A 54,284-nucleotide genomic window follows, 5' to 3' on the forward strand; every position below is an offset into this window, starting at 1 on the left:
ATCGTCCACACCGCGAAGCACACGGTGAAGGCGATGGTGGACATGACGAGCGCCTGCCGGGAGCTGCTGTCCTGGCTTTGCGCGGCTGGGGGGTTGGCGGTCATGGTCGGCTCCGGTTTGCGGCGTTGGAGGCGCCGCGTGTTGTGTTGATCAGAGGCGCGGCATCGGTCAGCGCGGCGAGACCGGGACGCGCGGTCACTTGACGATCCTTGTCCTCGGTTTCGTGATTGGGTGGGAACAGCAAGAGCGCCGCGGTGAACAGCGCCGCGGTGAGGATGCTGCTCGCCAGGACATCGCGGCGGGTGAAATCCTTGAGCGAACATCCGATCCGTTTGGTCAACGTCGTCTCCGGTCCAAACGAAAAAAGCTGCCGTCCAGGCCTCGCGCGTCCGTACATCCGGGATCGCGTATTGACCTGAGCGGCAGCTTTGCCTGTGGCGCCCGCCATTGGACGCCTGTTCCATTGCCCGCGAACGGGCTCGATAATTTCAAAGCACGAAGCGTGCCAGTTTCGCTCGGAAGCTGAATTTCAAGGAACATCAATGCAGTGGGAGCTTTGGCCTTCGGCCGGGCCGAGCGGCGGCGCGGTCAAACATTGATCAATGGCACAAACATGCAGCACAAATTTTGTGCAATGCACAAGATTGGCGCGCAAATGATCAGGCGCGTTTCTGGCCGGCGACGTAGGCGTCGATCCGGTCCGGATCGAAGATCTGGCCGTCGAAAAATCCGTCCGGGCCAAGGACAAGACTCGCGCCGGCCGAGCCGACCGGCGTCGCCGTCTTCAAGGCCCCTTCGACTTTGGCATTGGCGCCGGGCAGCGCCACGCGGAGCGGCTTCAGCGCCGAGCGATAGAGGTCGGGCCGGTAACAATCGCGCGCGATGGCGAGGTTTTGCGGCGTATGCGGCAACTGACCCCAGCGCACCATCTGCGTGTAGAACCACAGCGCATGGCTCTTCCAGGGAAAATTCGCCGCCTTGTCGAAGGGCAGGAAGAAATCCTCGACGTTCCATTCCACGCCTCCACCGAGTTGAAGGCGTCCGGTGAGTGCCGGCATCTGGATCGCCTCCGGCTGGCCGAGAAACTCAGGCCTCGCCATCAGCGCCGCAAGGTCGCCGCGGTTTGCCGGATCCTGGCACCAGCGTGCGGAGTGATGCAGTGCCCTCAGCAGTGCTGCCAGCGCGTCCGGGTTTTCTTCCGCCCAGACTTTGCGCACGCCGATCACCTTTTCCGGACTGTTGCGCCAAAGCAGCGCCTTGACCGTGACGATCTGGCCGGTGCCTGCCGCGACGGCGGCGCTGTTCCAGGGCTCGCCGACGCAATAGCCGTCGATGCGGCCGGCCGCCAATGCATCGGCCATGAAGGGCGGCGGCACAATGACGATCTCGATGTCGCGGTCGGGATCGATGCCGCAGGCGGCGAGCCAATAGCGCAGCTCGTAATTGTGCCCGGAATGCGGGTGCACGACGGCGAAGCGCAGTGGCTCGCGGCCAGCGCTCGCTCGCTCGTGGATCAAAGCGCCGAGCGCCTGCCCGGCACGCGCAGGATCGAGATCAGGCGACGCGCCATGCGCCGCGATGCCGTCCCATACGGCGTTGGAGACGGTGACGCAGTTGCCGCCGAGGCCGAGCGAAAAGGGCACGATGGTTTCGGAAGCGAGCGGCGTGAGGCCGAGGCTGCAGGCGAGCGGCATCGGGCCCAGCATATGCGCCACGTCGAAGTGGCCAATGGCGATGCGGTCGCGGATGTTGGCCCAGGACGTCTCGCGCTGCAGCTTGAGCTCGATGCCCTCGCGGGCGGCAAAGCCCATCTCGCCGGCCGCGACCAGGACGGCACTGTCGAAGAGCGGCATGAAGCCGGCGGTAATCTCATGCGTCGTGCTCATTCGCCCCCCAACGGGTCCAGCAGCCCTGCCGCCGTCACCAGGCTCTGGGCGATCTCGGCGATCTTGCGGTTCTGGTTCATGGCGGTCTTGCGGAGAAGCGCGTAGGCCGCCTCCTCGCTCAAGCCGCGCGACTTCATCAATATGCCCTTGGCCCGGTCGACGACCTTGCGGTTCTCGAGCTCGCTGCGCGCCTCCTCCAATTCGCGCGCCATGCGCGAGAAGGCGTTGAAGCGGCTGATCGCCATGTCGAGGATCGGCTTGATACGCTCCTTCTTCAGCCCATCGACCACGTAGGCGGACACGCCGGCATCGACGGCCGCCTCGATCGAGGCCCGGTCGGAGCGGTCGACGAACATGGCGATCGGCCGTTTCACCGCGCGCGAAAGCTGGAACATGTTCTCCAGCATGTCGCGGTTGGGATTTTCCAGATCGATGACGATGACGTCCGGCTCGATCTCGGCGATGCGCTTGGCGATGCCGGCCACGTCATGGACCACGGTGACTTGGCTATGCCCGGCGTCCCGCAATCCGGCCTCGATGATCGAGGCACGGATGCGGTTCTCGTCGATAACAAGGATGGTCAACGAACCGGCCAGCATGCCTCTATTGTGCAGCCGGATCGAGATTGTGCAATGCGGTAGTTTTGCGCTTTCCCTCGAGCCTCGGACCGGATGGTCGTCCGCCGGCTAAGCCGCCGAGCTGTCCTGCTCCGCGGCATTGGGATCGCCCGGCGCCGTCGCCCAGGCGAGTTCGACCAGCGTCACGGTACGGCGTCCAGCACCATCGACCTGGCAGACGATGAGCCCCTGTTCCTCGATGTAGTCGAGCAGACGGCGCGCGCGGCGCAGCGAATGCGATCCATACGCGCGCGCGATCGCCGCGTCACTCGGGCATGGCCAGCCCTCCTTGGCGGCGCGGGCGATCATCATGAACACGCCCTGCATGTCCTCCGGCAGCAGCGAGGCGCGCACGGAAACATCCCGCCACGCATCGTCCTCGGCCATGTCGGGGCCGACGCCGGCGCGGGCGCGCGTCAGCATGCGGCGGAATTCCGAAAGCTCGGGCACCACCGAGGCAAGCCCTTCGATGCGGCAGCGGACCACGAACTCCTGGTAGAGTACGCCGATGACGCGGAAGCCCGCATCAGGCTCGGCCAGGATGGCGCGCAGGATGCGGTCCATCCGTTCGCGCCGCTCGGCGAGGTCCTCGGCGCTCGGCTGCGGCTCCGCCGGCTCGGGGCGGATGTCCAGCGGTGCGGCCTTGGCCGCCATCAGTTGGTCGAGCAGGTCGGGCGAAGGCCGGCGTTGTGGCCGCACCATCTCCGGCGGCGGCGCGGCAAGAATAATTGCGCGCGCATCCTCGAGCGCAGCTCCCGGCATCGGCATCAGACGCGGCGTGCCGTTGCGCGGGCTGGTTTCGGTCTGGCCGATGCGCACGCTGAGCGGGCGGCGCGACAAGGCGGGTCCAAGCGCCATGAAGTGCCCGCGCTCCAGGTCGCGGAAAGCTTCGGCCTGGCGCCGCTCCATGCCGAGCAGGTCGGCCGCGCGCGCCATGTCGATGTCCAGAAAAGTGCGGCCCATCAGGAAGTTGGAGGCTTCCGCCGCGACGTTCTTGGCAAGCTTCGCCAGCCGCTGGGTTGCTATGATGCCGGCAAGTCCGCGCTTGCGGCCGCGGCACATCAGATTGGTCATGGCGCCCAGCGAAAGCTTGCGCGCTTCATCCGAAACCTCGCCGGCGGCGGCGGGCGCGAAGAGCTGCGCCTCGTCGACCACCACCAGCATCGGATACCAATGGTCGCGCGCGACCTCGAACAGCCCGCCGAGGAAGGCGGCGGCGCGCCGCATCTGGTTCTCGGCATCGAGCCCTTCGAGGTTGAGGACTGTCGAGACGCGATGGATGCGCGCCCGCTCGCCGGCGGCCTGCAGGCCGCGCTCGGTATGCTCCTCGGCATCGATCACCAGATGCCCGAAGCGTTCGCCAAGCGACACGAAGTCGCCTTCGGGGTCGATGATGGTCTGCTGCACCCAAGGCGCGCTCTGTTCGAGCAGCCTGCGCAGCAGATGCGACTTGCCGGAGCCCGAATTGCCCTGCACCAGCAGGCGGGTCGCCAGCAATTCCTCAAGGTCGAGGGCCGCCGGCGCGCCTGCCGTGGTCTGCCCCATCTCGATTGCAACGGTCATATTTCGACTCGGATCGTCTCCCTGCGCGCCAAGGGCTTATCAACCTGAGAGCGGAGCGTCGAGCTTGCCGGCCTCCGGCCAACCGATGTTCCACATCTAAGGGCGGGCGTCAGCCTGCCCTAGGAGCGAGCGCCAGCCGTCCCTCCGACCAGATTGGCGGCAGGATGTCGCCAATCGAACTGGTCGGACCACCATTTCGCTGGCGCAATCCAGCCATTGGCGTATCATCTTTTTATGAGAGGGTTCATGGCAGGAGGAGGCCAATGAACATCGCTGCGGAAGTGCCGGTCACAGACCTGACGGTGCAAGATCTTGTTTCGTCTGCTCTTTCGAACTTTCGCGCCGGCGACACCGTCTCTACGCGGACCATGCTCGATGCGATACGCCACGCCGACCCCGCCTGCGAGGACAGCGACGACCATCTGGTCGAGCTGATCGTCATGGCCGCCGTTGGTAAGACCATGGGCGTCATCTTCGACCACCGCTCGCCCGATGAGCGGTTGCCGCGGCTTTCCTAGGAGGCCCGGAAGGTCGGGGCGCCTCACCTGAATACCGCCAGCCCGACCTATCCTCCCAGCGGATGCGGCATGTAACCGACGAAGCCCGCGATCTTCCAGCGGCCGCCGACCTTACGGCAGAAATAGAGCGTCTGCCACCTCAGCCGGTCGACGCCGCCATCGGCCTTGGCGACCGAGCCGTCGAACTTCTTGTGCAGCACCGCGCGGTCGCCATCGACGTCGATATCGCGCATGTTGGTGACACGGAACAGCGCTTCGCGCAGCGGCTCGGCGAATTTCGTCGCCGCGGTTTCCTTGGCCTGGCGCAGCCACTCGTCGCGATAGATTTCGAGCCTCGGGAACTGCAGCCGCCAGGCATCGGCATTGCTGAGGAAATGCGCATGCATGCCGAAGAAGCTCTCGGCAATGAAATCGTCCTCGACCATCGACCAGTCCTGACCGAGGAAGGCATCGATGTCGCGCCGCACCAGCATTTCCCACAGCGCATGACGGTCGGCATCGCTTTCCGGGAACGGGTTCTTATCGAAGGTCATGCTGGATCTCCCCTCCTATATCTGCGCGGCCGGAAGCGGCGTCGATCGCAAGATGCTCAGGCTTCTGTAATAAAGCAACATGGATTTCGAAAAAATGTTGCTTTCCGACATTGGCTCTATGAGGATCGTGGCGACAGGCGTAGACGGCTATGTGACCGGTTCCCATCCGTCGACAAAAGGAGGCTCACTTGCCCAAGCAGTGCTTTGGAAAATCCCACGTTCCGCTCTCGCCCGCGGTGCGGGCCGGCGATTTCGTCTATGTCTCCGGCCAGGTGCCGGTGGGCAGCGACGGGCTGGTGGTGAAGGGCGGCATCGCCGAGCAGACCGAGCAGGTGCTGCAGAACGTCAAGGCGGCTCTAGACTTGGCGGGCTGCACCATGGACGATGTGGTGAAGACCACCGTCTGGCTGGAGGATGCGCGCGACTTCGGCACGTTCAACACCGTCTATGCAAGGCATTTCCCGAAGGATCCACCGGCGCGCACCACGGTCGAATCGCGCCTGATGATCGACATCAAGATCGAGGTCGAGGCCGTCGCATACCGGCCGCTCTAATCGCGAACACGCAGTAGCAGGGAGGGCACGGGATGCAGTTCGATCTCCTGATCAAGGGCGGACGCGTCATGAATCCCGCATCGGGCCTCAACGCGCAACGCGACGTTGCTATCGCCGATGGCCGCGTCGCTGCGATCGACGCCGCCATCGACGCCGAACATGCCGCGCAGATAGTCGACGCCAGGGACTGCATCGTCACGCCCGGCCTCGTAGACCTGCACAGCCACGTCTATTGGGGCGGCACCTCGCTCGGCGTCGATGCCGACCGGCTCGCCGCCAAGAGCGGCACCACCACCTTCATCGACGCGGGCAGCGCCGGCGCCGGGAATTTCCTGGGCTTCCGCCGCCACGTCATCGAGCGCTCGAAGGTCCGCATCCTCGCTTACGTCAACATTTCCTTCGCCGGCATTTTCGGCTTCGCCAAGACGGTGTCGGTCGGCGAGTGCGGCGACCTCAGGCTCTGCGAGCCGCGCGAGACAGTGGCTGCGGTGCGCGAGCACACCGATGTCGTCGTCGGCGTGAAAGTCCGCTCCGGCAAGCATGCCGGCGGGGCGGGCGGCATCGCGCCGGTCGACCTCGCACTCGAAGCCGCCGACAAGGTCGGCATGCCGCTGATGGCGCATATCGACGAGCCGCCGCCCGGCCGCTCGGAAGTGATGCCGAGGCTGCGGCGCGGCGACATCCTCACCCATTGCTTCCGGCCGTTCCCCAATGCGCCGGTCTTCGCCTCCGGCGCGGTGCGGCCGGATATGCGGCTGGCGCGCGAGCGCGGCGTCATCTTCGACATCGGCCACGGCATGGGCTCCTTCGACTTCGAGGTGGCGAAGGCGATGCTCGCCGAAGGCCTGACGCCCGACGTCATCTCCAGCGACGTGCATCTCTACTGCGTCGACGGCCCGGCCTTCGACATTCTCGTCTGCATGTCGAAGCTCATGGCGCTCGGCATGCCGCTGCTCGAAGTGCTGCGCGCGGCAACGGTTAATCCCGCGCGGGCGATCGCTCGGCCCGAACTCGGTGCGCTGAAAGTTGGCGGCATCGGCGATGTCGCGGTGCTGAAGCTCCAGCCGGGCCGCTTTACCTTTGTCGATGCCGTCGGCGCGTCATTGGTCGCGGATCAGCGGCTGGTCTCCAACGGCATCGTCATCGCCGGCAAATGGTGGCCGAACGAAGCGACGGATCACAACGAGACCGAGCGTTTCGAGGCGCATGCGCACCACACGCATGTGGATGTGGCGGCCAGGCATTTTGGGAAGTGATTGGCCGATCTTCCCCCAAGAGGGGGAGATCGCGCGTCACCGCCTCGCATTGCTCGGCTCGCCATAAACCGGCGTCGCAATCCCCTCCATGCGCGCCTTGAGCTGCAGCGCCACATATTTCGAGTAGAAGCGCGACAGCGCCAGATTGCCGCCGTGGAACCACAGCGCTTCCTGCGCCGTCGGTTTCCACATGTTGCGCAGCTCGCCCTGCCACGGACCGGGATCGCCCTTCACGCCGGAGCCGAGGCCCCAGCACGGGCCCACCTTGTCGGCGACCTCGCGCGAGACGATGCCCGCCACCGTCTCGTTCATCGACCGGTAGCCGGTGCAACAGACGATCGCGTCGACGGTAAGCTCGCTGCCGTCCTCGAACAGGATGCCGTTCGGCGTCAGCGACTTGATGCCGACGCCGCTCTTCACCTTGATCGCGCCGTTCAGGATCAACTCGCAGGCGCCGACGTCGATGTAATAGCCCGAGCCGGTGCGATATGCCTTCATCAACAATCCTGTTTCGTCCTCGCCGAAATCGATGGCGAAGCCGCTGGCGCTGAGACGCGTGTAGAAATCCGCGTCTCGCGCCCGGATCACATCGTAGAGCGCCCGCTGGCCCTTCGGTACCAGGGCGAACGGCGTAGAAGCCACGATCATGTCCGCTTTGTCGGTGGTGATGCCGCGCGCCAGCGCCTTCTCGGAAAAAATCTCGAAGCCGACATCCATCAGCGTGTCGGATTTCACCACGGTCGTCGGCGAACGCTGGACCATGGTGACCTTGGCGCCCGCTTCCCAGAGGTCGACGCTGACATCATGGCCCGAGCTCGCCGCGCCGATCACCGCGACGCGCTTGCCGCGAAATTTCTCGCCGGTGGAATACTGGCTGGAATGCAGGAGCTCGCCCTTGAAGCTATCGGCGCCCGGCAGCTCGATCTGCCGCGGCGGGCCGTAGGCGCCGGTGGCGAAGACGATATGCTTCGGCTTCAGCGTCATGAGCTGGCCGAGGCGGTCGACCACCACGGTCCAGACCTTCTCGGCTTCGTCATAGGCGGCGCTGATGCATTTGGTGGCGACCCAATAATTCAGCTCCATGACGCGGGTATACATTTCCAGCCAGTCGCCCATCTTGTCCTTGGGCGTGAAGACGGGCCAGTTTTCCGGGAACGGAATATAAGGCAGATGGTCGTACCAGACCGGATCGTGCAACACGAGCGAGCGATAGCGGTTGCGCCAGGAATCGCCGGCGCGCGCGTTCTTCTCGATGATGAGCGTCGGTACTCCGAGCTGCCGCAGCCGAGCGCCCAGCATGATGCCGCCCTGCCCGCCGCCGATCACCAGGCAATAGGGCTGCTCGTGCGCGCCGAGATCGCGCGCCTCGCGCGCCCGCGCTTCCGCCCAGGTCTCGCGCTTGGGATCGGCCTTGTGGCGGATGCCGAGCGGTCGGGCCGGGCCCTTTTGCTCCTCAAATCCCTTCAGCTCGCCCATCGCCGTGAACAGCGTGCGGCAGCGGCCGTCCTTGAGCCGCAGGATGCCCTCGCCGCGCGCGACCGCCGTCTCGAAGGTGAACCAGGCTTCGATCACTCCGTCGTCTATGCTCGCCTCGCCTGACAGGTGCCAATGCGACGGCTGCACCGAAGATATCGTGGCTTGCAGCATGTCGCGGATCGCGGCCTGTCCCTCCATGGTCTTGATGTTCCAGGTGAAGGTCAAAAGATCGCGCCAATAGCAATCCTCGACGAAGAGACCGGTCGCCGCCCCGATATCGCCGGCCTCAAGCGTTCGACCGAATGAGCTGAGCCAGGTAGTCGCCTGTTGCGATGGTGCGATGTCGAGCATTTTTGTCCTTCCCTCCGAATATAATCGAACGGCTGGTCGCAATTAGCGGCCTTGCCAAAACTCGCCTTGAGGTGGTCGAGATTCAGGTCAGGCCGAGTCGAAAATGGTGGGTTCCGAGAACCGGAGCGGAGCGTACTTAAAGTACGTGAGCACCGGAAGCGCAGGAAACCGCCATTTGCAGGCCGGCCTCACCTGAATATCGATCGCCTCAATCTCCCAGCGGCTCCATCTCCTTGCCTGTCCGATGGATCTGGGCGTTATATTTGATGCGGCGCACGGTCTCGCGCGCCGGGCCGTCGATCCGGTAAGCGGTCGCCACCGCCAGCAGGTCGATGGCAGCGAGGAAAGCGTAGCGCGAAGCGGTCGGCTTCAGCGTATCGGGATATTCCGGAACAGCCATCGTCAGCCGCGCGTCGCAGACGCGTGTCAGTTCGGTGTCGGGCGCCGTCACGCAGATCGCGTTGGCGCGGTAATGCTTGGCAAGCTCGACCGCTTCGATCACCTCGCGCGTGCGGCCGGTGGCCGAGATCGCGATGACCAGATCGCCCGGCTTCAGCGTCGAAGCGGTCATGCGCATCAGATACGGATCGCATTGCGCGCTGATGGTGATGCCGTAGCGGAATAGCCGGTATTGCGTCTCCTGCGCCAGCGCCGACGAGCTGCCGCCCAGGCCGAACACCGTCACCTGCCGCGCCTTGGCGATCAGCTCCGCCGCCTTTTGCAACTGTCCCGGATCGATCTGCCGCTCCGCCTCCTGCAGCGCGCGTCGCGCCTCGCCGAACACGGCGTTCCAGAACGGCATGCCGCTGTCGCTGTTCGCCGGTTGCGGCTTGGTGGCGAGATAGAGCGCGCCGACGACAAGGCTCTGCGCCAGCTTCAGCTTGAAATCGCGCACCCCATCGCACCCGATGGCGCGGCAGAAGCGGGTGACCGTCGGCTCGCTGACCCCGGCGCGCTGGGCAAGCGCGGCATTGGAAGCATCGACCGCATATTTGACGTCGTCCAGCACGACATCGGCGACGCGGCGCTCGGCCGGCCGCAGCTCCGCATAGCTGTCCTTCACTTGTGAAATGATATCGGGAATGCGCCTGACATGGTCGTGCCGGTCGCCGTCCTCGTCGGTCGTTCGCAACGCCTGGCTGTCAGCTTCGGTCATTCGCCAGTCCTCCCCAGCCCGCTTCGGGACCTGTCATCTTCGCGATTATCCGCCTGCTGGCCATAGGCAATCAACCGAAACGAGTATGTAGGAAAGTAACACGCGCCGCAAGAGATCAAAAATTCGATAAAAATCAAATGCTTATATAAAGGCTGATTGAAGCTGATTGCTCGCTCTGTCTACCGCCGCTTGACAGTAAAGTAGGATAGTTACAGACTGATTTCGCGGACAGATGGGCCTCGGGCAACGCATCGCGCAGTCTCCGAGGGGGAGCATGAGTACGGCAAGTGCAAGAACGCCGAAGCTCGGCGTACAAGCAGCGACGAAGGTGTACCAGACAGGCTCCGGCGACCTTCTGGCGCTGGATCACTGCAGCCTCGATGTGCAATCCAACGAGATCGTTTCGATCGTCGGTCCCTCGGGCTGCGGCAAGACCACACTGCTGTGGTCGATGTCGGGCCTGCATCGCCTGACAGCCGGCTCCATCCTGCTCGACGGCAAGGAGATCACTGGGCCACGCCCCGAGATCGGCATCGTCTTCCAGGAAGCGAACCTTTTGCCCTGGCGCAATCTCGACGCCAACATCAACTTCCCGTTCGAGATCAAGGGCGAGAAGCCCGATCGCGCCTGGATCGCGCATCTGCTCAACCGCGTCGGGCTTGACGGCTTCGGCGGCAAGTTCCCGCGCGAACTTTCCGGCGGCATGCAGCAGCGCGCCGCGATCGTGCGCGCCCTGGCGCTGAAGCCCTCCGTGCTTTTGATGGACGAGCCCTTCGGCGCGCTCGACAGCTTCACCCGGGAAGAAATGAACCGCCTGGTCGAGGAGATCTGGCTGGATACCAAGACCACCATCGTCTTCATCACCCACAGCATCGAGGAAGCGATCTTCCTCTCCGACCGCGTCGTGGTGCTGACCACACGGCCCGGTCGCGTCGCCAAGATCTACAACGTGCCGTTTCCGCGGCCGCGTTCGCTGGAGATCATGGCGACGAAAGAGGTCTTCGACCTCACCAACAAGATCAAGATGGACATCGTCGGCGAGCGCGTGCGGCCGAGCACGCCGGAGCGACCCTCGGCCGAAATCGTGAGGATCAGGCCGTGAGCGGGGGCGACGCCATTCCGGAATTCTCCAAGGCCAAATCCGGCGCCAAATCGGGAGACGGGCAGGAGGTCAGCCTGACCAATCTTTCGGCCTTCGCCGGCGGCCCCGGCATCAAGTCCGGCGCCGAGGTGGCGGCTATCCTTGCCGTCGCCGTGGTGATCATCGGCGGCATCGAGCTGGCGCTGCGGGTCTTCCACGTGCCGCAATACATCATGCCGCCGCCGAGCTCGATCGTTTACGCTCTCTTCGATGAGTTCCCGCTGATCGCGCCGCATCTCGGCTACACGCTGGTCGAGCTTGTCTCGGGCTTCGCCATCGGCGCCATAGTCGGCTTGGTGATGGCGGCGGTGATCACCCAGTTTCCCTTCGCCGAAAAAATCGTCGCGCCCTATATCCTCATCCTCGTCACCACGCCGATGCTGGCGCTGGTGCCGCTGCTCATCCTGCGCTTCGGCTTCGGCTACACGCCACGCATCATTGCGGTCGCTCTGGCTGCCGGCCCGATGGTGATGATCAACGCCGCGACCGGCTTCCGCCGCGTCGACAGCGCCAAGATCGCCTTGGCCCGCTCGTATGGCGCCAGCACGCTGCAGATCTTCTGGAATATCCGCGCGCCGATGGCTCTGCCGATGATCCTGGTCGGGCTGATGATCGGTGCTATCTTCGGGCTGCTCACCGCCGTCGGCGCCGAGATGGTCGGCGGCGGCTTCGGCCTCGGCAACCGGCTGACCTCCTATTCGTCGATGATCCAGATGCCGCAATTCTTCGCGGTGGTGCTGATCCTGTCGACGCTCGGCATCCTGATCTACGTGCTGTTCTTCCTGATCGGCAAGAAATGGGCGAGCTGGGAAACGTGAGCGCAAAAGGATGAGGTCGCCCGGGAGGCGGGCGAAAGGCAAGCGATCGATAAAAGGGCAATCAACAAAAGGGGAATGCCATGACCAACGAAAATCCGATCCATTCCAGTGTTCCGGCCGGCATCAGCCGCCGTTATTTCCTGCAGGTGACGGCCGCAGGTGTCGTGACCGCCACCGCGCTCGGCGCGTCCGGCCTGAAGGCGAGGGCCGCGGCCTATGAGAAATTCACCTGGATCTCGCCGCGCGGCACGCTCGAAGTGCTGGACGACTATCCCTACTGGTCTGCGAAGAAAGCCGGCTATTTCGGAGACCTCGCCACCGACATGCAGCCAGGCCCGTCCGACGGCACCGCGACGGTGAAGTTCGTCGATGTCGGCCAGGCCGACATGGGCTTCCCCTCGCCCGGCGTCTTCTCCTTTGCCATCCAGAACGGCATGAAGCTGAAGTCCGTCTTCCACATGGGCGCGCGCGACACGTTCAGCATCGCCTTCCGCAAAGGCCAGGGCACCAAGAACCTCAAGGACCTCGAGGGCAAGACCATCCTGCTCGGCTCCGCCGCCTGGCAGGCGATCGTCGATCCGCTGCTTGCGGCCCAGGGCGTCGACATCAAGAAGGTCAAATACGTCGAGGCCGGCTGGCCGACCTGGGGTACGGCGCTTGCCGGCGGCCAGGGCGACGCGGCGCTCTCCTGGGAAGGCTTGCGCGCCGAATGGATCGCCAAGGGGCTCGATTTCGAATACTGGCTCGGCGTGCAGAATTCCAAGCTGCCCGCCAACACCTTCGTCGTGCGCGCCGCCGACCTCGAGGATGCCGACAAGAAGGCCTTCCTGGAGAAATACCTGCGCGGCTGGGCGATGGGCCTCGAATTCGGCTACCAGAACCCGCGCGCCGCGGTCGAAGCGGTGTTCGAGCAGTTCCCGACTTTGGCCAAGAACCTCGGCCCCGAGCTCGGCACCACCTCGATCCTGCAGCAGATCAACGTCTTCCGCGGCGACATGGACAAGCGCGGCGGCTGGGGCTCGCACGACATGGCGAGCTGGCAGGGCTTCTTCGACGAGATCCTCAAGATCGGCCAGATCACCGCACCGGTGAAGGCCGAGGACGTCTGCACCAACGACCTGATCCCGGCCGCCAACGACTTCGACAAGGCCAAGGTCAAGGCCGACGCCGAGGGCGTGAAACTGTCGGAAGGCTTCGCCGCGCTCGACGTCGAGAAGATCAAGGCGCACCTGTTCGACTCCGCCGTCAAATAGGGCGGTCGCATTGACCGCGGGTGGCGTCTGGTGCCGCCCGCGTTACTGTTCAAAAGAGCATTAGGGAGGCTTCGATGGCCGACAAGGTGAAAATTCTGGTGGTTGGTCTGGGCAATATGGGCGCTTCGCATGCCAGCGCCTATCACCGCTCCGAAGGCTTCGAGATCGTCGGCATCATGAGCCGCACCATCAAGAGCAACAACAAGAAGATCCCGAAAGAGCTCGCCGGCTATCCGCTCTACGAGGATTTCGACCTGGCGCTGAAGGAGACCAACCCTGATGCGGTCTCGATCAACAGCTGGCCGAACACGCATGCCGAATACGCGCTGAAGGCGATCGCCGCCAACTGCCACGTGTTCATGGAAAAGCCGCTGGCCACCAACATCGCGGATGCCGAGAAGGTGGTGGCCGCGGCGCGCGCCAAGAACCGCAAGCTGGTGCTGGGCTACATCCTGCGGGTGCACCCCTCCTGGATCAAATTCATCGAGGTCGGCAAGACGCTCGGCAAGCCGCTGGTGATGCGCCTCAACCTCAACCAGCAGAGCAGCGGCACCGCCTGGCACTGGCACAAGAACCTGATCGACTCGCTGATCCCGATCGTCGACTGCGGCGTGCACTATGTCGACGTCATGTGCCAGCTGACCGGTGCCAAGCCGGTGCGCGTGCACGGCATCGGCGCCAAGCTCTGGGCCGAGGCCGACAAGCAGAATTACGGCCACTTGCACGTCACCTTCGATGACGGCTCGGTCGGCTGGTATGAGGCGGGCTGGGGTCCGATGATGAGCGAGACCGCCTATTTCGTGAAGGACGTGGTCGGCCCGAAGGGCGCCGTCTCGATCGTCGCCGGTCAGGGGGCAAGCAGCGCCAAGGACGCCGAGGAGGTGTCCGATTCCGCCGATATCGACCGCCACACCAAGACCGACGCGCTGAAGATCCACTATGCACAGGTCGACGGCGACAAGAATTTTGCCAAGCCCGACGAGATCGTCAGCATGGAGGACGAGCCCGGGCACCAGGAGCTCTGCGACCGCGAGCAGGCCTTCTTCCTGCGCGCCATCCGCGAGGATCTCGACTTGACCGAACAGATGGATGCCGCGGTCAACAGCCTGCGCATCGTGCTGGCGGCGGAGCAGAGCATCGCGGAGAAGCGCACCGTCGAGCTGGCCTAAGGTTACTCGGTCAACGGTAGCGCCAACCCCTCATCCGGCCGCTTCGCTCGGCTGACCTCTCCCCGGCGGGGAGAAGAGGGAAGCGCCCGGTGCTGACAATCTCCTCTCCCCGCCGGGGAGAGGTCAGCCGAGCGAAGCGAAGGTTGGGTGAGGGTCAGTCCGCCGGACCATTCTCAGCGTCCGACAATGGTAACGGGAGGAACACATGGCCGCGATTTCGCAGAACATGGTTGAAACCTACATGAGCTCAGATGCGCTGGCGCTCGCCGACCTGGTGAAGTGTGGCGAGGTTTCGCCGGCCGAGCTGGTCGAAGCGGCGATCACCGTGATCGAGCGCCTGAACCCGGAACTCAATGCTGTCGTCCATCGCCTTTACGACATGGCGCGCGCCCAGGCGGCGTCGGTTGACAAGAACGCGCCCTTCGCCGGCGTGCCCTATCTGCTCAAGGAGCTCGCTTCGTCCTGGACCGGCGCGCCTCTCACCAATTCCTGCCGCTACCTCAAGGACTTCGTCGCCGATTCCGACAGCGAGGTGGTGCGACGCATCAAGGCGGCGGGCCTTATCCTCGTCGGGAAGTCCAACGCGCCGGAGAATGGCTGGTCGATCACCACTGAGCCGAAACTCTACGGCACGACGAAGAACCCGTGGAAGGAAGGCATCACGCCGGGCGGCTCGAGCGGCGGCGCTGCTGCCGCGATCGCCTCGCGCATGGTCCCGATCGCCGAAGCCAGCGACGGGGCCGGCTCGATCCGCGTTCCGGCTTCCTGCTGCGGCATTGTCGGCCTGAAGCCATCGCGCGGCCGCGTCAGCCTGGCGCCCTTCGGCGATTATTGGTATGGCGGCGCCTATTTCCTCTGCTGTTCGCGAACGATCCGCGACACCGCCGCCTATCTCGACGCGGTGGCCGGCGCCCTGCCCGGCGACGCCTACACGCCACCGGTTCCCAGCGACAGTTGGCTGAACCTTTCCGCGCGTGCCCCGAAGAAATTGCGCATCGGCTTCACAGTCACGCCGCCTAACGGCACGACGATGGACCCTGAGGTCGAGGCGACCGTGCTCTCCACGATCGCCTTGCTCGAACGCCTCGGCCACGACGTCGAGCGGCACGACATGCCGCTCGACGCCGATACCGCATGGAAGACCTACACCGACATGACCTGCGTGCAGACGGCCGCGACCTTCGATTTCCTCGAAACGCTCGTCGGCCGCCCCGTCACGCCGAACGATGTCGAACCGTTGACCTGGGCGATCATCCAGCGCGGCCGCGCGACCAGCGGCATCAAGCATATTTCGGACGTCGAGCAGTTGAGGTTGATCGGCCGCGACATCGTCGGCGACCTCAACCCCTATGACATCTTCATCACCCCGACGCTGACGCAACTGCCGCGTCCGCTCGGCTATTACGACATGTCGGAAACCGATCTCGACCGCTACAACGCCAAATGGGGCGACGCGGTCTTCAACTTCCCATTCAACATCTCCGGCCTGCCGGCGATCTCGCTGCCGCTCGGCCAGTCGGCCGGCGGCGTGCCGATCGGCGTGCAGCTCGTCGGCCGTTACGGCGACGAGGCGACGGTGCTGGCGCTCTCAGCGCGGTTGGAAGAGGAGATGCCGTGGAAGGACCGGCGGCCGACGATTTAGGCGATCACCTTGTCGGGTACGGCTATCAACATCAGTTTGGGGCAGTCATCGCAAACGCTGGTTATGAGCTGAAGGCTCATGAACCTCGTCATTCCCGAGCTTCGCCCGTGGATGACGACCGCGATAGGCGTCTCAGCCAGTCGCCAAGGCATGGGGTCTGCCAACGCAGACTAACCACCCGGGTCTTCGGACGGGACCACCCAAAACCCCTATAAAATTCCTATATCTTTCCCATCCGCCCCGTCTCGAACCTTTATGGCGATCGGGTCCATATTTTCCTTCGAAAAACGCTTTGATCGCCGTCGCCGCCAAGGTGACCTGCGTCCGCGTGCAGTTTTGAGCTCGCCATCGCGAGCCGGCAGACACAAAGTGGAAACAAGGAAGACCTGCCATGGACCTCATAGTTCTCGGGATCGAGATTTTGTTCTTCGCCCTGTCCTTAGCCTACGTCAAAGCCTGCGACATCATCTGAGCGGAAAGGCCGGATAATGCTTCTCGACTACATCCTCGGCGCCGCGGTGACCTTGTTCCTGCTTGCCTATCTCACGTATGCGCTGATCCGCCCAGAGCGCTTCTAACCGGTACGCGGAGAGCCCATCATGACCATAAATGGCTGGATACAGATCCTCTTCTATTGCGGGATCTTGGCTTTGCTCGTGAAGCCGCTCGGCTTCTACATGTACCGCGTCTTCAGCGGCGACCGAACCTTTCTGTCGCCGTTGCTCGTTCCGATCGAGCACGGTCTCTACCGTCTCGCCGGAACCAGCGAGAAGGAAGAACAGCACTGGGCCGTCTACGCGACCGGCATGCTGCTCTTCAACCTGGCCGGCCTCCTGGTGCTTTATGCCCTGCAGCGATTTCAGGGCGTGCTGCCCTACAATCCCGCCGGGATGAGCGCGGTAGACCCTCAGCTTGCCTTCAACACCGCCGCCAGCTTCGTCACCAACACCAATTGGCAGAACTACGCCGGCGAAAGCACGATGTCGTATCTCGTGCAGATGGCCGGCCTCACCGTGCAGAATTTCGTCTCTGCTGCCACCGGCATTGCCATCGCGATCGCCCTGATCCGCGGTTTCGCCCGCGCCTCGGGCAAATCGATCGGCAATTTCTGGGTCGATCTGACCCGCTGCACGCTCTACATCCTCTTGCCGCTCTGCATCGTGCTGACGCTCGCCTATGTGTGGCTCGGCATACCACAGACGCTTGGGTCCTATGCCGACGCCACCACGCTGGAAGGCGCCAAGCAGATCATCGCGCTTGGACCGGTCGCCTCGCAGGTCGCCATTAAGATGCTCGGCACCAATGGCGGCGGATTCTTCAACGCCAACGCTGCACATCCATTCGAGAATCCGGACGCGATCTCGAACCTGATCCAGATGCTGTCGATCTTCGCGCTCGGCGCCGGCCTAACCAACTTCTTCGGCCGCATGGTCGGCAGCGAGCGCAAGGGCTGGGCTATCTTGGCCTCGATGGGCACGCTGTTCCTCGTCGGCGTCACCGTCTGCTACTGGGCCGAGGCCGCCGGCAACCCGCTGGTCCATGCGCTCGGCATCGACGGCGGCAACATGGAAGGCAAGGAGACGCGCTTCGGCATCGCCGCGTCGGCGCTTTTCGCCGTCATCACTACGGCTGCTTCCTGCGGCGCTGTCAACGCCATGCACGATAGCTTCACCGCGCTTGGTGGCATGATCCCACTGATCAACATGCAGCTCGGCGAAGTCATCGTTGGCGGCGTCGGCGCCGGCTTCTACGGCATCCTGATGTTCGTCGTCGTCGCCGTCTTCGTCGCCGGCCTGATGGTCGGCCGCACGCCGGAATATCTCGGCAAGAAGATCGAGGCCAAGGAGATCAAGATGGCGATGCTCGCCATCCTCTGCTTGCCGCTGGCGATGCTGGTCTTCACGGCCATCGCGGTGGTCCTGCCGAGCGCCGTCGCTTCGATGGCCAATGGCGGCCCGCACGGCTTCACCGAGGTGCTCTATGCCTATACTTCGGCGGCCGCGAACAACGGCTCGGCCTTCGGCGGCCTCACCGGCAACACGCCCTGGTACAACATCACGCTGGGCGTCGGCATGCTGACGGGCCGCTTCCTGGTCATCATCCCGGCTTTGGCCATCGCCGGCTCGCTCGCCGCCAAGAAGACCGTGCCTGCCTCCGCCGGCACCTTCCCGACCGACGGCGTGCTGTTCGTCGGCCTGCTGGTCGGCGTCATCATCATCGTCGGCGGCCTCACCTTCTTCCCGTCGCTCGCTGTCGGCCCGATCGTCGAGCACCTGGCGATGATCCATGGACAGACCTTCTGAGATGACCATACCCCGCTTCAACGACATACGTCGCGACGATCATCACCAGGCCGGTGACGGAGCGCCCGACGACGGAAGGGACGAGAAGCCTCGTCCTTTCCCGACGCTTTCAACCTTTCTCGGCATGGCGGCCGCGCTGCTCGTGCTGTGGCTGCTGGCCGTCGGCCTTCCGCACCTGTTTCCCAGGACCGAACACCCGGGGCCGTCCAACATAGCCGATACTGGAGCCCAAAAATGAGCCAGTCCAAATCCGCTGTTATTATGGATGCGCGCATCCTGGTGCCCGCCATCGGCGACGCCTTCCGCAAGCTTGATCCGCGCACGCTGGTCCGCAATCCGGTGATGTTCGTCGTGGCGGTCGTCTCGCTGCTCACCACTGTTCTTTTCATCCGCGACCTGGTCGCCGGCAGCGGCGACCTCGGCTTCACCTTGCAGATCATCATCTGGCTGTGGTTCACCGTGCTGTTCGCCAATTTCGCCGAGGCCGTTGCCGAAGGCCGTGGCAAGGCGCAGGCCGACTCGCTGCGCAAGGCACGCACCGAGACCCAGGCCAAGCTGCTCGCCAACGGCGATCGCACCAAATTCAAGCTGGTGCCGGGCACCAGCCTGAAGGTCGGCGATGTCGTGCTGGTCGAGGCCGGCGACATCATCCCCTCTGACGGCGAGGTGATCGAGGGCGTGGCTTCCGTCAACGAGGCGGCGATCACCGGTGAATCCGCGCCCGTCATCCGCGAATCCGGCGGCGACCGTTCGGCCGTCACCGGCGGTACGCAGGTGCTGTCGGACTGGATCCGCGTGCGCATCTCGGCCGCTTCCGGCCACACTTTCCTCGACCGCATGATCTCGCTGGTCGAAGGCGCGGAGCGCCAGAAGACGCCGAACGAGATCGTGCTCAACATCCTGCTGGTCGGCATGACGTTGATCTTCGTGCTGGCGACCGCAACCATCCCGAGCTTCGCCTCCTATTCGGGCGGCTACATCCCGGTGACGATCCTCGTCGCGCTGTTCGTCACGCTGATCCCAACCACGATCGGCGCGCTGCTGTCGGCCATCGGCATCGCCGGCATGGACCGCCTGGTGCGCTTCAACGTGCTCGCCATGTCCGGCCGCGCCGTCGAGGCCGCCGGCGACGTCGACACGCTTCTCCTCGACAAGACCGGCACCATCACGCTCGGCAACCGCCAGGCGACCGAGCTCCTTCCGGTCAAGGGCGTCACCGAGCAGGAGCTGGCCGACGCCGCCCAGCTTGCTTCGCTGGCCGACGAGACGCCGGAAGGCCGCTCGATCGTCGTGCTGGCCAAGGAGAAATACGGCATCCGCGCCCGCGACATGGCGACCTTGCACGCGACCTTCGTGCCCTTCACTGCGCAGACCCGCATGAGCGGCGTCGACATCGACGGCTCGTCGGTGCGCAAGGGCGCCGTCGATGCGGTGCTCAATCACGTCAACCAGACGACCGTCGCCGCCCATGGCGCGCATCCGACGACCGAAACGATCCGCGACCTGCAGGCGATCACCGACGAGATCGCCAAGGCCGGCGGCACGCCGCTGGCTGTCGAACGCGACGGCCGGCTGCTCGGCGTCGTTCACCTCAAGGACATCGTCAAGGGCGGCATCGCAGAGCGTTTCGCCGAGCTGCGCAAGATGGGCATCCGCACCGTGATGATCACCGGCGACAATCCGCTCACCGCCGCGGCGATCGCCGCCGAAGCCGGCGTGGACGACTTCCTCGCCCAGGCGACCCCGGAGAACAAGTTGTCGCTGATCCGCGAGGAGCAGGCCAAGGGCAAGCTGGTCGCCATGTGCGGCGACGGCACCAACGACGCGCCGGCGCTGGCCCAGGCCGACGTCGGCGTCGCCATGAACACCGGCACGGTCGCCGCGCGCGAGGCCGGCAACATGGTCGACCTCGACAGCGACCCGACCAAGCTGATCGAGATCGTCGAGATCGGCAAGGCGCTGTTGATGACGCGCGGTTCGCTGACCACCTTCTCGATCGCCAACGACGTCGCCAAATACTTCGCCATCATCCCGGCGATGTTCGCGGTCTTCTACGTCGCGCCCGGCCAGTCCACCGGTCCGCTGCAGGCGCTCAACATCATGCATCTGGCAACGACGCAGAGCGCCATTCTGTCGGCCATCATCTTTAACGCGCTGATCATCATCGCGCTGATCCCGCTATCGCTGAAAGGCGTGAAATACCGCGCCATCGGCGCGGGCTCGCTGCTCACCCGCAATCTGCTGATCTATGGCCTCGGCGGCATCGTCGTGCCGTTCGTCGGCATCAAGGCGATCGACCTGATCGTCACGGCCCTAGGCCTCGCATAAGGATTTGCCCCGATGTTCAAGCAACTCAGACCCGCCTTTGTCATGATCGTCTTCTTCACCGTGCTGACCGGCCTCGTCTATCCGATCGGCATGACCGGCATAGCCCAGGCGCTGTTTCCTAACCAGGCCAATGGCAGCCTTATCGAAAAGGATGGCAAGGTGATCGGCTCCAGCCTGATCGGCCAGGCTTTCGCCGGCGACCGCTATTTCCACGGCCGGCCGTCGGCGGCCGGTGACGGTTACAACGCCGCCTCCTCCGGCGGCTCGAATCTCGGCCCTACCAATCCCAAGCTCATCGACCGCATCAAGGGCGACGTCGAGAAGCTGAAAGCCGAAAACCCGAACGCACCGGTGCCGATGAACCTCGTCACCACTTCGGGCAGCGGCCTCGATCCCGACATCAGCCCCGATGCCGCCTATTTCCAGGTGCCGCGCGTCGCAAAGGCCCGCGGCGCGGACGAGGCCAAGGTGAAGGCGCTCGTCGACAGCCATGTCGAGGATCGCGAGCTCGGCGTCCTTGGCGAGCCGACGGTCAATGTGCTGGCGCTGAACCTGGCGTTGGATGACCTGAAGTAATCTGCTCCGCGCCGGGGATCGACACGGTCCCCGGCGCAATTCATGATTGGACTGATGCCGGACGACAGGACCGCCCCCGAGAACCGCCCCTCTCCCGACGCGCTGCTGGAGCATGCCGAACGCGAGGGCCGTGGCCGCCTGCGCATATTCCTGGGTGCCGCGCCCGGCGTCGGCAAGACCTACGAGATGCTGATGGCCGGCCGCGCCCGCCTGGCCGACGGCATCGATGTCGTGATCGGCGTCGTCGAGACGCACAGCCGCAAGGAAACCCAGGCCCTGATAGACGGCTATGAGGTGATCCCGCGCCGCCTGATCGACTATCGCGGCCAGACCCTCGACGAGATGGACATCGACGCCATCATCAAGCGTCGCCCGCAACTGGTGCTGGTCGACGAGCTCGCCCACACCAACGCTCCCGGCAGCCGGCACCCCAAACGCTATCTCGACGTGCAGGAGATCCTGGCGCAAGGCATCGACGTCTACACCACGCTCAACATCCAGCATGTCGAAAGCCTGAACGACGTCGTCGCCCAGATCACCCGCGTCAGGGTGCGCGAGACGGTGCCCGATTCCATCATCGACGAGGCCGATGACATCGAGATCATCGACCTCACACCCAACGACCTGATCAAACGCTTGCAGGACGGCAAGGTCTATTTCCCCAACACTGCGCAGCGGGCGATCGAGAATTACTTTTCGCCGGGCAATCTGACGGCGCTGCGCGAGCTGGCCCTGCGCCGCACCGCCCAGCGCGTCGACGAGCAACTGCTCAACCACATGCAGTCGCACGCCATTCCGGGTCCCTGGGCGGCGGGCGAGCGCGTGCTCGTCTGCGTCGACTCGCAGCTTGGCGGGGCGGCCCGCATCCGCTATGCGCGCAGGCTCGCCGACCGGCTGCGCGCACCCTGGACGGCGCTGCATGTCGACACGCCGCGCCTTGCGGGCCTTTCCGAGGAGGACAAGGACCGGCTGGCCAGGAACCTGCGCCTTGCCGAACAGCTCGGCGCCGAGATCGCCACCATTCCCGGCCAGAACGTCGCCCAGGACATCGTGCGCCACGCGACGTCGAACAACTTCACCCATATCGTCGTCGGCCGGCCGACCCGGTCGCGCTGGCGCGAGCTGATCGAGGGCTCGCTCACCTACGATCTGATCCGCAACGCCGGCGACATCAGCGTCCATGTCATTTCTGGCGCCGAGCGCGATGGCGACACGCCGGCGGCGCGGGTCAAGGCCGCGCCCGAGCAGAAGCCATTCCAGATCTGGCCCTATCTGTTCTCGACGATCTACGTCGCCGGCGCTCTGGCCGTCGGCTCGATCCTCGACCGGTTCCTAGACGTCCGCAATCTCGCCAGCGTCCTGCTTCTGGCAGTGCTGAGCGCGGCCGTGAGCTTCGGGCTCGGGCCGGCGCTCTATGCCTGTTTTCTCAGCGCGCTTGCCTTCAACTTCTTCTTCCTCGAGCCGCGTTACACGCTGACGATCAGGGATCCCGAAAGCATAGTCGCCTTTCTGGTCTTCCTCGTCGTCGCCGTGATCGCCAGTAACCTGACGGCGCGCGTGCAGCGCCAGGCGGTCGCCGCGCGCTCGCGAGCCCGCGCCACCGAGGACATCTATTCCTTCTCCAAGAAACTCGCCGGCGCCGGCACGCTTGACGACGTCTTGTGGGCCACCGCCTTCCAGATCGCCTCGATGCTGACGGTCCGCGTGGTGCTGCTCCTGCCGGAAAACGGCACCATCACCGTCAAGGCGGGCTATCCGCCGGACGACACCTTGGCCGAGGCCGATATCGCGGCCGCGCGCTGGGCCTGGGAGCACGATCGGCCGGCGGGGCGCGGCGCCGACACCCTGCCGGGAGCAAAGCGCCTTTACCTTCCCTTGCGCACCGCGCGGACCGCGGTCGGCGTGGTCGGCCTCGACAATGACAAGCAGGGGCCGTTGCTCACGCCCGAGCAGCAGCGCCTGCTCGACGCCTTGGCCGACCAGGCGGCGGTCGCCATCGAGCGCATCCAGCTTGTCGCCGACGTCGACCGCGCCAGGCTGGCGGCTGAGGCCGACCGGCTGCGCTCGGCGCTGCTCACCTCCATCTCGCATGATCTGAAAACGCCGCTTGCCGCAATCATGGGCGCGGCCGGCACACTGAAGGAATTCGCGCCGGCGCTGCCGGAAAAGGATCGCGCGGAGCTTCTGTCGACGGTGGTCAGCGAATCGGAGCGGCTGAACCGCTTCATCGCCAACCTGCTCGACATGACCAGGATCGAATCGGGCGCGATGGAGCCGAATTATGCGCTGCATTATGTCGGCGATGTCGTCGGCTCGGCGCTGAACCGGGCGCGGAAGATAATCGCCGAGCACAAAATAGAGACCGACATTCCGGCCGACCTGCCGATGCTCAAGCTAGATCCCGTGCTGTTCGAGCAGGCTCTGTTCAACCTCCTCGACAATGCCGCCAAATACGCCTTGCCCGGCTCGGCCATCCGGCTGCAGGCCTGGGTCGGCAGCGGCGCCGTCATCCTGCAGGTGATGGATGAGGGACCGGGCATTCCGCCCGATGACCTGGAGCGGGTATTCGACACCTTCTACCGCGTGCGCAAACGCGACCAGGTGCGCGCCGGCACCGGTCTCGGCCTGTCGATCAGCCGCGGCTTCATCGAGGCGATGGGCGGCACGATCGCGGCGGCCAACCGCACCGACCGTCCAGGCGCGATCTTCACCATCCGCATGCCGGTGCCGGCCGAGTTGCCGGCGCTCGGCGCGCCGCTTACAGACGATGCGGCATGACAAATCAGACCGTCTCCATCCTGGTCGTCGACGACGAGCCGCCGATCCGCAGATTGCTGCGCGTCGGCCTCGGCAGCCAGGGCTATAGAGTCTTCGAGGCGCCGAATGCCAATGCAGCGATCGAGCTCATGCGGGCTGAACGGCCCGACCTGATCCTGCTCGATCTCGGCCTGCCCGGCATGACCGGCCTCGAGTTGCTCGGCAAATGGCGAAGCGACGGCCTCGACATTCCGGTCGTCATTCTCTCCAGCCGCACCGACGAGGCCGGTATCGTCGCGGCGCTCGAGCTCGGTGCCGATGACTACGTGACCAAGCCCTTCGGCATGAACGAGCTGGTCGCCCGCATCCGCGTGGCGCTGCGCCACCAGTTCCAGCAGCAGGGCGAGAAGCCGGTGTTCCAAACCGGCGACCTTTCCGTCGACCTGGTGAAGCGCATCGTCAAGGTCGAAGGCAAGGAAGTGAAGCTGTCGCCCAAGGAATACGACATACTGCGCATCCTCGTGCAATATGCCGGCAAGGTGCTGACCCACCAGTTCATGATGAAGCAGATCTGGAACGACTCGACCGACGTGCAATATCTGAGGGTCTATGTCCGCCAGCTCCGGCAGAAGATCGAGAAGACGCCGGACCAGCCGCGCTACATCATCACCGAGACGGGCGTTGGCTACCGTCTGCGCGAGGCGGACATGAACGAATAAGGCACCGGCTTTCACCGATCGCCCAGATGTGGACACCCATGTCGCTGGTCAGTCCGCCGAAAGATCCGCCGTCCGCGCCAGCGCGCTTCCAAAACCATTGAGCGAGATGGTGAAGGAGATCGGCTGCAGGGTGTCGGCAGCCATTGCATTGATCTTCAGCGTGGTGCCGTTCTGCAGGAGCGGCGTGGTGTCGGCACCGAACGTCACCGGCACAAGGCAACCCACCGCCTGGCAGGTGTTGAACTGCAGCGTGCCGTCCAGCTTCTTGTCGTCGATCTCGAGCGCAATGCCGTTGGCCAGGGCGAGCCCGAAGGGCAGCGCCAGCGTGCCTGTGGCGTCCTGGCCGGTCTTGGTCGTCAATTCGATCGCCAGCAGCCGCTGGCCGCTTTGCTTGTTGAACTGCTGATGCGACAGGCTGCAGACTTTGTTGGTGCCGGTGACCTGGCAGTTGACCGTCCAGTCGCCATGCGTTTCCGACAGCGCCGAGGCGCCACCCGGCAGTTGCGGCTTGGCCGCCGCGTCGGCGGGCTGGGCCGCGGGCGCAGCCACCTTGTCGCCCTTGTTCTGCGCGGCAAACCCGGCCGCCGGTACACCGACAATGCAGGCGGCTGCCAGGATCGCCGCGATAGACTTATATCTAACTTTCATCGAATCCCTCTAAACCAACCGGCCAGTCGCGTGGACGGGGCGGAGCCGCGTGATAGAGCCGCCTACCGTCGCCGCCGTCAAGTGCAATGCTGGAGCACAGGCCGGATTTTCTTCGGCATGACAATCGATCAACTGACTGTGGCACCACCGGTCGAACGCCCTATATTTAAGGTGGACCCGTATTTTTCATGCAGGTGAAGAAGCCATGATGCAATCTCGTCTATCGGCGTTTCTGATATCAGCTGCCCTGGCGGCCACCGGCTTGTTGGGCACTGCTTCCTGGGCGTCGGCGCAAATCGTCATCCCGACGAACCGCAACGCATTGGTGCAGCAGAACGAGTTGCAGCAGTTGCAGAACCGGTTGCAGCGGCAGCAATACCAGCAACAGCAGCAAATCTATCGCGAGCTCGACCGGCCGACCGCGCGCCAGCCTCAGCCCGATGTGCCGGTATACGACAAGACATGCCGGATGGAAGCGGTCGGCAACACGATTTCCAGGGTTTGCCGCTGACATTTTGTTTTTTTCAGTTTATTAGCCGACTTACTTGCCGGCAAAATGCCGGATTGCAAGGGCGGTGGTTTTAGGGTTTGCAGGAGGGCAGGTTTTGCCGCGCAGACAGCGTGTGGCAGGGAGACTGCTCTCACCGGAATTTGGGATGGCAACGACCAAGAAGAAAGCAGTTCGCAAAGCCAGGAAAGGCCAACGGATCCGCCAGGTGGCGGCCATTCCGTATCGGATGGGGGAAGACGGCAACCTTGAAGTGTTGCTGGTCACCTCACGCAGCACGCGGCGCTTCATCGTGCCGAAGGGTTGGCCGATGAAGGGCAAGAGCGGGCGCAAGGCGGCAACGATCGAAGCCCAGGAGGAAGCGGGCGTTCTGGGCAAGGCGCTGAAGCAGCCTGCCGGCACCTATTCCTATTGGAAGCGCATGACCAACGGCTTCATTCGCGTCGATGTCGCGGTCTACCTGCTCGAGGTCACCGAGGAGCTTGCCGACTGGCGGGAAGCCGCGAACCGGCAGCGCGCGTGGCTGCCGGCGGCCGACGCCGCATTGCTTATCGACGAGCCGGAGCTTTCGACGCTGCTGCGGGATTTGACGGTTCCGGCGGCGGTATAAGCAATCGCCTGTCGGTCGTTCGGACGCGTCGCGGGGTGCCGGCGCAGAGCCACCTGCTGATAAGCGGCCTCGTCGCATGCGCTTCCTGCGATTGTTCCGAGGCGAACGCATCCGGGCGTTGCAGTTTGGCGCACCGTGATTCGCCGCTTGACTCATACATATCCCAACGGTTATACGTCATCAATAGCCAACGGGTTATTGATTTGGATGACAACCGCCCATGACATGCTGTTCAGGACGCTTGCCGATCCGACGCGGCGCGCCATCTTCGAACGTCTCTGCCGCCAGGGCGAGCAGACGGTCGGAGCCCTCACCGCGCAGGCCGGCGTGTCACAGCCGGCGGTGTCGAAGCATCTGGGCGTCCTCAAGGAGGCGGGTCTGGTGCGCGACCGTCATGAGGGGCGCCAGACCCATTACAGCGCCCAGCTCAAGGCGCTTGCGCCATTGATGGACTGGACGCGCGACATGGCGGGGTTTTGGGAAAGCCGGTTCGACGACCTGGAAGACCTGCTCAAAAGGATGGATCAATGAATGAAGCCGCAACGCGCTCCGTCATCGTCGAGCGCGAGATACCTTTTCCGCCGGAAAAGATCTGGCGCGCGCTCACCCAACCGCATCTCATCGAGGAGTGGCTGATGAAGAGCAACTTCAAGCCAGTCGTGGACCATCGCTTCAATATGAGCGCCGAATGGGGCGGTGTCGACTGCCAGGTGCGGACGGTCGAGCCCAACAGGACCCTGTCCTACAGCTGGGACACCAAGGACCTCGAGAGCGTGGTCACCTGGACGCTCACCCCGACGGGCACGGGCACGCATCTGCGCATGGAGCAGGTCGGCTTCCGCACGGATCAGGAGCCGTACTATCGCGGCGCCACGGTGGGCTGGAAGCGCAATCTCACGGCCCTGGAGCAGCTGCTGTCGCGGATCGATTGAGTCCGCCGAAGCTTCAAGAAACAGGCACGGGTCCTGGCGGGGCGGCAAACCGCGGGCGTAAGCAATGGAGGAACGAAAATGAAGATCAAGCTGACCAGCGTCTATGTCGACGACCAGGAAAAGGCGCTCGGCTTTTATACCGACGTGCTCGGTTTCACCAAGAAGGCCGACTTCATCAACGGGCCGTTTCGCTGGCTAACTGTCGTCTCGCCGGACGACCCTGACGGCACCGAGCTGCAGCTGGCGCTGAACGACAATCCGGCCGCAAAAACCTATCAGCAGGCCATCTTCAAGCAGGGCCAGCCGGCGCTGATGCTGTTCACCGACGACATCAAGGCCGATCATGAGCGCATCAGGGCCAATGGCGGCACCTTCGCCATGGCGCCGACGGCGGTAACGGGCGCCACCATGGCGCAGCTCAACGACACCTGCGGCAATCTCATTCAGCTTTCGCAGCTGGCGCGCTGGTAGAGAGCTCGATCCGTCTCATCGTTCGCAAGGGAGGTTAGATTGAACTGGAGCAAGTGGATCAGGCAGCTTCACCGCTGGCTGTCGATCATCTTCACCGTCACCGTCATCGCCAATTTCGCCGCCATGGCCATGGGCCCGCCGCCCGCCTGGATCGTTTACTCGCCGTTGATCCCGCTTTTCCTGCTGCTGTTCAGCGGCCTCTACATGTTCGTGCTGCCCTATGCCGGCAGGCAGCGCGGCGAGCCGGCGGGCGAGCGCTCGGGATCGGCCTGATGGCGAAGGGGAAACCGAAGGCTGCCGGGTCCGCGGACACGAAACCTGTCCTGCTTTCGGGCGGCAACCCGCAGATCGCCAAGGGCTATGGGGACGCTCCCGTGCAGGCCTATATCGCGGCGATGCCGGGCTGGAAGAGCGAGGTCGGACGTCGGCTCGACCAACTCGTCATGGAGGCCGTCCCCGACGTGCAGAAGGCCGTCAAATGGAACTCTCCATTCTACGGCATGGAAGGCGAAGGCTGGTTCCTCGGCATTCACTGCTTCGCCAAATACATCAAGGTGGCGTTCTTCCGCGGCTTGTCGCTGAAGCCCGTGCCGCCTGTCGAATCCACGAGCAAGGACACACGTTGTTTCCACATCCACGAGAACGAGCGGCTCGACGAGGCGCAGTTCGTCTCCTGGGTGAAGCAGGCAAGCCGGCTGCCCGGCGAACGGATGTAGGCGCGCACGGTCAAGCGCCGTCTCCCTGAAAGAGACACGATTGCAATTTCCATTCAGGCCCAGGAGAACCGAAGATGCAAAAAGACGGCGCGCAAGGTGAGAAGTCTCCATCCGAGCTGATCGATGCGAGGATCGACGAGCTCGGCGACTGGCGCGGTGAGACGCTTGCCCGGCTCCGCGCCCTGATCCGGCAAGCCGCGCCCGAAGCGGTCGAGACATGGAAATGGCGCGGCGTGCCGGTCTGGGAGGATGCCGGCATTATCTGCACGGGCGAGACCTACAAGGCCGTCGTCAAGCTGACCTTCGCCAGGGGCGCGGCGCTGCCCGATCCCAAGAAGCTCTTCAACTCCAGCCTCGAAGGCAACACGAGGCGCGCCATCGATTTCAAGGAAGGCGACGCGATCGACGCCGACGCCCTGAAGGCGCTCGTCCGCGAAGCCGTGACCCTCAACAGATCGAAGACCAGACGCTGAGAGGCGGCCGCCCCCGGGCGCCATCGGATTGATGTTGCCGCTTTTCTTCCGCGCCCTCGTACTGCGGATCGATGCTACGCGCCAAATATCGCCATCACGCAGCGTAAGCATCCTTCCGTTGCTTGGGCAATTCCATGCAAAGCGCGCAGTGATTTTCCGCCCGGAATTGCGCAAAAACAAAGAGTTGGAGCAGGTCGGCGATACTATCGAACGCTGAACTGCTCCAACATGATTCATGAAACAAATACTGGACGAATTTATCGGCCGTTAAGCCAGACGCGCTATCTCAATCGATGTCGCCGGCAACTGGGCGACATGCGGGGAAGAACATCGTCTCAACCGGCGGATGAGCCAGTCGGACAGACACCGAGGGAGCCGGCACGGGCTCCATGGGAATGGGATGAAGCTCTCATCGGCCGATGCCGCCCCGCGTCTCCTGGGACTGGTCTGGCCATTCGTGGTGGTCGTCCTGATCCAGGCCCTGGTTGCGACGCTCAGTCTCCACACGCTGTCGGCCGTCCGCGCTTATGTCGGCGGGGAAAGCCAGTGGTCGAAGGGGCAGAAGCACGCCATCTATTTCCTCAGTCTCTATGCTGACACCGGCCGGGAAGAGTATTTCGACGAATATCGTCAGGCCATCGCCGTGCCGCTCGCCGATCGCGCCGCGCGGCTGGCGCTCGAACAGGCCGAGCCCGACACGAATGCGGCCCGGCTTGGCTTCCTTGGCGGCAACAACCATCCCGACGATGTTGCCGGCCTGATCTGGCTGTTCCGGAACTTTCGCGGCGTCAGCTATCTCGACACCGCGATCCGCCACTGGACGGATGCCGACGAGATGATCCTCGCCATCGAAAGACTTGGCGACGACATGCATCGCAGGCTCGAAAAGGGGTCGGGATCGTCAGCCGAGATCGGCCTCTGGAAGGCGCAAATCCACCAGATCGACCACCGGATCGGCCCGCTGGCGAAGGCTTTTTCCGATAGCCTCGGCGAGGGATCGCGTTTCATCAGGATGGCGCTGACGGCGGCCAATCTCGCGACAGCCGCGCTGCTTATCCTGCTCGCCGTCTGGCGCACGCGCAAGCTGATGAAACAGCGCCAGGCATTTCAGACAGCCCTCAACGCCGAGCGCGAGCGTGCCCAGATCACCTTGGCTTCGATTGGCCAGGCCGTCATCAGCACCGATGCCGAGGGGCGGCTGGACTATATGAATGCCGGAGCGGAAAGGCTGCTCGCCTGCCCTCTGGCCGCCGCCAAGGGCAGATCGGTCGCCTCGTTGTTCCGGCTTGTCGACAAGGACAGCGGCGTCGAGGAGACCGATCTGATCCCGCGCCTGCTGGCAGGCGAGCCGCGCCGCTCCAACATACGCCCGCAGCTTCTGGAGCGTCTCGACGGCTCGGTCGTGCCCGTGGCGCTGAATGGCGCGCCGCTGATCGTTTCCGGCAAGATCCTCGGTTGCGTGCTGGCCCTGCACGACATGACGCGCGAGCAGGACTATATCGAGCGCCTGTCGTGGCAGGCATCGCATGATGCGTTGACCGGTCTCGTCAACCGCCGCGACTTCGAGAACCGGCTGGCGGGCGCGATCTCCGAAGCGCGGGAAAGGCCGCGCCGGCACGCGCTGATGTATCTCGACCTCGACCAGTTCAAGCTGGTCAACGATACATGTGGCCATGCCGCCGGCGATCAGTTGCTGCGCCAGATCTCGGTGCTGCTCGCCAACGAGCTGCCGCCCGGCGACATACTGGCGAGACTGGGCGGCGACGAGTTCGGCGTGCTGCTCTTCGATTGCGATGCCGACTGCGCCGCGGCGACCGCCGAGCGCTTGCGCGCCACGGTCCAGGATCTGCATTTCTCCTGGGATGGACGTCCCTTCAACATCAGCGTCAGCATCGGCATGGTCGAAGTGGCCAATGCCGGCATGACGCTGGAAGAAGTGCTGCGCGCCGCCGATGTCGCCTGCTACATGGCCAAGGAAAAGGGCCGCAATCGCGTTCAGCTCCACAGCGACGGCGACACCGCGCTTCGCGAGCGCTTCGGCGAGATGGCCTGGGTGCAGCGCCTGCATGCCGCGCTGGACGGGAACCGCTTCAGGCTGCACGCGCAGGAGATCGCGCCGCTGCGCGACGATATTGCCGAGGCAGGTGCGCATGTCGAAGTCCTGCTGAGGCTGACCGATGAGGACGGCAGCTTCGTCACCCCGCAGAGCTTCATTCCGGCGGCGGAGCGCTACGGCTTGATGCCGGCGATCGACCGCTGGGTGGTGCGCAACACCTTCGCCACCATGGCAGCGAGGCTTGCTGATCCGCACGCGGTGCCGATATCGACCTGCGCGATCAATCTCTCCGGCGCCACGTTCGGCGACGAGACGTTTCTCGGCTTCATGCGCGAACAGTTCGCTGTGCACGCCATCGCGCCCGAAACGATCTGCCTTGAGATCACTGAGACCAGCGCCATCGCCAATCTGACCGAAGCGATGCGCTTCATCGCCGACCTGCGCGGGCTGGGCTGCCGCTTCGCACTCGACGATTTCGGCTCCGGCATGTCGTCCTTCGCCTATCTGAAGCATCTGCCGGTCGATTACCTCAAGGTCGACGGCGGCTTCGTCAAGGACATGCTCGACGACCGCATCGACCGCGCCATGGTCGAGATGATCCATCACATCGGCAAGGTGACCGGAAAGCGCACCATCGCCGAATTCGTCGAAAGCGACGGCATCGTTGAGGCCCTGAAGGCGATCGGCGTCGATTATGCGCAAGGCTATGCGATTGCCAGACCTCAGCCATTCGATGCCACCACCGTTCTGCGCGGCAATCGAAGTGAGCGCGATGCAACAGCGGACGGTTGGGAGACTTTGGCGCAGACGCTACGCCGCAAAGCCGGCTAACTATCCAACTCTAGGCGACAACCCCTCCGGCCTGCCGTTCCAACAGGATCGTCGGCTTCTCGTGATAGGTGGTGCGCAAAATCTCGCGATAGCCGTTCTTCTCGGCCACCTTCCGCGAAGCGCCGTTTTCCGGATCGATGATACAGACGGTTCTCGCCTGTCCGAACGCCTCGTCGCCCCAAGCGACGATCCGCCCGACGACCTCGCTCGCAAGCCCCCTCCCATGCGCCCCCGAGGCCAAGGCCCAGCCGGCTTCCGGCACGCCTTCGATCGAAGGTTCGATCTCACGCTTCAGATCGTGGAAGCCGGCCTCGCCGATGAAGCGTCCGGTCGCCTTGTCTTCGATCGCCCAGAACCCGTAGCCGATCAGCGACCAAAGCCCGGCATGGCGCAGGAAGCGCATCCAGCTCTCCTCATGCGTGCGCGGCTTGCCGCCGATGAAACGGGTAACGGCAGGCTCCGCCCACATCGCGGCATAGGTCTCGAAATCACCCAGACGGTGCGGGCGTAGAACAGTGCGCGCCGTCTGGAGGATCGGCACGCCTGCTTTCTTGTCGATGCTCATGGCATTCCTCTCCATTGAGGCGGCAGCGCTTAGCAAACCAGCGCGTTCGAACAAGGGCCAGGCCCAACTGGGCTCATCCTCCAGCGAAACAGGCGCCATCGATCGCCGGCGGCCACTTCGGCCTCTGGGAATTTCGACCGGCAATGCTACTCTTCGGACACGCGATCTCGGTCACCACGCCAAGCACAGGGAAAGAACATGGACACCATCGATCTCGTGCTGGCCATCATTCATCACCTTCTGGTGTTCTCGTTGGCCGGCATCATCGGCGCGGAGTTCGTGCTGGTGCGCGGCGATCTGGGCGCGGCGACGCTCAAGCGCCTTGCCGGCATCGATCGCCATTACGGCATCATTGCCGCGCTGATCGTCGTCGTCGGCCTCTGCCGTGTGTCCTTCGGTCTGAGGGGTTGGGAATTCTACGTCTACAATTGGGTGTTCTGGGCAAAGATGGTGGCCTTCGCCATCGTCGGCCTGCTGTCGATCTTGCCGACCATGCGCTTCCTTTCCTGGAGCAGGCAGGCGAACGGCAACCCCTCTTTCGCGGTGCCGGCGGCGGAATTGGCCTCGGTGAAGAACTATGTCCGCGCCGAGCGCTTCATCTTCCTGCTTATTCCGGTCTTCGCCGCGGCCATGGCTCGGGGCTACGGCTACTAGAGCAATTCCAGGAAAAGTACGCAGCGGTCAGGCTCGGCGACTTCGCCGTGGCCTTCCGTCCGGAATTGCGTCAAGGCAATCTTTAAGCCTTGACCGGAAATGTCTCATCCAGCGGCGCGATCGGCACCAGCGGCGCCGGCACATCGGTTGTCTTTTCCTTCGACTTGCAGATGTCCGCGATCACGCAGGCGGGGCAGTCGGGCTTGCGCGCCTTGCAGACATAGCGGCCATGCAGGATGAGCCAGTGATGCGCATGCCGCATAAACTCGGCCGGGATGACCTTGAGCAGCCCTTCCTCCACCTGCTCCGGTGTCTTGCCGGGCGCCAGCCCGATCCGGTTGCCGATGCGGAAGATATGCGTGTCGACCGCCATCGTGTGCTGGCCGAAGGCGACGTTGAGCACGACATTGGCGGTCTTGCGCCCGACGCCCGGCAGCTTCACCAGCTCGTCGCGATCCTGCGGCACCTGGCCCGCATAGTCGTCGATCAGCGCCTTCGACAGCGCGATCACGTTCTTGGCCTTGTTGCGCCACAGGCCGATGGTGCGGATATAGTCGCCGACCCTGGCCTCGCCCAGCGCCAGCATCTTGGCTGGCGTGTCCGCCGCGGAAAACAGCGCCTTCGTCGCCTTGTTGACGCCTGCGTCGGTTGCTTGCGCCGACAGCACCACCGCGACCAGCAGGGTGAAGGCGTTGACATAGTCGAGCTCGCCTTTCGGCTCCGGCCGCTGCACGGAAAAGCGCCGGAAGATCTCATGCACCTCGGCAGGGCCGTAGAGCGACCGGAAAGCGGCTTTTCGCGGCCGTGCGCCAGGCGCCCGACCGCTACCGGCAGGAGCGGGTTGAGGTTTTTTGACAGCTAGGGATTTTTTCGATTTGGGGGGCGCCATTTCCTTCCTATAATATTCCCTCATGAGCGACACAAACGCCTCGTTCCGGGCCGACGAGCCATTTTTCCAGGCCTTGCTGACGCCGCACCGCTCGCTCGGCCGCACCGGTTTCCTGATCCTGATGGGAGCACTTCTGTTCGGCTGGGCGGTCACCGGCGCATTCTTCCTGGCGCACGGCGCCTGGCCGGTGTTCGGCTTCTTCGGCCTCGATGTGATCGCCGTCTACATCGCCTTCCGCGCCAATTACCGCGCCGCGCGCGCCCGCGAGGAAATCACCGTATCGCGCACCAGCCTCGATATCCGCAAGACCGCACCGTCCGGTCGTTTCGAAGCGCATCATTTCAACCCGTTCTGGACACGGTTCTCGATCGCCCGCCACAGCGAAATCGGGATCACCAAGATGGCGGTGGAAGCGCAGGGCAGGAGCGTGGCTATCGGCGGCTTCCTCAACCCCGACGACCGCGAAAGTTTCGCCACCGCCTTTTCACGCGCGCTGGCGACCGCCAAGACGCGCTGAGCCCAAGCAAATCAGAACCGGTACCGCAGCAGCCTGCCGACCTTGCGCATGGCGGGAATGAGCTTCCAGAGGCCGATGAACAAGCGCGCGGACCAGCCCAGACGCGCCGCTTGCTCCGGCTTGTAAGCCGCAATCTCGCCGATGAAGCGAAGTTTCGGAACAGCCCGCTCCAGCTCGCGCGGATCCGCGATGGCCCAATGGACTTCCGAGCCCGTTGCCTTGATGGCCGGATTGAGGCGCATGAGCTTCAGTCCGAAACGGCTGTAGGCGTCGAACATCAACTCGCCGCCGGCCAGATGCGAGACAAGCCGCGCCAATAGACGCGGCCCCTCGTCGGCGGCGAGATAGGGCGTCAGGCCCTCGGCCACGACCATTGCCGGGCGATTGCGCGGCACCTCGGCCAGCCATCCCGGTTCGGTCACCGACGAAGCGATCAGATGATACTGGTCCCTGGACGGATAGAGCCTGCGTCTGAGCGCGATGACCTCCGGGTAATCGACATCGAACCAATCCACGCCCGGCGGCGGGTCGACCCGGAAAATGCGCGTGTCGAGCCCGCATCCCAGATGCAGCACGATCGCGTCCGGATATCGCGCGAGGAAATCCGCGACGCACAGGTCCAGTGTCCTCGCCCGGATCGCGAATCCCAATCCGAGATTGCCGTCGACCTTGAGCCTCGCGAAATCATAGTCGATCTTGCGCACGGCCTCGTCGGCGAAGCGATCCTGGAGCAGCGAATTGGGCAGCCGGCTCTCCAGCGCCTTGCCGTAAAGCGTCATCAGCAAGGTTTCCTTCGCTCCGGTCAGATCGACCTTTTCGCCGGCCATGATTGTCCTCTTCGTTCCGAAGCTGACTCTATCTGGGTGCGGGCGGCGGGAAGGCAAGTTTCGGGTGGTCGCAAAGCTCTGGAAGACTGATATTCGCAGCCAAGGAGATATTGCCATGAACGCTCAGATGACCATGAATACGCTGATGAAACCGACCGCGATCCTTGAGAACGACATCACGCCGCAAGGCAGCGACTATGACGTCGTGCGCCGCGCCATCGAGAAGATCAGCCTCGACTATCGCGACCAGCCCTCGCTGGAGGTGCTGGCCGAGGAAGTCGGCGAGACGCCGACCGGCCTGCAGAAGCTGTTCACGCGCTGGGCGGGCCTGTCGCCGAAAGCCTTCCTGCAGGCGGTGACGCTCGACCATGCGCGCAGGCTGCTCGATTCCGGCATGCCGCTCCTGGAGACCTCGTTCGAGCTTGGCATGTCCGGCCCCGGCCGGCTGCACGACCTCTTCGTCACCCATGAGGCGATGTCGCCCGGCGACTACAAGACCCGCGGCGCAGGCCTCACCATCCGCTACGGCTATCACATCTCGCCGTTCGGCATTGCGCTGATCATGGTCACCGACCGCGGTCTCGCGGGCCTCGCCTTCTGTGACGCCGGCGGCGAACGGGCCGCCTTCGCGGACATGTCCGGCCGTTGGCCGAACGCGACCTATGTCGAGGACATGTCGGCCACCCAGGCCTACGCCGCGCGGGTCTTCGACCCGACGAAATGGCGCGCCGACCAGCCGTTGCGCGTGGTGATGATCGGCACCGATTTCCAGCTTCGCGTCTGGGAAGCCTTGCTGCGCATCCCGATGGGCAGGGCCTGCACCTATTCCTCGATCGCGGCAAGCATCGGCGCGCCCAATGCGAGCCGGGCCGTCGGCGCGGCGGTAGGCGCCAACCCGATGTCCTTCGTGGTGCCCTGCCATCGCGCTCTCGGCAAATCCGGCGCGCTCACCGGCTACCACTGGGGCCTGACGCGCAAGCGCGCCATCCTCGGCTGGGAAGCGGGGCAAGTGGCGTGAAATCGACGGGCCAAGGCCCTGTGGAAATCTTCCTAGCACTTTGATTTTGCGCATGATCCTTCTGAAATCGGTTCCGATTTTCAGGGGCATGCGTTAGCCTCCCGCGCAATCAGCGGGAGGCACTTTCTTGATTATCGTTGTCGGCTCTATCAACCTTGACCTCATCGCCAATGTCGACCGCTTGCCGGAGCCCGGCGAGACGGTGCGCGGCTCCGGCTTCGCCACCGCGCCCGGGGGCAAGGGCGCCAACCAGGCGCTCGCCGCGGCGTGCGCTGGCGCGCAAGTGCGCATGGTGGGCGCAGTGGGCAAGGATAGCTTTGCCGCCGAAGCGCTCGCCCTTCTCAAGGCCGGCAATGTCGATCTGTCCGGAGTCGGCCAGAGCTTCGCCTCCACCGGCACGGCCTTGATCCTGGTCGGCGCCGACGGAGAAAACGTCATCGCCGTGGTTCCGGGCGCCAATGATTCGGTGGTGCCGGGCGATGTCGCCAAGGCCTTCCTCAAAAAGGGCGATGTCGTGCTTTTGCAGCATGAGATCCCGCTGCAAACGGTCGAAGCCGCGCTGGACGCGGCGCGCGCGGCGGGCACCGTCAGCGTGCTCAACACCGCCCCCTTCCGTGGCGAAGCCGCAGGCTTCCTAGGCAAGGCCGATTATGCCGTCGCCAACGAAACCGAGTTCGATCTCTATGGCGAGGCGCTGGCGCTTTCCGGGCGGGACCGCCCGGCCCGCATGCGCGATTATGCCCAAAAGACCGGCCGCGCCATCGTCGTCACGCTGGGCGGCGACGGCGTGCTGGCGGCCACGCCCGAGGATTTCCTCACCATTCCGGCGCTGGAGATTACGCCGGTCGACACGGTCGGCGCCGGCGATACCTTCTGCGGCTATTTTGGCGCCGGCCTGTCGTCCGGCCTGTCGCTTGAGCAAGCGCTCACCCGCGCCGCCGTGGCCGGCTCGCTCGCCTGCCTGAAGCCCGGTGCGCAGCCGGCAATCCCGCTGGGCAAGGACGTCGACGCGGCTTTGGCGGGCACGCGTTAAGCCATGCGCCCCGTCACAAAACATGCCGTGCCGCCGGCCGGCGACATCTGCCGCCTCTCCGCCGTCGAGCTTGCCGATGGCATCAGGCAGCGTCAGTTTTCGGTTCGCGAGGTGGTCGGCGCGTTCCTCGACCGCATCGAAGCCGTGAATCCGCTGGTGAACGCCATCGTATCGCTGCGCGAGCGCGCCGACGTCCTAGCCGAGGCCAACGCGGCCGACGCCCATCTGGCCCGCGGCGGCGAGGCCGGATCGCTGTTCGGCCTGCCGATCGCCATCAAGGATCTGGCCCTGACCAAGGGGCTCAGAACCACCTTCGGCTCGCCGATCTTTGCCGATTTCATTCCCGACACGGACGACTTCTTCGTCGAGCGCATCCGCAAGGCCGGCGCCATCATCATCGGCAAGACCAATGTTCCGGAATTCGGGCTGGGCTCCAACACCTACAACCCGGTCTTCGGGCCGACGCTCAACGCCTTCGACCCGGCGCTCACCGCCGGCGGCTCGAGCGGCGGCGCGGCCGTGGCGCTGGCGCTCGACATGCTGCCGGTCGCCGACGGCAGCGACTTCGGCGGCTCGCTGCGCAATCCGGCCGCCTACAACAATGTCTACGGCTTCCGTCCCTCGCAGGGGCTCGTGCCCGCCGGGCCCGATATCGACGTCTTCCATTCGCAGATGGGCGTCGAGGGGCCGATGGGCCGCCACGTGCGCGACATCGCGCTGCTGCTCGATGAGCAGGCCGGCTACCACCCGCAGGCGCCGCTGTCGCATGCCAACGAAGGCTCGTTCCTCGACGGCTTGGGCACAAAAGCGTCCGGCGGCCGCGTAGCCTGGCTGGGCGCTCTCGGCGGCCACCTGTCGATGGAACCAGGCGTGCTCGACCTTTGCGAGGGCGCGCTTAACCGCTTCGCCGCTGCATCCTTTCGCAGCGAGGCCCTGGTTCCGGATGTCGATTTCGAGGCGCTGTGGCAGGCTTTCGTCATCTTGCGCCAGGCAAGCAGCGGCTGCGGGCTGAAGGCGCATTACGACGATCCGAAAAAACGCAGACTGCTGAAGCCCGAGGCTGTCTGGGAAGTGGAGCAGGCGATGCGCCTCACCGCGCCGCAGATCCATGCCGCCAGCGTCCGGCGCACCTCGTGGCATCGCACGCTTCTGTCGCTGTTCGAGCGATTCGATCTCGTCGCCCTGCCGACCGCGCAAGTCTTTCCGTTCGACGCCACCACCCACTGGCCGCGCGAGGTCGCGGGGCGGACCATGGACAGCTATCACCGCTGGATGCAGGTCTCGGCCTTCGCCACGTTGGGCGGCTGCCCGGCGCTCAATGTGCCGGCCGGCTTCGACGAGAAGGGCCGAGCTATGGGCATCCAGCTGATCGGCCGCCCGCGCGGCGACCTGGACGTGCTCAGGGCGGGCGCTGCGTATGAGACGGTGCTGCCCTGGCGGGCGGGAGCCGCGTGACGGGCCGCCCTGCCCGACCAGCTTGCGCCAGCACCAATCCCGTGCGTTGATCGCGCTCCGCCCAAGTCGGCGCTATCCGGTTGGAGAGAAGATCATGTCGCTGGAACTCTACGCCACCTATGTCGTCGCCTGCATCGTCATCATCCTGGTGCCGGGCCCGACCGTCACGCTGATCATCGCCAACAGCATCCGCCACGGCGCGCGCGCGGGTTTGGCCAACGTCGCCGGCACGCAGGCCGGCCTCGCCATCATGATCGCCATCGTCGGTATCGGCCTCAACACGCTGATCGCCGGGATGGGCCACTGGTTCGAATGGGTGCGGCTGCTCGGCGCCGCCTACCTGATCTGGATGGGCGTGCAGATGTTTCGCGCAAAGGGCGCGCTGAACCCCGACGGGTCCGCGAAAAAACCGCGCGGCGGCTTCTTCCTGCAGGGATTTCTGGTGGCGATCTCCAATCCCAAGACGCTTGTTTTCTTCGGCGCCTTCCTGCCGCAGTTCACCGCACCGCAGGGCAACTACACGCTGCAGATCGTCGTCATGGGCCTGACCGCGATGATCTTCGCCGCCATGTCGGACTCGACCTATGCCCTTGCCGCCGGCCGCGCCGGTCGCATCCTCTCGGCCAGCCGCATCAGGCTGATGTCGCGCATCAGCGGCAGTTTTCTGGTCAGCGGCGGATTGTGGCTGGCGTTCTCGAAAGCGAAATGAGCACCTCTCCTTCTCTCCCTTGTGGGAGAAGGTGGATCGGCGCGATAGCGCCGAGACGGATGAGGGTGTTGGAAGGAATAAGGCGGCGGCAATTTCAAGCATATCGCCAAGCTGGAGCACCCCTCATCCGACCGAGCTTCGCTCGGCCACCTTCCCCCCTGGGGGGAAGGTGGAACCATCCTTACAGCCCCCCGAGCCGCTCCACCAGCAGCGCGAAGAAGCCGTCATGGTCGATATCGCGCATCACCAGGGCGTTCTTCTCGCGCTTGGTGACACCCCACCAGTCGATCACCGTCATGCCCATGGTGAGCTCCGACGCGGTCTCGACGCTGACATTGCAGCGGCGGCCCTTGAACAGCTCCGGCTTGAGGAGATAGGCGATCACGCATGGATCGTGCAGCGGCCCGCCATCGGTGCCGTATTTCTCCTCGTCGTAGCGTTCGAAGAACTCCAGCATCTCGGCGGTCGCGGTGCCGACCTTGGTGCCGAGCTGGCGGAAAGCCTGGATGCGCTTGGACGTGGTCAGCGCCTTATGGGTGACGTCGAGCGGCATCATAACGATCGGAATGCCCGATTTGAACACCAGATCGGCGGCGTGCGGGTCGACATAGATGTTGAACTCGGCGGCCGGCGTGACGTTGCCGCCCTCGAAGAAGCCGCCGCCCATTAGAACAATTTCCTTGATGCGCGGCGCGATCCTGGGCTCGCGGATCAGCGCCAGCGCGATGTTGGTGAGCGGTCCGAGCGGGCACAGCGTGATCGTGCCGCTTTCCTCGCGCATCAGCGTCTCGACGGTGAAGTCGACGGCGTACTGCTCCTGCAACGGCATGGTTGGCTCGGGCAATTGCGGGCCATTCAGGCCGGTCTTGCCGTGCACTTCCTCGGCGGTGACGAGCTGGCGCGCCAGCGGGCGGATGGCGCCGGCATAGACCTTGATGTCGGGCCGGCCGGCCAATTCACAGATCTTGCGGGCGTTGTTCTGGGTCAGCTTCAGCGGCACGTTGCCGGCAACGGCCGTGATGCCGACGACCTCCAGCTCGGAACTGCCGAGCGCCAGCAATATGGCGACGGCATCGTCCTGGCCGGGATCGGTGTCGATGATGATCTTTCGGGACTGCGGCATGTCAATTCCTTTTGGGAAGTCTTTTTGGGCGGGATTTAGAGCATGATCCCCAAGAGCGGGAACCGGTTTTCGGACAAGATCATGCTCCAACGAGGGCTGAACCGGGATGACGGTTCAACGAAACGTCATCCTGATTTGGCGGCTTGAACTTGATCGGCCGGCGGACCATATCAAGACCATCGGGAAAAATGCCATCCGGGTTTTTCCAGTTTGTGTCGCTCTTCAGAGGACAGTGTAACAATGTCTCGAATGACGCCCTTCTCCAGCCCGCTTCTCCTGGGTTTCGATGCCATGGAAAAGACACTCGAGCGTCTGGCGAAGTCGGGCGACAGCTACCCTCCCTATAATATCGAGCGCCTCGGCGCCGCCGACGGCAAGGCCGAGAGGCTGCGCATCACATTGGCCGTTGCCGGTTTCGCCGAAAGCGACCTCGATGTCACCACGGAGGAAAACCAGCTGATCGTGCGCGGTCGCCAGACCGACGACACCGAGCGTGAATTCCTGCACCGCGGCATCGCCGCGCGCCAGTTCCAGCGCTGTTTCGTGCTGGCCGATGGCATGCGGGTGATCGGTGCCGAGCTGAAGAACGGCCTGTTGTCGGTCGATCTCGACCGGCCGGAGTCCGAGCGGCTGGTACGGAAAATAAACATATCGGTGAAAGACTGACCTTCGCCGATGGCTCTATGCGAGGCGGCCAGTCCTGGCGTCCTCGCGCCAAGGAGGCTTGAAATGACCAGAACTGACGAAACGATCACCATGACCAGCGGCGAATTCGCCCATCTCGGCGAAGGTTCGGTCGCCTATCTCAGGAAAGTATCGAGCGACGACCTGCGCGGCCGCTTCCCCGGCCTGCAGGAAATCGCGCCTGGCCTTGAGCTGTGGGCGCTGTTTGCCGCCAACGGCCAGCCGATCCTGCTTTCCGATGCCCGTGACCGGGCGCTGGCGGGTGCGTTGGAGAACGACCTGACCACTGTCGCGATCCACTAGACCATAATCCCGAAAAGTGGGACCCGGTTTTCGGGTAAGATTATGGTCAACTAAAGTAGCGACTGCTGGCAGTCCGAAATGGAAAGGGCCGCTCCCGGCGGCCCCTCTAGGGTTTATCCCAAAAGACAGGTTTTTAATCCAAGCGGCTTCAGGCCGCGTGCGAAGCCTGCGTGTCCGAGAGCAGCGCGTGGATTGCCACCGCATCGCGCGTACCCCTGATCTTGGCCACCGTGTCGGCATCGCGCAGCACGCGCGCGATGCGCGACAGCGCCTTGAGATGGTCGGCGCCGGCGCCTTCCGGCGCCAGCAGCAGAAAGACGAGGTCGACCGGCTGGTCGTCCAGCGCCTCGAAATCGACCGGCGTTTCCAGCCGGGCGAAAACGCCGGCGATCCGCTTCACGCCGGCGAGCTTGCCGTGCGGAATGGCGATGCCGTTGCCGACGCCGGTCGAGCCCAGCCGCTCGCGCTGCAGGACGGTGTCGAACACCTCCCGTTCGGGAATCCCCGAAATCGCCGCGGCCCTCTCCGACAGCAATTGCAGAAGCTGCTTTTTGGAATTCGCCTTCAACGCCGGCATGATCGCCGAGACGCTGATGAGATCACTGAGATCCATGCTTGAAAATCCCTTGCTCGCCTGCCGCGCCGGTCGTCGTCCCCCTCGCGCGGCTGGCTTTTATCCCTGAGCGACTTTGGTCGTCGACGGATCGATCCAGCCGATATTGCCGTCCGGCCGGCGGTAGACGATGTTGAGATGGTCGGTTCCAGCGTTGCGGAACAGGAAGACCGGGCTGTCGCTGTTGTCGAGCTCGATGACAGCCGACGCCACCGACATGGTTCGCAGCGTCATGCTTGATTCGGCGACGATGACCGGAGCGAAGTCCTCCGGAATGTCTTCCTCGTCGTCGGCAAGGGGGGCCATCACCGTGTAGGCGATGTCGGTCGGTTCTTCGCCATTGCCGTTGCCGGTGTTGCGCGACTTCAGCCGGCGCTTATAGCGGCGCAGCCGCGTTTCCAGGCGGTCGGCGGCCGCCTCGAAGGCGAGCGTCGGGTCTTGGGCGTCGCCGGTCGCCTGCAGCGAAGCGCCGGAATCGAGCCGGACCATGCAGTCGGCGGAGAAACGCGACCCCGATTTGATGACCGTGACATGTCCTGAAAAACCCCGATCGAAATATTTCTCGATCGCCTCGCCGACCCGGTCGCTGATGCGCGTGCGGAACGCATCGCCGATGTCCATGTGTTTTCCCGAAATGCGTAGATTCATCTGAAAACTGACCTTCCTTGCTCAGGCTTCAAACTGTTCCCGAGTTTATACCCGTGGTGTGCGCGCACAAGCTTCGCAGCGGCATGCGCGCCGATTTTAGACCCGAACTTTCCGGTTGATCACAAGTCGCCTTCTTGGCCGTCCGTGGCCGTGTCTGACGGACCCATTTGCCAGCGGGCATTACCACCCTGCTCATGCGGGCGGGCTTCTAGACACTTCATTGCGGCTTGTCAATCAAGCTTGGGAACTGCAGGGAATCAGCCTGTCTGGTACAGACCAAGGCTTGTCGGGATTCCGGGGCAAGCCTAGCGGCCGGCGTTGGCCAGAGCCCGCTTCTCGCGTCGCCGCTGCACGGAGGAGGCGATATTCATGCCCTCGCGGTATTTCGCGACGGTGCGGCGGGCGATGTCGATGCCGCTTTCCTTCAGCATGTCGACGATGGCGTCGTCGGAAAGCACGTCGGCGGGCTTTTCCTCCTCGATCATCTGCTTGATGCGGTCGCGCACGGCTTCGGACGAATGCGCTTCGCCGCCTTCGGCCGAGGCGATCGATGCCGTGAAGAAATAGCGCAGCTCGAAGACGCCGCGCGGCGTCAGCATGTATTTGTTGGCGGTGACGCGGCTGACGGTCGATTCATGCATGCCGATGGCATCGGCCACTGTGCGCAGGTTGAGTGGTTTGAGGTGGCGCACGCCATGGACGAGGAAGGCATCCTGCTGCCGCACGATTTCCGACGACACCTTGAGAATGGTCTTGGCCCGCTGATCGAGGCTGCGCGTCAGCCAGTTGGCGTTCTGCAGGCATTCGGCGAGGAAATCCTTTTCCGCCTGGCCCTTGGCGTGGCTCGAGACACGGGCGAAGTAGACATTGTCCACCAGCACGCGCGGCAGCGTGTCGGCGTTGAGCTCCACCGCCCAGCTGCCATCATTGGCCGCGCGCACCTCGACATCGGCGACGATCGCATCGCTGGCGCCGCCCGAAAACGCCAGGCCGGGACGCGGATCGAGCGCGCGGATCTCTGCCAGCATGTCGAGGAGGTCCTCTTCGTCGACGCCGCAGATGCGTTTCAGCGTCTGGAAATCCCGCCGCGCCAGAAGCTCGAGATTGGCGACCAGCGCTTTCATCGCCGGATCGAGCCGGTCGCGCCCTGCAAGTTGCAGCGAGAGGCACTCCGCAAGGTCGCGCGCGAAAAGTCCTGGCGGCTCGAAGGTCTGGCAGACGCCAAGCACGCGCGCCACTGTAGCGTTGTCCGCACCGAGCCGGGCCGCGATCTCGCCGAGGTCGGCGCGCAAATAACCGGCTTCGTCGAGCCCGTCGGCCAACTCGCCCGCGATCAGCCGATCGCCGGGGTTCAGCGAAGCAAGCGCGATCTGCTCGCCGACATGTTCGCGCAGCGTGACGACGGCCGCGGCCATGTCGCCGACGTCGAATCCTTCCGATGACGCCATGCCGCCGCCGGCGGCCGACTTCCACTGCGCCGTAAGGTCTGGCCCCAACCTCTCATGGATCCCGGGATCGTCGGGAAACAGGTTTTCCAGGGAGGAATCGAGCTTTTGCGAGATCGCTTCGGCGCTCCACTCCGTCTCGTCCTCGAACCAGTCGCCATCGGAATCCCGATCCGGCGCCGTCTCGCTTTTCTGGGCCTGGTCGCCCACGGCGTCGTCCTGCGACTCGGCCCGCTCCAGGAGCGGGTTGCGCTCGATCTCCTCGTCGATGAAGCGCTCGAGCTCGACATGGGTGAGCTGCAGCAGACGGATCGACTGCATCAGCTGCGGCGTCATCACCAGCGACTGGGACTGTCTGAGCTGCAGTTTGGCTGCCAGCGCCATGGTGGGATTCAAACGCCTCGTCTACGCGTCGTACAGTTGTTTTTCGGTCGGGCATAGAAACTGGCCCGGCTTTTGCTTGTCAAGGAAAACGCTAGCAGCTGCGGCTTACCGGAGCGTTATCGAGCGCTAAAATAGCGAAAACCGCCACGCGACTTCGAAAATCGCGCCACCGCCCGAAAACCCGCGCTCAGAGCGTGAAGCCCTCGCCGAGATAGAGACGCCGCACATCGGCGTTGGCGACGATCTCGTCGGCGCGGCCATGCGTCAGCACCTGGCCGGCATGGATGATATAGGCGCGGTCTATCAGGCCGAGCGTCTCGCGCACATTGTGATCGGTGATCAAGACGCCGATGCCGCGGGCCGTGAGGTGGCGAACCAGCTGCTGGATGTCGGCGACGGCGATCGGGTCGATACCGGCGAAGGGTTCGTCGAGCAGCATATAGGCCGGCCGCGTCGCCAGAGCCCGCGCGATTTCTAGGCGGCGCCGTTCGCCGCCCGACAGCGACATTGACGGCGCCTTGCGCAGATGGCTGATGTGGAATTCCTCGAGCAGCTCGTCGAGGTTGCGTTCACGCACCGTGCGATCCTTTTCGACCACCTCCAGTACGGCGCGGATGTTCTGCTCGACGTTCAGGCCGCGAAAGATCGAGGCTTCCTGCGGCAGATAGCCGATGCCGAGGCGGGCGCGCCGGTACATCGGCATCGACGTGACGTCGAAACCGTCGATCTCGATCGAGCCTTCATCGACCGGCACAAGGCCCGTGACCATGTAGAAGCAGGTGGTCTTGCCGGCGCCATTGGGGCCGAGCAGGCCGACGGCTTCGCCGGCACGCACGCCGAGCGTCACCCCGCTCACCACCTTGCGGCCCTTGTAGCTCTTGGTCAGGCCCTTGGCGATCAGGGTGCCCTTGAACTTTGCCTTGTCGGTGCCGACCGTCGCCGGCGCAGCCGGCTTTGCGGCCGCCCGTCCCGGAAGACGGGCCAGCAGCGAGGAAACGCCGGCCATTAGTTGCCCGACGCTCCCTGCTGCTGCGCGCCTTGCTTCTGGGGCGTGAACGACATCATCACGCGGCCGCCGCAGCCGTCGACATTGGCGAGGCCGCTCTTCATCTGAACGGTGAGCTTGCAGCCCTTGAGCACATTGTCGCCCTGCGACAGCACCACTTCCTTGCCCTTGAGCACCAGCACCTGCGTCTTCATGTCGAACGTGCCGCTGTCGCCCGTGGCGATCTGATCGTTCGACTTGACGTAGACTTTGTTCTCCACCTCCAGGTGGTCGATATTGGCGGCGCCCGTCATCGCCGACGCGCCGGCCGCGGCGCTTTTGCCGGCATTGGCATCCTTGACATAGTAGACCGTCATCTTGCCGGCCTTGAGCAGGGTCGGCCCCTGATTGACCGTGACGTTGCCGCTGAATATGGCCATGCTTTCGGCCTGGCGGACCTCAAGCTTGTCGCTTTCGATCTGGATCGGCTGGTCGCCGGACAGCTTGAGCCCGGACATCTGGCTGGTCGCGCTCGACTGCGCGAAGGAATGCGCCGTCGCCAAGAACAGCAATCCGGAAGCAGCGCCCGCAAGCCATGCCGATTTACTGCGACGCATTCTGTTCTCCACCGTTTACCCCCGCTGCCTTCAGCGCGGCTGGATCTATGTTGACGCGAACCCGGTTCTCGAAGACCACGAGCCTGCCATTGTCCTCGACCGCCATCGAGTCCGCGGTGATGCGCGATCCGCCGCGGCTGACATCGACCGGATTGCTCGTCTTCATAGAGCCTTTGCCCATGTCTAGGAAGATCGATTTGAACTTCGCCGCCAGACCGTCCGTCGTCGTCACGCTAACCTCGCTGGTCAGGTCCATGGTGTTGGCGTCGCGATTGTAGATACCGTGCGCGGCATCGACCGACACGATGTTGTCGGTGGCGACGGGCAGCTTGGCGTTGATGCCTTCGAGATCGATGACGGCCTGCTGCCCGACATCCTGCGTCGCCCTGGTCGCCGTCAGCGAATAGGGCAGCTTCTGCTTGGTGAAGCCGTTGAGCTTCGGATTGGCCATCACCAGCTTGCCGTCGGAAAACGCCGTGCCGTCGGCCTGCACCGAGACGGCAAGAGGCGCTTTGAGATAGGAATAGACTGGAAAAGCGACGGCGATCGCGACCGCGAGCAGCGGCACCGCGAATTTCAGCACGCGCACGCGGCGCGAGTGGCGCCGCGCGCGGTTGAAGGCATCGCCACGCGTGCCGCCTTGGGTGGCCGGGGCCGATGCCTCACCGGCATGGCTGGTTTCGTCAGATCGCGCCAACATGACTTTCTAATGGACCTTTGCCCGCCCAAACACCGCCTATAGGTGGTATGCCGGCACCTACAAGCAAGCACAAGCGGAGGAAAACTGCAAAAATGTGACAACCGGCCGCCAGCGTAATCGACAGGAATCCGGCGAGACCGCTGTACTTTATAGCAGATAGGGACTTGGTTGCGTTAATTTTTCGTGAGGCCGGCGTCAACGCTTCATGGCGGGCATTTTCAGGAAACGGTAGCCGTGTGCCAAGGCTTGCTTTAAAAGCGTGCTTTCCCACCGATCCATGAGGCTGACGATGGCAATGAGAGCCGACGACCTGATCGACCGCCGCCGCTTGCGCCGCAAGCTGACTTTCTGGCGCGTGGTCGCGTTTCTGGTTCTGGCGGCCGCAATTATCGCTTTCTCGACCTGGCTCTATGACGACAATTTTACCGGCCGGGCGGTCCCGCACATCGCCAAGGTCACGATCGAAGGCACCATCACCGAGGACGAGGACCTGCTCAAAAGGCTGGAATCGATCCGCAAGTCGCCGGAGGTGAAGGGCGTCATCCTGTCGATCGATTCGCCCGGAGGCACCACTGTCGGCGGCGAGTCGACATTCGAAGCCGTGCGCAAGCTTGCCGGCGACAAGCCTGTGGTGGCCGAGGTCGGCACGCTGGCGGCGTCGGCCGGCTATATGATCGCCAGCGCAGCCGACCATATCGTCGCCCGCAAGACCTCGATCGTCGGCTCGATCGGCGTGCTGATCCAATACCCCGATGTCAGCGGCCTCATGGACAAGCTCGGCATCAAGCTGGAGGAAGTGAAATCGTCGCCACTCAAGGCCTCGCCCTCGCCATTCAAGCCGACCAATGACGATGAGCGCGCCATGGTGCGCAAGCTGATCCTCGACAGTTACGACTGGTTCGTCGGCATCGTCGCGGACCGCCGCAAGATGACGCATGAGCAGGCGCTGGCGCTGGCCGACGGTTCGATCTTCACCGGCCGCCAAGCTTTGGCCAACCATCTGATCGACGCCGTCGGCGGTGAGCAGGAGGCGATCGACTGGCTGGCGACGAAGGGCGTGGACGCCAAGCTCAAGGTCGTCGAGTGGAAGGACAGGGACAGGCGTGGCGGCTTCCTGTTCTCCCAGTCGATGGCAAAACTGGCGGCCAAGGCGCTTGGCCTGCCGGATGCCGGCGGCGATGTCATTCACGAGCTAGGCGCCGACCGCTTGTTTCTTGACGGTCTCGTTTCGGTCTGGCACCCTTGACATCTCGCTGGGACGAGCCAAAAAAGCAATAAAATCATCCTGATAATCGACTGCAGTGGTTTTACGGGGAACGTTCTATGATCAAATCCGAGCTTGTGCAGATCATTGCCGCGCGCAACCCGCACCTTTTCCTGCGCGACGTTGAAAACATCGTCGGCGCGATCTTTGACGAGATCACCGACGCGCTTGCCGAGGGCAACCGGGTCGAGCTGCGCGGTTTCGGCGCCTTTTCGGTGAAGAACCGCCCCGCCCGCACCGGCCGCAACCCGCGCACCGGCGAATCCGTCGAGGTCGAGGAAAAGTGGGTGCCGTTCTTCAAGACCGGCAAGGAGTTGCGCGAAAGGCTGAACAGCGGCAAATAGGCGCCGCGCCGGCGGGTTGAGAGGGCATCTTGGCGCTTAAAGCATGTCTCCCGAGAGTGGAAGGCCGGTTCGGGGCAAGGACATGCGCGCTTAGGAAGCTTCTCTCTGTGGAGATCTGATGTTCAATCGCTTCATCCTCGTCGTGGTCTTCGTGCCGCTGGCAATCATCCTGATCGCGCTCGCCGTCGCCAATCGCGGCGCCGTCGCCTTCACGCTCGATCCGTTTCATCCCGGCAATCCCGCGCTGACGCTGAACCTGCCGCTCTTCATCTTCCTGTTCATTGCCTTGGCCGTCGGTATGATCGTCGGCAGCGTGGCGACCTGGGTGAAGCAGGGGCGCTACCGCAAGCTCGCGCGCCAGCGCGGTCTGGAAGCCGAAAACCTGCGCCAGGCGGTGGGCCGCCCGCCGGCGGCGCTCAAAGGGCCGGCGCTGCCCAAGCCCACGAACTGAACAACGCCCTACGGAGCCTCCGATGCTGCATATTTCGGCCGAAGAGGTCGACCGCGCGCTGACCTTTTCCGGCCTTGTCGAGACATTGCGCGCCGCTTTCCGCGAGGGCGCCGTGCAGCCGGTTCGCCACCATCACGGCGTGGAGCGGCCGGACGGTGCGGCCTCGACCCTGCTTTTGATGCCGGCCTGGACCGACTTCAACGCCGCCGGCACCTCGGCGGGAGGCCATATCGGCGTCAAGATCGTCACCGTGTCGCCAGACAACAATGCTATCGGCAAGCCGGCGGTGATGGGCCTTTATCTTCTGCTCGACGGCGTCACCGGCGAGCCGCAGGCGCTGATCGACGGCCAACGGCTGACACAGTGGCGCACAGCCTGCGCCTCGGCGCTCGCCGCCTCCTATCTCGCCCGCAAGGATGCCTCGCGGCTTCTGGTGATCGGCGCCGGCGCGCTGTCGCCATTCCTCGCCAAGGCGCATTCGGCGGTCAGGCCGATCACCTCGATCCGCATCTGGAACCGCACGCCCGCCAATGCCGAAAAGGTGGCCGCCGCCTTGCGCGCCGAAGGCTTTCCGGCCAATGCGGCCGGCGATCTGGACGCGGAGCTTGCCGAGACCGACATCATCGCCTCCGCGACCATCTCGAACACGCCGCTCGTCAAGGGCGCGCGGCTGAAGCCGGGCGCCCATGTCGATCTCGTCGGCGGCTTTACCCCGACGATGCGCGAAAGCGATGACGATGCGATCAAGCGCGCCCGCGTCTATGTCGACACCCGGGCCGGCGCAACCAAGGAAGCCGGCGACATCGTCCAGCCGCTGGCCTCGGGCGTGCTGGAGCCGGAAGCGATCGTCGCCGACCTGCACGAGCTCGCGCGCGGCCAGAAGCAGGGCCGGCAAACCGACAACGAGATCACGCTGTTCAAGTCGGTCGGGGCAGCGCTTGAAGACCTCGCCGCAGGCATCGCCATCTACAAGGCGCTCAAATAGCTGGCGCCGCTCGCTTTGCCGCCATCGCCTCGCCGATTAGGCGGAAATCACGCTCGCTGATCTTGAACAGGCCGAAACGCAGCTGGTAGCCCCAGTTTGGCCTGCCGGCGGTGAAGTCCAGCCTGCCGAGCAGCCGCTTGATCGGCGCTTCCTTGGCGTCAAACCAATCGACATCGCGCCGGGCTGGCGTGAAACCGCCACCCATGACACCCTCATACACTTCCCCTTGCCGCACCGTGCCGACGGCCGTGAAGGATTGCAGCCCGTCCTTCTCGCCGAGTACCGTGCTCGGCGAGTAGTAGACGATGCCGTCGCCTGGCTTGATGCGGCGCAGCGGCGCCACCTGGCCATGGTTGACCTGCATGAAGCCATCTCTGCGGCCGATCCGCACATGCACGGCCGATGCGACGGCCACCCAGAAGGCGCTCATCCTTGCGCTCCCTCGAACGGCCAATACACGCGCAGGCGATGGTTGTCCGGATCGAGCGCCACGAAGGTGCGGCCGAAATCGAGATCGGTTGGGGTCTGCAGAATGTTGAGACCCCTGCCAGCCCAATCCGCATGGGCGGCATCGACCGCCGCCGCATTCTCGACCACGATCACGAGCTCGCCGCCACCGCCTGCTGCCGCCGCAGCCGGCTCGACCGTGTGGCGCGACCAGAGGCCGAGCTTGAAGCCTTTGTCGAGCACGAACATGACGAAGGTCGGCGAGGCTTCGACCGGCTCGCGTCCGAGCAGCGAAGCGTAGAACGCGCCGCTCTTTTCCGGACTGTCGACATAGAGGATGACGAAATTCGGCGTGGTCATATTTGATCTCCAAAGGGTCTGAACCTTGGAGACCATACGCGGGCCTGCTGTCAGATTCTGGCAGCAGCGATCAGGCGGAAGCGTCCTTCGCGCCGTTCTGGCCAGGCACGTCAAGGCCGGCCCGCCATTCCTTCAGCATCGCTTGGCGGCGGCGCGGATAACGGATGGCGGTGGTTGTCAGACCGGAGATCCGGTCGGTGCGGAAATGCCGGAAATCCTGGCGCGTTTCGCACCACGCCACCATCACCCGCACCTTGTCGAAGAAGGCGAGCGCGAACGGCCAGACCAGCCGCTTCGACGCCGCTCCACCGGCGTCACGATAAAGGAAGCCAAGTTTGTGCTCGTCGCGGATTGCTTGCCGCACGATGCCTAGGTCGATCGCTTCGGGATTTTCCGAGCGCGGTCCGACGAGCAGCGTCGTGGCGTCGAGATCGTCGCGCAGGTCATCCGGCAGCACCGCGGCGATCTTGGCCAGCGCATCCGTCGCCGCGACGCCCAATCTTTTGTCGGGCTGCTTTGCCACCCAGCGCGAGCCGAGCACGATCGCCTCGATCTCCTCGTCGGTGAACATCAGCGGCGGCAGCATGAAGCCGGGCTTCAGCACATAGCCAAGCCCCGCCTCGCCTTCGATCGGCGCGCCCTGCCCCTGCAGCGTCGCGATGTCGCGATAAAGCGTGCGGATCGACACGCCCATCTCGTCCGCAAGCGTGCGGCCGCTCACCGGCCGGCGATGGCGGCGCAGGATCTGGATCAGGTCGAGCAGGCGTTCCGAACGGGACATCAATGGCTAACCGGCGTGCCGGACAATAGGGCTGGCCTGCACATCACGGCAAGCAGTGCGATGCCACGGAACGCCTGCATCTCGTTCCCGTTGTCTCCCCAATGGAGATGCGCGGAACCCTGTTGTTCTGGTCGGTGCTGACCGTTTTCGTCGCGGCGCTCAGCCTTGGGCCGTCCTTTGCGCATGTGCTGGAATCACTGCCCAGGCTGACGAAATGGTCGCCGGCGCTGTGGCGCGAGGCGACGGTCTTCAACGGCCAGTTTCTGCTTTTTGCCGTCATCGGGGCGCCGCTCGATATCGCAGCGATCCTCTGTCCCGCGTTGCTTGCCTGGATGCTGCGTGCGGACCCGCTTGCCTTCCGGTTCGTGCTGGTCGCCACACTGCTCTATGCCGTCTCGCTGGCACTCTGGTTCGGACTGGTCAAACCGGCCAACGACATTCTCGCGACCTGGAGGCCGGGACCGATCCCCGACAATTTCGAAGCCGTCCGACTGCGTTGGGAAACCGGCCATATGGCGGTGACGGTGGGGAAGGCGCTTGGCTTCATTTCGCTTTGTTTCGGCCTGCTCGGCCTCCGGCACGGGTGACGGTCCCACCATTGAATAAGCCGCGCTTTGTTGCGCCGGTGGGCTGAGCTGTGGCAGAAGCGGGCCGAACCGCCGGAGATGATCCTTCTTGAAATCTTTTCGCGACAAACGCCGCGATGGCCGCCCGCATCCCGCAAGGGCGGATCAGCCCCGCCCGCGTGAGGCGTTCGCGGCGGGACGGCAGCAGGCAGCGCCCGCGGAGCGCCGTGAAACGAAACCAGCGGATCGGCAGGAGGCCAAGCCGGCGCCGCGCGTGCTTGCGCGCCGCGAGGGTACCTTGCCCGCCGAGCGCCTGCCACTGATCCTGGAAGTCGCGCCCAACGCCGACTACACCTTGCTGGACAGCGGCGCCGGCGAGAAGCTCGAGCAATACGGCCCCTACCGGATCGTGCGTCCAGAGGGCCAGGCGATCTGGCAGCGCGCCCTCCCTGCGAAGGAATGGGAGCGCGCCGACGCCGTCTTCACCGGCGACACCGACGAGGAAGGCATCGGCCGCTGGCGCTTTCCGAAGGCGCCGCTCGGCGAGACCTGGCCGATGAAGCATGACGGCATCGACTATCTCGGCCGCTTCACGTCCTTCCGCCATGTCGGCGTCTTTCCCGAGCAGGCTTCGCATTGGGACCATATGGCCGGGCTGATCGCGGCGGCGAAGCGCCCGGTCAAGGTGCTGAACCTCTTCGGCTATACGGGCCTTGCCTCGCTGGTGGCGGCCCGCGCCGGCGCCGAGGTCACCCATGTCGACGCCTCGAAGAAGGCGATCGGCTGGGCCCGCGAGAACCAGGAGATGGCCGGGCTTGCCGACAAGCCGATCCGGTGGATCGTCGAGGACGCGGTGAAATTCGCCGAGCGCGAGGAGCGCCGCGGCAGCCGCTACGACATCGTGCTGTTCGATCCGCCGGCCTATGGCCGCGGCCCCAAAGGCGAGGTCTGGCAATTGTTCGAGGACCTGCCTGGCCTGACCGACCTCTGCCGCTCGATCCTGACGCCGAAACCGCTCGCCGTCGTCCTCACCGCCTATTCGATCCGCGCCTCCTTCTTCGCCATCCATGCGCTGATGCGCGATACCTTCGCCGGCATGGGCGGCACGGTCGAATCCGGCGAACTGATCATTCGCGAGAAATCCGCCGGCCGCGCGCTGTCGACCTCGCTGTTCTCGCGCTGGGTGGCTTGAAATGACGGCACATGACGGTGCGCGCCCTGTCGGGCAGGTCAAGGAAGTCACCAGCCTTGCCAATCCGCTGGTCAAGGACATCAAGGCGCTTGCGCTGAAGAAATTCCGCGACCAGCAGAACGCCTTCATGGCCGAGGGCCTGAAGCTCGTCATCGACGCGCTCGACCTCGGCTGGTCGATCAGGACCCTGGTCTTCGCCAAGGCCGGACGCGGCAACGCCGCCGTCGAAAAGGTCGCCGCGCGGACCGTTGCCGCCGGCGGCACGGTGCTCGAAGTCTCGGAAAAGGTGCTCGCGGCCATCACCCGCCGCGAAAACCCGCAAATGGTGGTCGGTGTCTTCGCTCAGCAGACCGTGCCGCTGAAGGACATCCGCGCCAGGGACGGCGATGTCTGGGTCGCGCTCGACCGGGTCCGCGACCCCGGCAATCTCGGCACCGTGATCCGCACCGTCGACGCCGTCGGCGCCAGGGGCGTCATTCTGGTCGGCGACACCACCGATCCGTTCTCGCTGGAGACGGTGCGCGCCACCATGGGCTCGATCTTCGCCGTGCCGGTCGCCAGGGCGACGGAGCAGGCCTTCCTCGCCTGGCTGCGCGATTTTTCGGGTCTTGTCGTCGGCACGCACCTCAAGGGCGCGGTCGACTATCGCTCGGTCGATTTCACCAGGGGACCGGTTCTGCTGCTGATGGGCAACGAGCAGCAAGGACTGCCGGACAGCCTTGCCGAAAGCTGCGATCGGCTGCTTCGAATCCCCCAGGCCGGCCGCGCCGACTCGCTCAACCTGGCGGTCGCCACCGGCGTGATGCTGTTCGAGATAAGGCGCAGCGCGTTGAAGCTCGAGCCCGCCACGGACTCGCGATGAGG

At 64.4% G+C, this 54,284-nt stretch carries 61 protein-coding genes (1 of these 61 running past the window's edge); 39 read left to right on the forward strand and 22 right to left on the reverse strand.

From position 1 onward, the window contains the following. The 5 genes from FJW06_RS01625 to FJW06_RS01645 form a co-directional block, all read right to left on the reverse strand. On the reverse strand, window positions 1-104 hold the 5' portion of the coding sequence (locus FJW06_RS01625) for a nitrate/nitrite transporter (RefSeq protein WP_140746982.1). The gene continues 1,198 nt to the left of window position 1, outside the view; 104 of the gene's 1,302 nt are visible here — the first part of the coding sequence; it begins with the start codon at window positions 102-104; the stop codon falls past the left edge of the window. After that, window positions 101-448: a hypothetical protein gene (locus FJW06_RS01630; RefSeq protein ID WP_246674494.1), complete on the reverse strand. Its 348-nt coding sequence runs from the start codon at window positions 446-448 to the stop codon at window positions 101-103. Before FJW06_RS01630 ends, FJW06_RS01625 begins: the two co-directional genes overlap by 4 nt. 211 nt (window positions 449-659) lie before the next feature. Further along, window positions 660-1,886: a CmpA/NrtA family ABC transporter substrate-binding protein gene (locus FJW06_RS01635; protein ID WP_140746985.1), complete on the reverse strand. Its 1,227-nt coding sequence runs from the start codon at window positions 1,884-1,886 to the stop codon at window positions 660-662. Further along, window positions 1,883-2,485 carry an ANTAR domain-containing response regulator gene (locus tag FJW06_RS01640; protein WP_140746988.1) on the reverse strand — a complete coding sequence of 201 codons (603 nt, stop codon included), beginning with the start codon at window positions 2,483-2,485 and terminating at the stop codon, window positions 1,883-1,885. Before FJW06_RS01640 ends, FJW06_RS01635 begins: the two co-directional genes overlap by 4 nt. Window positions 2,486-2,572: 87 nt before the next feature. Next, window positions 2,573-4,066, reverse strand: a complete 1,494-nt coding sequence (locus FJW06_RS01645; protein WP_140746991.1) for an ATP-binding protein — start codon at window positions 4,064-4,066, stop codon at window positions 2,573-2,575. A 263-nt stretch (window positions 4,067-4,329) separates the two neighbouring features. Between FJW06_RS01645 and FJW06_RS01650 the strand changes: the two genes are divergently transcribed. Beyond that, window positions 4,330-4,584 carry a hypothetical protein gene (locus FJW06_RS01650; RefSeq protein WP_140746994.1) on the forward strand — a complete coding sequence of 85 codons (255 nt, stop codon included), beginning with the start codon at window positions 4,330-4,332 and terminating at the stop codon, window positions 4,582-4,584. A 47-nt stretch (window positions 4,585-4,631) separates the two neighbouring features. On the opposite strand, the gene FJW06_RS01655 is transcribed toward FJW06_RS01650, so the two are convergent. Further along, window positions 4,632-5,117, reverse strand: coding sequence for a hypothetical protein (locus tag FJW06_RS01655; RefSeq protein ID WP_140746997.1), 486 nt, complete (start codon window positions 5,115-5,117; stop codon window positions 4,632-4,634). A 188-nt stretch (window positions 5,118-5,305) separates the two neighbouring features. Here FJW06_RS01655 and FJW06_RS01660 point away from each other — a divergent pair, with 188 nt between their 5' ends. Both FJW06_RS01660 and FJW06_RS01665 read left to right on the forward strand, forming a co-directional pair. Then, entirely contained in the window at window positions 5,306-5,671 is a 366-nt protein-coding gene (locus FJW06_RS01660) for a RidA family protein (RefSeq protein ID WP_140747000.1), read from the forward strand. 32 nt (window positions 5,672-5,703) lie between these two features. Beyond that, window positions 5,704-6,927 (forward strand): amidohydrolase/deacetylase family metallohydrolase, encoded by a 1,224-nt coding sequence (locus tag FJW06_RS01665; RefSeq protein WP_140747004.1) that lies wholly within the window; start codon window positions 5,704-5,706, stop codon window positions 6,925-6,927. A gap of 36 nt (window positions 6,928-6,963) precedes the next feature. Here FJW06_RS01665 and FJW06_RS01670 read toward each other — a convergent pair whose 3' ends face one another. Both FJW06_RS01670 and FJW06_RS01675 read right to left on the reverse strand, forming a co-directional pair. Then, a complete protein-coding gene (locus FJW06_RS01670) occupies window positions 6,964-8,754 on the reverse strand; it encodes an NAD(P)/FAD-dependent oxidoreductase (RefSeq protein ID WP_140747007.1) in 1,791 nt (596 codons plus the stop codon). A gap of 208 nt (window positions 8,755-8,962) precedes the next feature. Beyond that, complete coding sequence (locus FJW06_RS01675) at window positions 8,963-9,910, reverse strand: MurR/RpiR family transcriptional regulator (protein WP_140747010.1); 948 nt, start codon at window positions 9,908-9,910, stop codon at window positions 8,963-8,965. A 274-nt stretch (window positions 9,911-10,184) separates the two neighbouring features. Here FJW06_RS01675 and FJW06_RS01680 point away from each other — a divergent pair, with 274 nt between their 5' ends. The 12 genes from FJW06_RS01680 (at window position 10,185) to FJW06_RS01735 (ending at window position 24,616) form a co-directional block, all read left to right on the forward strand. Then, complete coding sequence (locus FJW06_RS01680) at window positions 10,185-11,012, forward strand: ABC transporter ATP-binding protein (protein WP_140747013.1); 828 nt, start codon at window positions 10,185-10,187, stop codon at window positions 11,010-11,012. Beyond that, window positions 11,009-11,869: an ABC transporter permease gene (locus FJW06_RS01685; protein ID WP_140747017.1), complete on the forward strand. Its 861-nt coding sequence runs from the start codon at window positions 11,009-11,011 to the stop codon at window positions 11,867-11,869. The genes FJW06_RS01680 and FJW06_RS01685 overlap by 4 nt, the downstream gene beginning before the upstream one ends. 80 nt (window positions 11,870-11,949) lie before the next feature. Continuing rightward, entirely contained in the window at window positions 11,950-13,122 is a 1,173-nt protein-coding gene (locus FJW06_RS01690; RefSeq protein WP_140747022.1) for an ABC transporter substrate-binding protein, read from the forward strand. 74 nt (window positions 13,123-13,196) lie between these two features. Beyond that, window positions 13,197-14,291 carry a Gfo/Idh/MocA family oxidoreductase gene (locus FJW06_RS01695; RefSeq protein ID WP_140747025.1) on the forward strand — a complete coding sequence of 365 codons (1,095 nt, stop codon included), beginning with the start codon at window positions 13,197-13,199 and terminating at the stop codon, window positions 14,289-14,291. A gap of 205 nt (window positions 14,292-14,496) precedes the next feature. Continuing rightward, complete coding sequence (locus tag FJW06_RS01700; RefSeq protein ID WP_140747028.1) at window positions 14,497-15,933, forward strand: amidase; 1,437 nt, start codon at window positions 14,497-14,499, stop codon at window positions 15,931-15,933. A gap of 488 nt (window positions 15,934-16,421) precedes the next feature. Continuing rightward, window positions 16,422-16,511: a K(+)-transporting ATPase subunit F gene (locus FJW06_RS01705; RefSeq protein ID WP_140747031.1), complete on the forward strand. Its 90-nt coding sequence runs from the start codon at window positions 16,422-16,424 to the stop codon at window positions 16,509-16,511. Between the two features lie 21 nt (window positions 16,512-16,532). Continuing rightward, window positions 16,533-18,236, forward strand: a complete 1,704-nt coding sequence (gene kdpA, locus FJW06_RS01710; protein ID WP_140747034.1) for a potassium-transporting ATPase subunit KdpA — start codon at window positions 16,533-16,535, stop codon at window positions 18,234-18,236. A 1-nt stretch (window position 18,237) separates the two neighbouring features. Continuing rightward, window positions 18,238-18,474 carry a hypothetical protein gene (locus FJW06_RS01715; RefSeq protein ID WP_246674495.1) on the forward strand — a complete coding sequence of 79 codons (237 nt, stop codon included), beginning with the start codon at window positions 18,238-18,240 and terminating at the stop codon, window positions 18,472-18,474. Beyond that, entirely contained in the window at window positions 18,471-20,564 is a 2,094-nt protein-coding gene (kdpB, locus tag FJW06_RS01720) for a potassium-transporting ATPase subunit KdpB (protein ID WP_140747038.1), read from the forward strand. The genes FJW06_RS01715 and kdpB overlap by 4 nt, the downstream gene beginning before the upstream one ends. A gap of 12 nt (window positions 20,565-20,576) precedes the next feature. Further along, a complete protein-coding gene (kdpC, locus tag FJW06_RS01725) occupies window positions 20,577-21,140 on the forward strand; it encodes a potassium-transporting ATPase subunit KdpC (RefSeq protein WP_140747041.1) in 564 nt (187 codons plus the stop codon). Between the two features lie 54 nt (window positions 21,141-21,194). After that, window positions 21,195-23,918: a sensor histidine kinase KdpD gene (locus FJW06_RS01730; RefSeq protein ID WP_140747691.1), complete on the forward strand. Its 2,724-nt coding sequence runs from the start codon at window positions 21,195-21,197 to the stop codon at window positions 23,916-23,918. Then, complete coding sequence (locus FJW06_RS01735; protein ID WP_140747045.1) at window positions 23,915-24,616, forward strand: response regulator transcription factor; 702 nt, start codon at window positions 23,915-23,917, stop codon at window positions 24,614-24,616. Before FJW06_RS01730 ends, FJW06_RS01735 begins: the two co-directional genes overlap by 4 nt. A gap of 48 nt (window positions 24,617-24,664) precedes the next feature. Here the strand turns inward: FJW06_RS01735 and FJW06_RS01740 are convergent, their stop codons facing one another. Beyond that, on the reverse strand, window positions 24,665-25,264 hold the full coding sequence (locus FJW06_RS01740; protein ID WP_140747048.1) for an invasion associated locus B family protein: 600 nt from the start codon (window positions 25,262-25,264) through the stop codon (window positions 24,665-24,667). A 205-nt stretch (window positions 25,265-25,469) separates the two neighbouring features. Here FJW06_RS01740 and FJW06_RS01745 point away from each other — a divergent pair, with 205 nt between their 5' ends. From FJW06_RS01745 to FJW06_RS01785, 9 genes are all read left to right on the forward strand, one after another. Next, entirely contained in the window at window positions 25,470-25,775 is a 306-nt protein-coding gene (locus FJW06_RS01745) for a hypothetical protein (RefSeq protein ID WP_140747052.1), read from the forward strand. 145 nt (window positions 25,776-25,920) lie between these two features. Further along, window positions 25,921-26,382 (forward strand): NUDIX hydrolase, encoded by a 462-nt coding sequence (locus FJW06_RS01750; RefSeq protein WP_140747055.1) that lies wholly within the window; start codon window positions 25,921-25,923, stop codon window positions 26,380-26,382. 207 nt (window positions 26,383-26,589) lie between these two features. Further along, complete coding sequence (locus tag FJW06_RS01755; protein WP_040990288.1) at window positions 26,590-26,913, forward strand: metalloregulator ArsR/SmtB family transcription factor; 324 nt, start codon at window positions 26,590-26,592, stop codon at window positions 26,911-26,913. Next, a complete protein-coding gene (locus tag FJW06_RS01760) occupies window positions 26,910-27,314 on the forward strand; it encodes an SRPBCC domain-containing protein (protein ID WP_140747058.1) in 405 nt (134 codons plus the stop codon). The genes FJW06_RS01755 and FJW06_RS01760 overlap by 4 nt, the downstream gene beginning before the upstream one ends. Before the next feature lie 78 nt (window positions 27,315-27,392). Further along, on the forward strand, window positions 27,393-27,785 hold the full coding sequence (locus FJW06_RS01765) for a VOC family protein (protein WP_140747061.1): 393 nt from the start codon (window positions 27,393-27,395) through the stop codon (window positions 27,783-27,785). Between the two features lie 39 nt (window positions 27,786-27,824). After that, window positions 27,825-28,058 (forward strand): hypothetical protein, encoded by a 234-nt coding sequence (locus FJW06_RS01770; RefSeq protein WP_140747064.1) that lies wholly within the window; start codon window positions 27,825-27,827, stop codon window positions 28,056-28,058. Continuing rightward, window positions 28,058-28,501 carry a DUF1801 domain-containing protein gene (locus FJW06_RS01775; RefSeq protein ID WP_140747067.1) on the forward strand — a complete coding sequence of 148 codons (444 nt, stop codon included), beginning with the start codon at window positions 28,058-28,060 and terminating at the stop codon, window positions 28,499-28,501. The genes FJW06_RS01770 and FJW06_RS01775 overlap by 1 nt, the downstream gene beginning before the upstream one ends. Window positions 28,502-28,575: 74 nt before the next feature. Continuing rightward, on the forward strand, window positions 28,576-28,974 hold the full coding sequence (locus FJW06_RS01780; protein ID WP_140747070.1) for a DUF1801 domain-containing protein: 399 nt from the start codon (window positions 28,576-28,578) through the stop codon (window positions 28,972-28,974). Window positions 28,975-29,374: 400 nt separating this feature from the next. Further along, window positions 29,375-31,861: an EAL domain-containing protein gene (locus FJW06_RS01785; RefSeq protein WP_140747073.1), complete on the forward strand. Its 2,487-nt coding sequence runs from the start codon at window positions 29,375-29,377 to the stop codon at window positions 31,859-31,861. A 10-nt stretch (window positions 31,862-31,871) separates the two neighbouring features. On the opposite strand, the gene FJW06_RS01790 is transcribed toward FJW06_RS01785, so the two are convergent. Next, window positions 31,872-32,426 carry a GNAT family N-acetyltransferase gene (locus FJW06_RS01790; RefSeq protein ID WP_140747076.1) on the reverse strand — a complete coding sequence of 185 codons (555 nt, stop codon included), beginning with the start codon at window positions 32,424-32,426 and terminating at the stop codon, window positions 31,872-31,874. A gap of 198 nt (window positions 32,427-32,624) precedes the next feature. Here FJW06_RS01790 and FJW06_RS01795 point away from each other — a divergent pair, with 198 nt between their 5' ends. After that, entirely contained in the window at window positions 32,625-33,080 is a 456-nt protein-coding gene (locus tag FJW06_RS01795; RefSeq protein ID WP_140747079.1) for a DUF2214 family protein, read from the forward strand. Window positions 33,081-33,162: 82 nt separating this feature from the next. On the opposite strand, the gene nth is transcribed toward FJW06_RS01795, so the two are convergent. Beyond that, window positions 33,163-33,969 carry an endonuclease III gene (gene nth / locus FJW06_RS01800; protein ID WP_140747082.1) on the reverse strand — a complete coding sequence of 269 codons (807 nt, stop codon included), beginning with the start codon at window positions 33,967-33,969 and terminating at the stop codon, window positions 33,163-33,165. A 22-nt stretch (window positions 33,970-33,991) separates the two neighbouring features. On the opposite strand from nth, the gene FJW06_RS01805 reads away from it, so the two are divergent. Further along, on the forward strand, window positions 33,992-34,486 hold the full coding sequence (locus FJW06_RS01805) for a DUF2244 domain-containing protein (protein ID WP_140747085.1): 495 nt from the start codon (window positions 33,992-33,994) through the stop codon (window positions 34,484-34,486). A gap of 11 nt (window positions 34,487-34,497) precedes the next feature. Here FJW06_RS01805 and FJW06_RS01810 read toward each other — a convergent pair whose 3' ends face one another. Next, window positions 34,498-35,313 carry a class I SAM-dependent methyltransferase gene (locus FJW06_RS01810; RefSeq protein ID WP_140747088.1) on the reverse strand — a complete coding sequence of 272 codons (816 nt, stop codon included), beginning with the start codon at window positions 35,311-35,313 and terminating at the stop codon, window positions 34,498-34,500. 115 nt (window positions 35,314-35,428) lie between these two features. Between FJW06_RS01810 and FJW06_RS01815 the strand changes: the two genes are divergently transcribed. From FJW06_RS01815 to FJW06_RS01830, 4 genes are all read left to right on the forward strand, one after another. Further along, the gene (locus FJW06_RS01815; RefSeq protein ID WP_181178106.1) at window positions 35,429-36,331 is read left to right on the forward strand and encodes a methylated-DNA--[protein]-cysteine S-methyltransferase; all 903 of its coding nucleotides are present in this window, start codon (window positions 35,429-35,431) and stop codon (window positions 36,329-36,331) included. Window positions 36,332-36,458: 127 nt separating this feature from the next. Then, on the forward strand, window positions 36,459-37,364 hold the full coding sequence (locus tag FJW06_RS01820; RefSeq protein ID WP_140747091.1) for a ribokinase: 906 nt from the start codon (window positions 36,459-36,461) through the stop codon (window positions 37,362-37,364). Between the two features lie 3 nt (window positions 37,365-37,367). Further along, complete coding sequence (locus tag FJW06_RS01825) at window positions 37,368-38,819, forward strand: amidase (protein WP_140747094.1); 1,452 nt, start codon at window positions 37,368-37,370, stop codon at window positions 38,817-38,819. Between the two features lie 94 nt (window positions 38,820-38,913). Continuing rightward, a complete protein-coding gene (locus FJW06_RS01830) occupies window positions 38,914-39,528 on the forward strand; it encodes a LysE family translocator (protein WP_140747097.1) in 615 nt (204 codons plus the stop codon). Between the two features lie 181 nt (window positions 39,529-39,709). Here the strand turns inward: FJW06_RS01830 and FJW06_RS01835 are convergent, their stop codons facing one another. Further along, entirely contained in the window at window positions 39,710-40,651 is a 942-nt protein-coding gene (locus tag FJW06_RS01835; RefSeq protein WP_140747100.1) for a nucleoside hydrolase, read from the reverse strand. A 240-nt stretch (window positions 40,652-40,891) separates the two neighbouring features. On the opposite strand from FJW06_RS01835, the gene FJW06_RS01840 reads away from it, so the two are divergent. Both FJW06_RS01840 and FJW06_RS01845 read left to right on the forward strand, forming a co-directional pair. Beyond that, a complete protein-coding gene (locus FJW06_RS01840) occupies window positions 40,892-41,317 on the forward strand; it encodes an Hsp20 family protein (protein ID WP_140747103.1) in 426 nt (141 codons plus the stop codon). Between the two features lie 63 nt (window positions 41,318-41,380). Then, window positions 41,381-41,638: a DUF1150 family protein gene (locus FJW06_RS01845; protein ID WP_040990310.1), complete on the forward strand. Its 258-nt coding sequence runs from the start codon at window positions 41,381-41,383 to the stop codon at window positions 41,636-41,638. 148 nt (window positions 41,639-41,786) lie between these two features. On the opposite strand, the gene ptsN is transcribed toward FJW06_RS01845, so the two are convergent. From ptsN to lptC, 6 genes are all read right to left on the reverse strand, one after another. Continuing rightward, window positions 41,787-42,251, reverse strand: a complete 465-nt coding sequence (gene ptsN / locus FJW06_RS01850) for a PTS IIA-like nitrogen regulatory protein PtsN (RefSeq protein WP_040990311.1) — start codon at window positions 42,249-42,251, stop codon at window positions 41,787-41,789. Window positions 42,252-42,311: 60 nt separating this feature from the next. After that, window positions 42,312-42,899, reverse strand: coding sequence for a ribosome-associated translation inhibitor RaiA (gene raiA, locus FJW06_RS01855; RefSeq protein WP_040990312.1), 588 nt, complete (start codon window positions 42,897-42,899; stop codon window positions 42,312-42,314). 305 nt (window positions 42,900-43,204) lie between these two features. After that, window positions 43,205-44,728, reverse strand: coding sequence for an RNA polymerase factor sigma-54 (gene rpoN, locus FJW06_RS01860; protein ID WP_140747106.1), 1,524 nt, complete (start codon window positions 44,726-44,728; stop codon window positions 43,205-43,207). A gap of 187 nt (window positions 44,729-44,915) precedes the next feature. After that, entirely contained in the window at window positions 44,916-45,734 is an 819-nt protein-coding gene (gene lptB / locus FJW06_RS01865; RefSeq protein ID WP_140747109.1) for an LPS export ABC transporter ATP-binding protein, read from the reverse strand. Next, window positions 45,734-46,330, reverse strand: a complete 597-nt coding sequence (locus FJW06_RS01870; RefSeq protein ID WP_140747112.1) for an LptA/OstA family protein — start codon at window positions 46,328-46,330, stop codon at window positions 45,734-45,736. The genes lptB and FJW06_RS01870 overlap by 1 nt, the downstream gene beginning before the upstream one ends. Continuing rightward, window positions 46,317-47,030, reverse strand: a complete 714-nt coding sequence (gene lptC, locus FJW06_RS01875) for an LPS export ABC transporter periplasmic protein LptC (protein ID WP_140747115.1) — start codon at window positions 47,028-47,030, stop codon at window positions 46,317-46,319. The genes FJW06_RS01870 and lptC overlap by 14 nt, the downstream gene beginning before the upstream one ends. Before the next feature lie 289 nt (window positions 47,031-47,319). Here lptC and sppA point away from each other — a divergent pair, with 289 nt between their 5' ends. From sppA to FJW06_RS01895, 4 genes are all read left to right on the forward strand, one after another. Beyond that, on the forward strand, window positions 47,320-48,276 hold the full coding sequence (sppA, locus tag FJW06_RS01880; protein ID WP_140747118.1) for a signal peptide peptidase SppA: 957 nt from the start codon (window positions 47,320-47,322) through the stop codon (window positions 48,274-48,276). Window positions 48,277-48,353: 77 nt separating this feature from the next. Beyond that, window positions 48,354-48,638, forward strand: coding sequence for an integration host factor subunit beta (locus FJW06_RS01885; protein WP_040990317.1), 285 nt, complete (start codon window positions 48,354-48,356; stop codon window positions 48,636-48,638). Window positions 48,639-48,756: 118 nt separating this feature from the next. Further along, window positions 48,757-49,089 (forward strand): DUF1049 domain-containing protein, encoded by a 333-nt coding sequence (locus FJW06_RS01890; RefSeq protein ID WP_140747121.1) that lies wholly within the window; start codon window positions 48,757-48,759, stop codon window positions 49,087-49,089. A gap of 22 nt (window positions 49,090-49,111) precedes the next feature. Beyond that, a complete protein-coding gene (locus FJW06_RS01895) occupies window positions 49,112-50,074 on the forward strand; it encodes an ornithine cyclodeaminase family protein (protein WP_140747124.1) in 963 nt (320 codons plus the stop codon). Here the strand turns inward: FJW06_RS01895 and FJW06_RS01900 are convergent. The 3 genes from FJW06_RS01900 to FJW06_RS01910 form a co-directional block, all read right to left on the reverse strand. Beyond that, complete coding sequence (locus FJW06_RS01900) at window positions 50,067-50,504, reverse strand: EVE domain-containing protein (RefSeq protein ID WP_140747127.1); 438 nt, start codon at window positions 50,502-50,504, stop codon at window positions 50,067-50,069. The genes FJW06_RS01895 and FJW06_RS01900 overlap by 8 nt on opposite strands. Continuing rightward, window positions 50,501-50,881, reverse strand: a complete 381-nt coding sequence (locus tag FJW06_RS01905) for a VOC family protein (RefSeq protein WP_140747129.1) — start codon at window positions 50,879-50,881, stop codon at window positions 50,501-50,503. The genes FJW06_RS01900 and FJW06_RS01905 overlap by 4 nt, the downstream gene beginning before the upstream one ends. A 70-nt stretch (window positions 50,882-50,951) precedes the next feature. Continuing rightward, window positions 50,952-51,662: a YafY family protein gene (locus FJW06_RS01910; protein ID WP_140747132.1), complete on the reverse strand. Its 711-nt coding sequence runs from the start codon at window positions 51,660-51,662 to the stop codon at window positions 50,952-50,954. 101 nt (window positions 51,663-51,763) lie between these two features. Here FJW06_RS01910 and FJW06_RS01915 point away from each other — a divergent pair, with 101 nt between their 5' ends. From FJW06_RS01915 to FJW06_RS01925, 3 genes are all read left to right on the forward strand, one after another. Next, on the forward strand, window positions 51,764-52,249 hold the full coding sequence (locus tag FJW06_RS01915) for a DUF1772 domain-containing protein (RefSeq protein WP_140747135.1): 486 nt from the start codon (window positions 51,764-51,766) through the stop codon (window positions 52,247-52,249). Window positions 52,250-52,337: 88 nt separating this feature from the next. Next, the gene (locus tag FJW06_RS01920; RefSeq protein ID WP_140747137.1) at window positions 52,338-53,420 is read left to right on the forward strand and encodes a class I SAM-dependent rRNA methyltransferase; all 1,083 of its coding nucleotides are present in this window, start codon (window positions 52,338-52,340) and stop codon (window positions 53,418-53,420) included. A gap of 1 nt (window position 53,421) precedes the next feature. Beyond that, window positions 53,422-54,282, forward strand: coding sequence for an RNA methyltransferase (locus FJW06_RS01925; protein WP_140747140.1), 861 nt, complete (start codon window positions 53,422-53,424; stop codon window positions 54,280-54,282). The last annotated feature ends 2 nt before the right edge of the window (window positions 54,283-54,284 follow it).

This window comes from Mesorhizobium sp. B4-1-3, assembly GCF_006439355.1.
Classification (GTDB): domain Bacteria; phylum Pseudomonadota; class Alphaproteobacteria; order Rhizobiales; family Rhizobiaceae; genus Mesorhizobium.

Excerpts from the sequence above, each read along its gene's own strand:
- FJW06_RS01630 (WP_246674494.1), bottom strand. The coding sequence starts at position 448 with ATGGCGGGCGCCACAGGCAAAGCTGCCGCTCAGGTCAATACGCGATCC.
- FJW06_RS01635 (WP_140746985.1), bottom strand. The coding sequence starts at position 1,886 with ATGAGCACGACGCATGAGATTACCGCCGGCTTCATGCCGCTCTTCGAC.
- FJW06_RS01640 (WP_140746988.1), bottom strand. The coding sequence starts at position 2,485 with ATGCTGGCCGGTTCGTTGACCATCCTTGTTATCGACGAGAACCGCATC.
- FJW06_RS01645 (WP_140746991.1), bottom strand. The coding sequence starts at position 4,066 with ATGACCGTTGCAATCGAGATGGGGCAGACCACGGCAGGCGCGCCGGCG.
- FJW06_RS01650 (WP_140746994.1), top strand. The coding sequence starts at position 4,330 with ATGAACATCGCTGCGGAAGTGCCGGTCACAGACCTGACGGTGCAAGAT.
- FJW06_RS01655 (WP_140746997.1), bottom strand. The coding sequence starts at position 5,117 with ATGACCTTCGATAAGAACCCGTTCCCGGAAAGCGATGCCGACCGTCAT.
- FJW06_RS01665 (WP_140747004.1), top strand. The coding sequence starts at position 5,704 with ATGCAGTTCGATCTCCTGATCAAGGGCGGACGCGTCATGAATCCCGCA.
- FJW06_RS01670 (WP_140747007.1), bottom strand. The coding sequence starts at position 8,754 with ATGCTCGACATCGCACCATCGCAACAGGCGACTACCTGGCTCAGCTCA.
- FJW06_RS01675 (WP_140747010.1), bottom strand. The coding sequence starts at position 9,910 with ATGACCGAAGCTGACAGCCAGGCGTTGCGAACGACCGACGAGGACGGC.
- FJW06_RS01680 (WP_140747013.1), top strand. The coding sequence starts at position 10,185 with ATGAGTACGGCAAGTGCAAGAACGCCGAAGCTCGGCGTACAAGCAGCG.
- FJW06_RS01690 (WP_140747022.1), top strand. The coding sequence starts at position 11,950 with ATGACCAACGAAAATCCGATCCATTCCAGTGTTCCGGCCGGCATCAGC.
- FJW06_RS01695 (WP_140747025.1), top strand. The coding sequence starts at position 13,197 with ATGGCCGACAAGGTGAAAATTCTGGTGGTTGGTCTGGGCAATATGGGC.
- FJW06_RS01700 (WP_140747028.1), top strand. The coding sequence starts at position 14,497 with ATGGCCGCGATTTCGCAGAACATGGTTGAAACCTACATGAGCTCAGAT.
- FJW06_RS01705 (WP_140747031.1), top strand. The coding sequence starts at position 16,422 with ATGCTTCTCGACTACATCCTCGGCGCCGCGGTGACCTTGTTCCTGCTT.
- kdpA (WP_140747034.1), top strand. The coding sequence starts at position 16,533 with ATGACCATAAATGGCTGGATACAGATCCTCTTCTATTGCGGGATCTTG.
- FJW06_RS01715 (WP_246674495.1), top strand. The coding sequence starts at position 18,238 with ATGACCATACCCCGCTTCAACGACATACGTCGCGACGATCATCACCAG.
- kdpB (WP_140747038.1), top strand. The coding sequence starts at position 18,471 with ATGAGCCAGTCCAAATCCGCTGTTATTATGGATGCGCGCATCCTGGTG.
- kdpC (WP_140747041.1), top strand. The coding sequence starts at position 20,577 with ATGTTCAAGCAACTCAGACCCGCCTTTGTCATGATCGTCTTCTTCACC.
- FJW06_RS01730 (WP_140747691.1), top strand. The coding sequence starts at position 21,195 with ATGCCGGACGACAGGACCGCCCCCGAGAACCGCCCCTCTCCCGACGCG.
- FJW06_RS01735 (WP_140747045.1), top strand. The coding sequence starts at position 23,915 with ATGACAAATCAGACCGTCTCCATCCTGGTCGTCGACGACGAGCCGCCG.
- FJW06_RS01740 (WP_140747048.1), bottom strand. The coding sequence starts at position 25,264 with ATGAAAGTTAGATATAAGTCTATCGCGGCGATCCTGGCAGCCGCCTGC.
- FJW06_RS01745 (WP_140747052.1), top strand. The coding sequence starts at position 25,470 with ATGATGCAATCTCGTCTATCGGCGTTTCTGATATCAGCTGCCCTGGCG.
- FJW06_RS01750 (WP_140747055.1), top strand. The coding sequence starts at position 25,921 with ATGGCAACGACCAAGAAGAAAGCAGTTCGCAAAGCCAGGAAAGGCCAA.
- FJW06_RS01755 (WP_040990288.1), top strand. The coding sequence starts at position 26,590 with ATGACAACCGCCCATGACATGCTGTTCAGGACGCTTGCCGATCCGACG.
- FJW06_RS01760 (WP_140747058.1), top strand. The coding sequence starts at position 26,910 with ATGAATGAAGCCGCAACGCGCTCCGTCATCGTCGAGCGCGAGATACCT.
- FJW06_RS01765 (WP_140747061.1), top strand. The coding sequence starts at position 27,393 with ATGAAGATCAAGCTGACCAGCGTCTATGTCGACGACCAGGAAAAGGCG.
- FJW06_RS01775 (WP_140747067.1), top strand. The coding sequence starts at position 28,058 with ATGGCGAAGGGGAAACCGAAGGCTGCCGGGTCCGCGGACACGAAACCT.
- FJW06_RS01780 (WP_140747070.1), top strand. The coding sequence starts at position 28,576 with ATGCAAAAAGACGGCGCGCAAGGTGAGAAGTCTCCATCCGAGCTGATC.
- FJW06_RS01785 (WP_140747073.1), top strand. The coding sequence starts at position 29,375 with ATGAAGCTCTCATCGGCCGATGCCGCCCCGCGTCTCCTGGGACTGGTC.
- FJW06_RS01790 (WP_140747076.1), bottom strand. The coding sequence starts at position 32,426 with ATGAGCATCGACAAGAAAGCAGGCGTGCCGATCCTCCAGACGGCGCGC.
- FJW06_RS01795 (WP_140747079.1), top strand. The coding sequence starts at position 32,625 with ATGGACACCATCGATCTCGTGCTGGCCATCATTCATCACCTTCTGGTG.
- nth (WP_140747082.1), bottom strand. The coding sequence starts at position 33,969 with ATGGCGCCCCCCAAATCGAAAAAATCCCTAGCTGTCAAAAAACCTCAA.
- FJW06_RS01805 (WP_140747085.1), top strand. The coding sequence starts at position 33,992 with ATGAGCGACACAAACGCCTCGTTCCGGGCCGACGAGCCATTTTTCCAG.
- FJW06_RS01810 (WP_140747088.1), bottom strand. The coding sequence starts at position 35,313 with ATGGCCGGCGAAAAGGTCGATCTGACCGGAGCGAAGGAAACCTTGCTG.
- FJW06_RS01815 (WP_181178106.1), top strand. The coding sequence starts at position 35,429 with ATGAACGCTCAGATGACCATGAATACGCTGATGAAACCGACCGCGATC.
- FJW06_RS01825 (WP_140747094.1), top strand. The coding sequence starts at position 37,368 with ATGCGCCCCGTCACAAAACATGCCGTGCCGCCGGCCGGCGACATCTGC.
- FJW06_RS01830 (WP_140747097.1), top strand. The coding sequence starts at position 38,914 with ATGTCGCTGGAACTCTACGCCACCTATGTCGTCGCCTGCATCGTCATC.
- FJW06_RS01835 (WP_140747100.1), bottom strand. The coding sequence starts at position 40,651 with ATGCCGCAGTCCCGAAAGATCATCATCGACACCGATCCCGGCCAGGAC.
- FJW06_RS01840 (WP_140747103.1), top strand. The coding sequence starts at position 40,892 with ATGTCTCGAATGACGCCCTTCTCCAGCCCGCTTCTCCTGGGTTTCGAT.
- FJW06_RS01845 (WP_040990310.1), top strand. The coding sequence starts at position 41,381 with ATGACCAGAACTGACGAAACGATCACCATGACCAGCGGCGAATTCGCC.
- ptsN (WP_040990311.1), bottom strand. The coding sequence starts at position 42,251 with ATGGATCTCAGTGATCTCATCAGCGTCTCGGCGATCATGCCGGCGTTG.
- raiA (WP_040990312.1), bottom strand. The coding sequence starts at position 42,899 with ATGAATCTACGCATTTCGGGAAAACACATGGACATCGGCGATGCGTTC.
- rpoN (WP_140747106.1), bottom strand. The coding sequence starts at position 44,728 with ATGGCGCTGGCAGCCAAACTGCAGCTCAGACAGTCCCAGTCGCTGGTG.
- lptB (WP_140747109.1), bottom strand. The coding sequence starts at position 45,734 with ATGGCCGGCGTTTCCTCGCTGCTGGCCCGTCTTCCGGGACGGGCGGCC.
- FJW06_RS01870 (WP_140747112.1), bottom strand. The coding sequence starts at position 46,330 with ATGCGTCGCAGTAAATCGGCATGGCTTGCGGGCGCTGCTTCCGGATTG.
- lptC (WP_140747115.1), bottom strand. The coding sequence starts at position 47,030 with ATGTTGGCGCGATCTGACGAAACCAGCCATGCCGGTGAGGCATCGGCC.
- sppA (WP_140747118.1), top strand. The coding sequence starts at position 47,320 with ATGGCAATGAGAGCCGACGACCTGATCGACCGCCGCCGCTTGCGCCGC.
- FJW06_RS01885 (WP_040990317.1), top strand. The coding sequence starts at position 48,354 with ATGATCAAATCCGAGCTTGTGCAGATCATTGCCGCGCGCAACCCGCAC.
- FJW06_RS01890 (WP_140747121.1), top strand. The coding sequence starts at position 48,757 with ATGTTCAATCGCTTCATCCTCGTCGTGGTCTTCGTGCCGCTGGCAATC.
- FJW06_RS01895 (WP_140747124.1), top strand. The coding sequence starts at position 49,112 with ATGCTGCATATTTCGGCCGAAGAGGTCGACCGCGCGCTGACCTTTTCC.
- FJW06_RS01900 (WP_140747127.1), bottom strand. The coding sequence starts at position 50,504 with ATGAGCGCCTTCTGGGTGGCCGTCGCATCGGCCGTGCATGTGCGGATC.
- FJW06_RS01905 (WP_140747129.1), bottom strand. The coding sequence starts at position 50,881 with ATGACCACGCCGAATTTCGTCATCCTCTATGTCGACAGTCCGGAAAAG.
- FJW06_RS01910 (WP_140747132.1), bottom strand. The coding sequence starts at position 51,662 with ATGTCCCGTTCGGAACGCCTGCTCGACCTGATCCAGATCCTGCGCCGC.
- FJW06_RS01915 (WP_140747135.1), top strand. The coding sequence starts at position 51,764 with ATGGAGATGCGCGGAACCCTGTTGTTCTGGTCGGTGCTGACCGTTTTC.
- FJW06_RS01925 (WP_140747140.1), top strand. The coding sequence starts at position 53,422 with ATGACGGCACATGACGGTGCGCGCCCTGTCGGGCAGGTCAAGGAAGTC.